Raw genomic sequence first — 57,671 nt, 5'->3', positions numbered from 1 at the left:
CGTGTTCGGCACCAAGATGCGATCGGTCATCGCCGACGCCGACGAGAAGGGCGTGCGCCTCGCGGTCGACCAGCAGTTCGAGTACGCGGCGCGGATCGCCGCCGCCGGGCTCGTGCCGATCCTCGAGCCGGAGGTCGACATCCACAGCCCGCACAAGGCCGAGGCCGAGGACCTGCTCCGCACGGCGCTGCGGGCCGGCATCGACGAGCTGCCCGACGACGCCGCGATCATGCTCAAGCTGAGCATCCCGGATCAGCCCGGGCTCTACGCCGACCTGGCCGCCGACCCCCGCGTGCTTCGCGTGCTCGCGCTCTCCGGCGGCTACAGCCGCGACGAGGCGTGCCGGCGGCTCGCCGCCGATCCGAGCATGGTCGCGAGCTTCTCGCGGGCGTTGCTGGAGGGCCTGTCGGCCGACCAGAGCGACGGCGAGTTCGACCGTGTCCTCGACGCGTCGATCGCGCAGATCTACCGGGCGTCGGTCGACAAGTAGACGGTGGTCCGGATGTGCCGGATCGTCGCGTCCACGTCCTCGACGAGCTGCAGGATCCGGGCCCGCTGATCGGGGCGGTCCAAGTCGTGCACCATGGCCTGCAGCCCGATGCCGGTGGCGAACAGGTCCGGGATCACGCGGTCGTGCAGCGCGGCCGCTATCCGGTCGTGCTCCTCGATCAGGGTCAACCGCTCGCGGCCGGCGCGGGCCCGGTGCAGTTCCAGCGCGTGGCCGGCCTGGCGGGCGAACTCGGTCAGGTGGTCGAGCTCGCCGCCGTCGAAGCGGGCCCGGCCCGCGCGCCGCGCCACCGACAGCGCCCCCGGCCCGCCGCACGCCGACGTGATCGGCACGACGAGCATCGACCCCGACCGGTCGCCCGACGGTACTGCCGAGGTGGCGTCCTCGACGTGGACCGGCGTGCCCTCGCGCAGCACCGGCCCGGCCGGGCTGTCGTCGAGTCGTACCGGTGGGCCGGCGGCCTCGTCCCCGTCGCCGACCGCGGCCTCGGCGTACACCCGGTCGTCGTCCCCGAGCCGCGCCAGCTCGGCCCGGTCGCCGTCCGCGGCCCTCCTCGCGTGCTCGAGCACGACCTCGGCGGGGTCGGCCACGTCGACGATGAGGGCCTGGGCCGTCGCGGTCGCGGCCTCCTGCCAGTGGCGGCGTCGCTCGGCGTGCTCGTACCGGTGCGCGTTGCGGATCGCGACGGCGGCCGACGTGGCCAGCGCGATGACCAGCTGCTCGTCCTCGTTGTTGAACCCCCCGCGCCGGCTACGGGCCAGGGAGATGACGCCGAGTTCGGTCTCCCGGAGCCGGATCGGCACGCTCAGGTGGCCCGAGATATCCCCGCGGGCGTCGTCCGGGTCGTCGTCGATGCCGACCGCGACCGAGGTCTCGGGCGCGCCGTCGCCGGCCTCGATGCGCACGCCGGCGTAGCGCGCCTCGCCGAGCTCGCGGGCGGCTTCGGCGAGGTGCCGCAGGAGGACGTGCAGGGTGAGATCGCCGGTCACGATGTCGATGGCCCGGATCAGCGCCCGGAGCCGGTCCTGGGCCCGCAGCACGCCTGGCGCCCGGGCGTGCTCCGGCGCGGTCGAGACGGCGAGGCTGACCGACGCCCCGACCAGGTTGCCCTCGACGTCGTCGCGCGGGGCGATCAGGACGTCGAACCAGCGGGCGGCGCTCGGGCTGTCGCAGGCGATCTGCACGGTGACCGGCGAGGCCAGCTCACCCCCGATCGCCGTCCGGATCGCCTCCCCCACCGCGGCGGCGGCCGGGTCGTCGGCGGCGGCGTCGCAGACGGACAGGTAGGACACGCCGACGCCCACCCGGCTCGGGTCACCACCGTTCTGCCGGCAGAACTCGTCCCAGGCGCCGTTGACCCACTCGATGACGCCCGCGCGATCCAGGAAGGCCACCTCGACCATGGGCGACACGATCTCGGCCGGGCCGGCGCCGCGCGGCACCGCGCCCGGTCGGCCAGCAGCGCTGTCGGCCATCTGCCTCATCCCCCGCGTCCGAGGCGTGCCGACCCGGTATACCTCGATCGCCGGGAACGGTCAATCCCGACCTTTGGTGCCTGATCCGTTCAGGTCCTCGGGGCCGCGTACAGCGCCTCGATCTCGGTGCCGAACTGGTCAGCCAGGACGTTCCGCTTGAGTTTCAGCGTCGCGGTCAGCTGCCCGGCGGCCTCGGTGAAGTCACCGTCGAGGATCGTGAAGGCCCGGATCGACTCGGCCTTCGACACGGCCGCATTGGCCTCGTCCACCGCGACCTGGATCTCGTGGTGCAGCCGCTCGTCGGCCAGGGCCTCGGCCGCGGTCACGTCGGTCAGGCCGTGCTCGGCCCGCCACGCCGCGAACGCGGTCGCGTCCAGGGTGATCAGGCAGGCGATGAACGGGCGCCGGTCGCCGACGACCAGGCACTGGCTGACCAGCCAGTGCGCCCGGATCCGGTCCTCGAGCGCGGTCGGGGCGACGTTCTTGCCGCCGGCGGTGACGATCAGCTCCTTCTTGCGCCCGGTGACGGTCACGAAGCCGCCCGCGTCGATCTGCCCGAGGTCACCGCTGTGCAGCCACCCCTCGTCGTCGAGGATCTCGGGATCGTCGACGCCCCAGTAGCCGCTGAACACGAAGTCGCCCCGCAGCAGGATCTCGCCGTCCTCGGCGATGCGGATCGAGCCACCCGGCACCGGCGGCCCGACGCTGCCGACCCGCTGCGAGGCGGGCAGGTTCAGCGTCCCGGCCGCCGAGGTCTCGGTCAGCCCGTATCCCTCGAGCACGGTGATGCCGCTGCCGCGGAAGAAGTGCCCCAGCCGCGCCCCGAGCGGAGCACCGCCGCTCACCGACCACCGCATGCGCCCGCCGAGGGCGGCCCGGATCTTGGCGTAGACGAGCCGGTCGTAGAGGCCGTGCTCCGCGCGGAGCAACGGCGACGGCGAACCGGCATCGATCTGCTCGCTGTAGCGCACGGCCGCCCGCTCGGCGAGGGTGAAGATCGCGTTCTGGACCGGGCCGGCCTCGTGGGCCGACCGCGCCGCGGTGTTGTACAGCTTCTCGAACACACGGGGCACCGCCAGCAGCAGCGTCGGCCGGAACGACAGCAGGTCCTGCGCCAGCTGGGCGGTGTCGGGCGTGTAACCGATGTGCACGCGCGCGCTGACGCAGCTGAGCTGGATGACCCGGGCCAGCACGTGGGCCAGCGGCAGGAACAGCAGCGTGGACGACCGGTCGTTGAAGATGTCCGGGATGCCCGGCGCGGCGGTCGTGTTGCGGTACTGCGCGGCCAGGTTCGCGTGCGTGAGCGGGCAGCCCTTGGGCCGGCCGGTGGTGCCCGAGGTGTAGACGAGGGTGGCCACCGCAGCGGGGTCGACGGCGTCGCGGCGCTCGCGCAGCTCGTCGTCCGTGGTGGGCCGGCCGGCCTCGACGAGCGCGGCCAGGTCGCCGTTCTCGATGCTCCACACGTGCACCACACCGCACCGGGCGCGCACCGAGTCGACGAGGTCCTGATGGCGCTGCAGTTCGACGATGACGGCGACCGCCCCCGAGTCGGTCAGGATCCATTCCGTCTGCTCGGCCGAGGATGTCTCGTACACCGGTACCACCACGGCCCCGATTGACCAGAGGGCGTAGTCGCACAGCGTCCACTCGAACCGGTTGCGCGACATCAGGGCGACGCGGTCGCCGATCCCGATGCCCGCCGCGATCATGCCGCGGGCGAGGGCCTCGACCTGCGCGGCGAAACCGGCGTAGGTGACCGGCTCCCACACGCCGTCCCCGCGAATGCTGAAACCGACCTGCGAGGGGTGCTCGCGGGCGTTGCGCTCCATGTCGTCGACCGCCGTCCCGGCGAGCGCGGCGCAGGCCTGGGTCTCGATCTCCCGGATCATCGCGACCTCCTTCAGCCGTGCATCCCTCACGGCGTGCCTTCGAGCGTCGTCGCCCCGCCGGCCGCCCGGCCAGTGTCCGAAGGCTCACTGCGTCCCGGCATTCGGCTCGGGCCGCCGTCACCTTCGCGGGACCTGCCTCGTTGATGGGAACAGACTCTTTCGACGGCGGGCCCGATCCCGACATGAGCTGCGTGTTTACCGGAATGCGTGCCAGGGCATCTACGTCGAGACCTTTCAGGGGGTAGTCATCGTGGGCTCAGCATTCGGCGATCGTGTGAAGGCCGCCGCAGCGTCGGTGAACCGTCGTGGCCAGGACGTCACGGCCCACCGGCACTTCCGCAAGACCGCCGGCGCGATCATCGCCGTCACCGTCGTGACGGCAACCGCCTCGCTCGCCGCGTCGTCCCCCGGCGGTGCCACCCCGACCCACAACGCGGCCGACACGCTGCCCCCCAGCAAGCCCAACTACCTGCTGCCGGTGGGCACCCTCGTGTCCAACGGCTCGCTGCCCCAGCCGACCCTGGCCGGCGACACCGGTACCAAGGGGGTCCCGGCCGGCACGCCGCCGGTGCCCACGACCAACACCTCGCCGGTCGACCCGAGCATCCAGAACTACGGCGGCGGTGCCGGCACGCTCACCCCGGTCGGCATCGCGACGCTCGCCCTCGAAGCGGGCTGCAGCGCGGCCGCGGCGCCCACGGCCACCGCGGTGTCGATGGCCGAATCGGGCGGGAGCCCGAGCGCGCAGGGCGACATCACCCTGATGACCGCCCAGTGGGACTGGTCGGCCGGACTGTGGCAGATCCGCGGGCTGCGGGCCGAGCGCGGCACGGGTGGGCTGCGGGACTCCGTCGCCAACCAGAACGCGGTCTCGAACGCCGCCGCCATGTACACGATCTCCAACGGCTGCACCGACTGGACGCCGTGGACGACCTACAACGTCGGCATTTACCAGCAGTACCTGTCCGTGGCCCAGAACGCGGTGGACTTCGTGCTCGCCTACCAGCGCGCGCACGGCGGGGCGTACCCGGCCGTCGCCCCGCCGGACCCGACCGCGGTGATCCCGGTCGGCGGTTCCGGCGGCGCAGCCGGCCCGGCCCAGCCGCAGGCCGCGCAGAGCGGCGCTGCGCACCCCTCCAGCGCGCCGAAGGCGACGAAGCCGACCCGCGCGGCCGGTTCGGCGGCGGCCCCGGGCACGCCCCGCTCGTCGGGCGCCCCGCAGCCGGCGGCGTCGTCGGCGGCCCCGGCCGGTCCCGCCGCCCCGGCGACCTCGGCGGCGCCGCTGCCGAAGTTGAGCCTGCCGAACCTGCTGCCGTCGTCGACGCCGAAGATCCTGCCGTCGGTCGCGATCACGCCGCCGACCCTGCCCGTGCCCCTGCCGACGATCACGCTGCCGAAGATCTAGACCACCATCGCGTCCGGCGCGGTCAGCGGGCGAAACTCGCGACGATGCGAGCCTGGCCCACCGCTCCCCGCGCGAGGGCGCTGACGGTGTCGGTCGCCGTAGCCGCAGCCGACACCTTCGCCTTCCCGCCCACGGCGTACAGGGTGAACTCGTAGCGATGCACGGCGCCGGTCGGCGGGCAGGCCCCGACGTAACCCCGCGTCCCGTTGCTCGCCCGGCTGATCTGCGCGGCCGCCGGGATCGCGTCAGCCGAGACCGTGCGCGTGCCGAGCGGGATGCCGGTGACGAGCCACTGCACCCATGGCCCGGGTCGCACGTCGAGGTCGGTCATGACGATCGCCCAGGTCGACGTACCGGCCGGTGTCGCTCCGTGCCAGGTCAGCGGCGGCGCGACATCGGCGCCCGAGCAGCTGAAGGTGACCGGGATGGAACCGCCCCGGGCGAAGGCCGAGCTGACCAGGCTGAGCGGACCGTGCGAGTCCGGCCCCGCGACGCTCGACGTGCAGGCGGCGAGCAGCGCCGCCGCCCCGACGAGCCCGGCCGGCCACGAACGGGCCCGGGGTCGGTTGCGCATGTCGCCCACCGCCGGCTCAGTCCGAGACCTGGACGTGCTTGATCGTCAGCCCGTCCTTCATGACGATCGTGACGAAGCCGCCGCTGTGCACGACACCGCCGGCGTTGCCGTAGACGATCGAGTAGCTCTGGCCCGAGACGGCGTCACCGTGGTGGAAGTGCATGAGCACCGAACTCGGCGTGATCCGCGCACTCGTCCCCTCGACCTCGAGGCTGGGCAGCTGGTTCGAGGTCGCATCGCCGAGGTGGATCTTCGCCGCCTTGGCGGCGTCGATCACCTGGTAGCGCAACTCCACCCCCCCGTTGTCGGCCAGCACGATGACGTCGGTGAACCGAAGCCCCCACACCGCCTCGACCTGCGGCGCGGCCGGGACCGGGGCGGCGGGATGGGCCACCGAGACCGGCGTCGGGAGCCCGCTCGCGTGGTGGCTCGCGAGCCGCATCCCGAGGATCGTCGCGGTGAGCGCCACGACCGCGGCGAGGTAGAGGGCGAGCGCGCGGCGCGAGACCGTCCGCAGCGCGTCGGCATCCGCGGCCGCCCCCGCGGACGGGTCCCGTTCCGACACGATCGCCGCCGTCACAGCTTCACCGCCGACGCCGCGCTCCAGTTGCCCGCGGCGTCCTGCACCCGGACGTTCACCGTGTCCCCGGCCTTGAACCCGCCGATCGTGAAGTTCACGGTCCCGCCCAGGGTGGGCGCGGTCGTCGGGGCCGGGCTCACCGCCGTGGCGTTGCCCGGTCCGGGATCGGTGCCGGTGAAGTACTCGGCCCCGGAGATCCCGCTCGACACCCCGTTGGCCGGGACGTCGTGCGCCGTCACCTGCACGCTGCCGGTGAAGGCGACGACCAGCTTCACCTGGGAGCCGCGGAAGATGTAGTTCCCCAGCTGCCCGCCGCCGGTACCGCCCGTGACGCCGGTCAGCGCGGCAGGGCCGCTCTTCACCCCGGTGTAGTGGAAAGTCTGGAGGCCACCCGGCGCGGTGACGATGGAGATGGTCCCACCCGTGGTCGGGAACCCGGCGGTGGATGCGACCGGCAGGATCACTCCGGCGGCCGGGAGCGGCAGCCGCACCGGCGGGAAGAGCGGTACCTGGGCCGTGGTGGTCGGCGCCGTTGCCGCGGGGTTCACCACGGAGTCCATCACGGGCGCCGAGTGGTCAAGGGTCACGTCGGCCGCGGTGAACGGTCCCCAGTTGCCGGCGACGTCCTGCGAGTGGACCCACACCCGGACGAGGCCGTCCGGCAGGCCCTGCAGGGCGGACAGCGGCAGGAAGGCCGTCGACGTCTCGGTCAGGCTGTGCCCCCACGTACCGCGGGACGGCGTCATCTCGGCGCCCTGCCCGAAGACCACGCAGCCGGCCGGTGTGGTCGGATCGGTGGTGCACTGCGGCGGGTCGAGGATCGTCGTGCCTCCGGCCCGGCTGGTCGGGGCCACGAACGCCTCGGCCAGCAGGATGTCCGCCGCGGGCGACGTCGAGGTCGCGGTCACGTCGAAGGAGTCGACGAGCCCGAGGTTGCCCGGCGCGGCGTCGAAGCCGTTGTTCGGGTTCGGGCTGACGCTCACCGCGCTCGTGCTCGGACCGGTCGTGATCATGGTGAGGGTGCGGTAGGTCGCCGGGTCGGCCGCGGCGTTGGTCGGGTAGTAGAGCCACGGGCTCCAGCGGCACGTGCCCGGCGCGGTGCAGGGCTGCCCGTCCGGACCCTCCTGGGCCCGCACGACGACCCAGTACTGCTCCGGGTCGAGGGTCGGGGTCGGCGGCGGCACGAAGCCGTTCACCGCGGCGAGGGCGGCCGGACCGTTCGTCGTCAGGTCGTAGATGTTGGCCGCCGTGCAGGCCGCCTCCACGCCACTCGCAACGGTCGGTGCGGGTGCCCCCAGCGGATTCACCGGCGTCGGATTCACCGGCGTCACGCAGGCCTGCGCGCCGTCGATGACCCAGCCCGGCAGCGAAGCCGTGGCGGTCGCGTCGACCGCGACATAACCCGACGGCACCGAGTCGAGCAGCACCGTGCCGCCGGTGCTGAACCGGTACACGCCGGCGGTGTCCGGGGCGACCAGCGCCAGGCCGGTGAACGTCGTCGGCGTCGTCGCGGCGTAGGTGAACGCCTGGTCCACGACGGCACCGGTCGACGGGCCGGAGGCGATCGTCGTACCCACGGTGATCTGGCACTCGGTCGGCGTCTGGCACTTGGCCGGGAAGCCGGCCGTCGTGTCGACGGTGAGGGTCGACTGCGGCAGGAGTTGACCGTTCGACGCGGCCGCGACGGTGGTGCTCGCCTGCTGCTGCTGGTTCGCATCGGTCGTGACGCCGTTGGTCACCTCGGGGCTGATCGACAGGGTCGAGATCACCGGGTCGCGCATCGCCAGGGTGAACGATGCGCCGATGGCCGGTCCGGGGTTGCCGGCCGAGTCGGTGGCCTGCAGCCACAGCGTGTGCTCGCCGAAGACGCGGTCGGGTTCGGTGCCGAGCAGGGCCATCAGCTCGACCGAGCTGACGGTGAAGTCGAACGCCGCGGTGGTCGCGGTCGGCGGTACCGGGGCGGCCGTGGTCGGCTGCCAGGGTCCGGTCGGGCCGGGGACCCCGTCGAGCGCCCAGTGCACCGAGCTCACCGTCGCGGCCGTCGCCTGGGCGGTGAAGTCGCCGTGGACGGCGAGCGACGGCACCTGGCCGTTGTCGACGTTCTGAAGGTTCGGGTCGAAGGTCGGGTCGGCGGTCGCGGTCGAGCCGACCGGCCCCACGTCCTTCGCCGTGGTCCCGGCGGTGACGTCCAGGTAGGTGTACATGCCACCGAGGCCGCCCGCGTCACCGTTGTTCAGGTGGAAGCCGGCGTCGTACAGCGGGAACCGGGTCCCGGTGACGGCATCGGCCGGGATCGTCACGAACGCGTCGGCGGACTCGCCGGCGTTCAGGAACTCGGTGTTCTGGCTGCCCGCGTACGGCAGGGCGAAGCCGTCGCGCGCCGTCTCGGACTGCAGCAGGTTGTCCAGGTTCATCGAGTGCTCGCGCAGGCCCAGGTCGGCGTAGCGCAGCAGCACCGAGTTGCCGGCCGCGGCATCGAGCCGCACGTTGTCGAGCGCGGGATCGAAGCCCGCCGCCGACGGGTCGAGGGCGGGTTTGCTCGGGTCGTAGGCCACGCCGTCGATGAAGTAGTTCGTGGGGTGGTACTCGGCCGTGTCGGACCCGAAGGGGTCGGCGTTGAACCCGGCGTCCAGCTCGTTGACGACGACCGTCTTCTCCTGGTCGAAGTAGTTGAGCGGGTCGTGCGCGGCCACGCAGTCGGCCGCCGTCGGCGCGGCCTCGTAGGCGCAGTGGGTGGCATTGGCCGCGGTGGCGACCGAGGGCCGGACGATCAGAACTCCGGACAGCCCCATCGCAACCTGCCGCTCGCCGCCCGAGGTCAGCCCGGCCTCGTAGACATAGGTTCCGGGCCGCGTCAGGGTGAGGGTGCTCGACGGCCCGCTCTGCCCCGGCTGCACGCCGGTCAGGTCCGGCGCGCCCGCCAGCGACGGCACGGTGATCGCAACGTTGCCCGCTTTCGGATCGAGCTGGTTGTGCACGGTGAACGCGAGCTGCTCCCCCTCGGTCGCGATCAGGGTCGGGCCGCCGAGGTGCGGGGTTGCCGCGTCGCTGAGGGTGAAGCCCCAGAACGGGATGGTCGACCCGCCGACCGTCACGCTGCCGGTCGACTTGGCGTAGAGGTCGCAGGTGCGCACCGCGCCGACGGCCGTGCAGGTCGCGTCCGGCGCCGGCACGGGTGGCGTGACGGCGACCAGGACCGAGGCCCGTGACGTCGCGGCCCCGCTGGCGAGCCACAGCGTCGCGGTGAACCGACCGGCGGTGTAGACGTGCGCGCTCGCGGTCGGCAGGGTGATGCGCGGGGCGGCGGGCGTGATCGTCCCGCTCGCGTCGGGGTGGGCGCGCGTGCAGTGGCGGCCGTCGCCGTAGCAGAACGCCCACGTGGTCCCGCGGCCGGCAACCGACTGGGTGGCGTCGAAGGCCACCGGCAGAGCACCGGTGCCGTGCCGGCCGTCGGCGGTCAGCACTGCGGTGAGGGTGTTGGGACGGACCTTGACGAGGTGGGCCGAGCTGATCGTGCGCGCCCCGAGAAGCACGGTGATGCTGGCCGGGTACCGTCCGGCGCGAGCGTAGGCGTGGCTGAACGGGGCCACCGCGCCGCCGGCGCCGACCGAGCCGTGCGCGTCCGGAGCCGCGGCACTGCAGGGCCGGTCGCCGAAGCAGGCCCACCAGTAGTCGCCCACGGCGGCCGTCGACGACGCCTGGAAGGTCGTCGTCAGGCCCCGCAACGAGGCGGCGAGGTGCACGCGCGGCCCGGTGACCCGGTGGGCCCGCGGCGGCGTCGGTCGGGGGGTGGCCTTCGCCGCCGCGGGTACTGCACCACCTGTCGCCGGCGCGACGAGCGCGGACGTGGTGGTCGCCAGGAGCGTCACGACCACGGCCGTGAGTGCCCGCCCGGTGCGCGACCCGCGCCGGCGCGGTGCCGGTCGCATCGGCCCGGACGCGTGTGAGGTCCTCGTGCTCATGTCAGTTCCCCGTCGTGCATTGCGCGTGTTCGCTGAAGGAGTTGGGTGGGTCGATGCGGATCATGGTCAACATGCCGCCCATGGACGCGCCGTAGTTGGTCGCCTGGAACAGGGCGTGGCTGTGCGCGACCTGGTACATCTCGCCGCACTGGTTGTACTGGGTGACCCCGGTCGACAGGTCGGCCTTGCGCCCCAGGTACGGCGTGCCGTTCCAGAACTGGCCCTCGGTGCGCGCCTGCTGCTGGGGGACGATCACGTCGCCGGCCCCGCCGCTGTTGATCGCGTGCGTCTTCGGGTCCCAGTTGGCCTGGTCGACCCACGCGAACTCGGAGTCGATGGTGCCGCCGGGCGGCACCACGATGCTGAACCGGTCCACCGACGCATCGGTCGGGGTCGCCGAGCCGGTCGGGTTGATCAGCGCGTGGGCGTCGAAGCCCACCTCGCGCTCGTTGTTCGAGTGCGGGTGGAACGGGTAGTCGACCGGTCCCGCGTTGAGGTAGCGCACCAGCGCCGGATCGGGGTTGTAGTCCGTCCCCGGCTGGGTGTTGCGGGGCTGGATGTGCACCAGGGCGCCGTAGGGCTGCGCCGGGACGTGCGCGGCGAAGTTGGGCGAGACCGTGTCGGGGAAGCTGCGTCCGTTGATGAAGAAGTACCGGGCCTGGTAGGCGGTCATGTCGTAGCTGTACGTGCCGGACTCCGCGTCCTCGTGCAGCTTCGGGTCGATCTCGCTCAGCAGGTGCAGGTACTCGTTCTTGGGATTGAACGTCGAGAAGCAGGCGAGTCCGCCGGACACCTTCGCGCAGCTCGCGGGGTCGGTGGCCATGCCGGGCGTGGCCCCGGGGTCGTCGTACACATGGGCCGAAGGGGTGCACACCGTGCCGGCGCTCACGCTTCCGGCAAGGCACGGGTTGCCGGCGCGCGGGCGGACGACGATCGCACCGGCCAGGCCCATCTGCACCTGAAGTTGCGGGTCGGTCCCGGATTCGTAGAGGAAGGTGCCGGGGTGGTCGGCGACGAAGGTGTAGGTGACCTTGGTGATGCCGCCCGTGTCGATGCGGTTCGGGGCCGACCCGGCGTCGGCGGCCGCCGGAGTGGCCAACGAGTCCGTCGCGCCGTCGGGCTGGGAGTCGCGCCCGTTGGCCTGCACGCCGGTCATGCCGGGGAACTGCAGCGAGGTCGCCACAGGCAGGGTGTTCCGCAGGGTGACCGTGACCGTGTCGCCCTCGTTGACGCACAGCACCGGGCCGGGGTCCTGGTAGTTCCCGCCACCGATGGCGTAACCCCACATGTAGATCGAGTTCCCGTCGGGCGTGGAGATGTAGCCGTCCTGGGCCGTGAGGACGAAGCTCGGATTCGTCGGCAACGGGGCCTTCGGCGGGTGGTAGAAGTCGGCCGTGGAGCCCGGTGCACACACCAGGCCCTCGGCCTGCGTCGCGGGGACGGGCCCGGCCGAGGCCGACGATCCGAACGTGAGCGGTGCGAAGCACGCGGCGAGTACGAGGGCGGCAGCGGGTAGCACGCGGAACGCCGTGCGGGTGCGAGCCGGCCGGGCCGGGCCGGCGGTGGGGTCAGCTGACATGTCGTCCCTCATCAGACGGCCGGGTAGATCTTGCCGGGAAAGGCTTGGACGATCGGGCTTCCGTCGGCGTAGGTCCAGCCGCCACCCGACTGCGCGAAGTTCTGGACGGTGTTGCCGGCGAGATCCAGCGTGCTGGCGTCCGCCCCGCCCGTCAGCAGGCTGATCTCCGACGAGGACGGTCGCTGGAGGCCGCCCGCGGGGTACACGTGCACCTCTGTGCGCATGCCCCCGTAGCCGGCGGTCGGGTCCGAACCGTTGAGGTAGCCGAACTCGCGGTCGTAGAACGGGAACACCGTCATCGCTGAGACCGTCGGCAGCGGGCCGATCAGGAGGTCACGGCTCTCGCCCGGGCCGAGGTCCACGCGATTCGTCTGGGTCTCGATGTCGCCCCGGACAGCGTCGGGCTCGCGCTGCTGCTGCAGGGCGGTGCCGTTGGCGTACTGGTAGTCCGGGTAGTAGCCGCTGCGGCCCGTGCCGAGGAACTTCGCGTCCTGCCCGATCACCGTCATCGGCAGCCCGGGCAGCACGAGCGAGTGCTGCTCGTAGCCGAGGTGCGAGACCCGCACCAGCACGTACTCGCCGCTCTCGCCCTGGATGAGCGCCGACAGCGGCTGGAACCGCAGTCGCTTCTCGTCCACCAGCGTGGCGCCGCTGCCCGTCATCGGCGCGTCCGGATCGCCCGGTGCGCCCGTCGGGTAGTCGCCTGCGTGCGGCTGGACGGTGTCGGGGTAGGCCCGCCCGTTCATCAGGCGGAAGAAGCCGGTGAAGTCGGTCCAGTCGGTGTCCTGGATGTGCGAGTCGCCGAAGTGGCCCTGCGGGAACAGCTCGGAGAGGTGGAGCGAGAACTGCCGGTCGAACCGGGTCGAGTCGGTGGGCGCTGCGTCGCGCCCGCCCGGCGCGTCGTAGGCGTAGTTGACGCCCTTGCGCGGCGCGATGAACACCTGCCCGTTCATGCCCATCTGCACGTGCTCCACGTCCTCGACGTGGCAGTGGTACATGTACGTCCCGGGGTCGACCGGCAGGTAGCGGTAGTGCAGCGCCTGTCCCGGCGGCACCGACAGCGACGCGTCCGGCACCCCGTCGAAGTAGGCGATCTGGTTGGCGAAGCCGTGGAAATGGATCGTGTGGCTGTCGAACAGGTCGGGCCGGTTGCCCATGCCCAGGTTGAACAGCGTGAGTCGCAGGTCCTGGCCGGCCTGCGCGTAGATCAACGGCGCCGAGATCTGGACGTGGTTCTTCACGTTCTCGACGAGGAACTGGGACACCGACGCCGAGGTCGCCGGGTTGTACCGGGTCACGTCGCGGAACCCGAACGCGTACATGTTGAACCGGTCCTGACGCGCATTGCCGGTGCTGTTGCCGTTGGCCGGAGCGAGCGGGTCCGGGAAGTAGGGCGGCATGGCACGGGCCTGGGCCGGCATCGACACCCAGCCGTCGGTACCGGCGAGGGAGTACGCCTTCACCGGGGCGACGCTCGACGCCAGCCGGGCCGGGCTCGCCTGCGGCGCGCGGTCCCGGCCGAGCAGCAGCGCGGCCCCGCCCCCGCCGGCCACGACCAGCGTGGTGAGCAGGCTGCGCCGCGAGATCGACCGCCCCAGCCCACCCCCGGCGGCGGGGGCCGGTGGCGTCACCCCGACCGCCGGGTTGTCTGCCATTTCACTCATCGGTCCGGACCTCTCTGGCTGGCTCTCGTGCACGGTGCTGGCAGGGGTGCGCCCTTGCCGGATTCGGGTCGGCCCGCTCATGACGTCGCCTGCGCCGCGCCGGCGTCGTACCTCGAGGCGCTCGGTGGTGTCATGAGCCGCGCGACGCCGTAGATGTCCACCGGCGGTGCGTTGATCGTGATGGCCGGATAGGGCGCGCCGGGCGTCGGACTCACCGTTCCCCGGCCCGCGGTGTACGCGGGCGACGTCGAGGTGATCCGGTAGTTGCCGATCGCGTTGTCCGGCAGCCCGATGTTCACGATCGCGGTGACGCGGAACCGGAAGTTGATCCGCATCGGCGCGATCTGCAGCGTGAGGTTGAACGGCGCGGTGAACCCGACGGCGTTGGACGACGCGGTCGTGGGGGGCGCGGTCACGATGTTGGTCGACGACCCCGTGTAGCCCTCGCCGCCGGCTGCGCCGGGCGCGGTGCTCAGCACCGAGCGGGTCGGGGTCAGCAGTCCCGGTAAGAGATCGGCGATGCCGATGTCCCAGACGTTCAGCCCGGTCTTGTCCCCCGGCTGGCCGATACCGCTCACATCGCTCACCCCGGCGTTCCAGGAACCGGCCCGGTTGTCGTAGACGATGTCGTTGGCGATCACCGGGTTGGACCACGCCGGGCTCCCGGTTGGCAGCGACGCCTGGAACGGACCGCTGTTGTACGCCGTCGAGATGCCGGCCGGGGCGGGCGAGCCGTTGCTGGTCGCCGCCGTGGCGGTGGTGATGTTCTTCGCGATCGTGTCGTTGATGATCGTGACCTGCGACGTGTCGTCGATCGAGATGCCGCCGCCCTCGTGCGCCGAGACGTTGTCGTTGATCATGTTGTTCTCGACCCGCATCGGGTAGTTGCCCGCCTGCAGGAACCGCAGCCCGCCGCCATCGTCGTTGGCCGCGTTCGCCGAGATCGTGTTCCCGGTGATCGTGACCGGACCGGCGCCCAGCGACGGCTTGGTCGAGTCCTGCGGCAGCTGGCCGGCGATCATGATGCCGCCGCCCTCGTCCTGGCTCTGGTTGAGCGCCACCGTGTTGTGCGCGATCAGGTTGGATGCGGTCTGGGCCGGCGCCGCGCTCGGGACGTAGCGGAACGTCAACGACCTGTTGAAGGTCGCCGCGTCGACCGATCCGTTCAGCGTCGCCGAACTGCCGTCCTTGCTGACGCTCCCGATCGTGACGCCGACCAGCCCGTCACCGGCGACCGGCCGGCCGCTGTCCCCGGGGGCGAAGCGCGCCGGACCGGTGCTCGGCAGGGTGAGGGTCTGGGTCCTCCCATTGCGTGACGAGGTGATCGTGCCGGTGAGGTCGACCGGGGCGACGCTCAGCCCGTACTGGCTCATCCCGCCGCCGTACTCGGCCGACTGGTTCCCGCAGATCAGGTTGTCGTGCACGTTGTAGCCGCCGGCGTCGTTGAAGATCGCCATCCCGCCGCCGAGGTTGTTGCCGCCGTTGGCGATGATCTGGTTGTTGCCGAACTCGACGTTCCAGTTGTGCTGGTTGTCCAGTTGCGGGCTGCCCACGCGGATGGCGCCGTAGGAACCCTGGTTGCCGTCGATGACGTTGTTGGTCACCTGGGTCGAGTCGTCGTGGCCGTTGAGGAAGATCGCGCCGCCCTGCGTGGCGTCGGCGCCGCCGGCCGGGCCGGTGCGCTGCCCGGTGCTGGCGTTGACGTTGGCGGGCGTGTTGATCGTGACCGAGGCCTGCACGCCGAACCCGTCGAGCACGGGGTGCGCATTCGGGCCGTACTCGGGCTGCCCCGCCTCCGCGAGCACGGTGACGTCCTGGCCCTCGGTCACCAGCTTGTTGTCGGTGGCCGGGGTGTTCGGGAACAGCTGGTTCGCGATGACCTGCCAGACGTCCACCGAGTGCTGGGCGCGGGCGTCCTGCGGCGCCGTCGACCAGTCGATGGCGGCCGGCGGGGTCGTCGTCGTGTCGGTCAGGCTGAAGTAGTACCGCCCGTCGATCACGGATCCCGGGACCGCGGTGGCCGGCGTGGCGCCCGCGGCCGGCTGCACCCCGCCCGGGCCGACGCCCTGCACGGTGACGGCCGAGTGCAGGATGATCGGCTCGTACCAGACGCCGGGCGACACCGCGCTGTTGGCCGGCGACTGCTGGTTGTGCGCGGCCGGGTAGACGACCACGATCGCGTTCGTCAGCCGGTCCGTGAGCTCGCGGGTGTAGGTCAGCGTGGTGCCGTTGTTCGTCGGCCGCAACCAGTAGCCGGCCGCGCGCTCGACGGCCTCCTGGATGCTCGGGAACTTGGTCTGCTTCTCCCAGCCGGCGAGGTTCGTGGCCTCGGTGCTGAAGTCCGGTCCGGAGCCGACCTCGAGCACCGGCGGGTCGTAGGTGGAATTCGGGCCGGTGTCGATGACGTAGTAGCTGATGCCGTTCACCGTCGTCGTGCCGGAACCGTTCGTGATCGACAGCTCGTACTTGCCGGGTACGACCTGGGTCGGCACGGTGACGTCGATCTCGGTGTCGGACCACGTGGTGACGGTCGTCGCGTTGGCCCCACCGACGCCGGTGAGGGTGACCTTCCCGGAGCCCTGCACCGCGCCGAAGCCGAGGCCCTTGATGACGATCTGGCGCGGGTGGGCCGCGGTCGAGTCCGTGTAGGGCCGGTTCACGGAGAACAGCTGCGGGGTGGCGGCCGGGGTGGCACTGGTGCTGCCCACGCCGCAGTCCGCGGCGGCGGAGAACTTCTGCCCGCTGTTGATGAAGGCGAGGGCGCTGCGGATGGGTGCGGTGTCGGCCGGGGTGAACACGCCCGGCAGGGCCTGGAAGTTCGCCGTGATGGTCTGGAACTGCGGGTTGTAGTTGACGTTCGGGTGGTCGATTGTGCCCGGGTCGTTGCCGACGAAGCGGTACGTGTTCTGGCAGGTGCCGGCCGGCGTCGCGCAGTCGGCCACGTCGGTGGAGGGCATGAGCGCCTCGGCGATGCCGTTCGGGTCGATGTTCATCTGGTCGACGAGGTTGCCGTGCCAGTCGTACACGCCCTCCGGCGAGTTCGGGATCGGGGCGGCGTCGCCGTACTGGGTCTCCGCCTTGTTCGTCGAGAGGTTCGTGTCGTCGAAGTTCTGCACGATGAACGTCGTCGGGATCGGGACGTCGGTGTAGAGGTAGAAGTTCGGCGCGACGGACTGGCCACCGCCCACGTGCACCAGGTGGACGTCGCACGCGTTGCGGGTGATGCCCTCCATCGGGCTGCCGCCGGCCGACAACAGCCCGGGGTCGGTGACGTGCACGGAGAACTGCGCTCCGGCGCACTGGACGTCCGGGGAGGGCGCCGCGGTGTTCGGGTCCTCGACCAACGACGTCGGGGAGTCGCTGCCGGTGACCGGCACGGCCGGCGCCATCTGGTCCGGCTTGGGCGCCTGGGGCGGGAAGCTGAACGCCACGCAGCCACGCGTGCCGCCCGTGCCGTCGAGACTCGGGCAACTCGAACCGAGGTTCGTGTGCGCCGAGCCGTCGGCGTTGTACACCTTGCTCAGGTCGGCGTTCTGCGGCACGAACTGGGGCGTGCTCGCGTGCCCGGGCTGGTCCGCCGCGCCGGTCCCCAGGTCGTCGGTGTACCCGGCGAGGCCGGCGCCGGCGAAGTTGTTGGCGCTCGTCTCGTCGGCGATCTTGTACAGCGGCCGGTCGACGCCGGGCGAGACCTGGTTGAGCACCTTGTCCCCCGGGATGTCGACCTTCACCAGGAAGTCGCCGGTGGCCGGGTTCCCGGCCTGATCGGTCGGGGTCAGGCCGAAGTTGCCGTCGACCGTCTGGGAGCCGTGGGTGTCGCCGTTCGGCACGTTCGGGTCCAGCGGCAGGTTGTCGGTGCCCAGGCCGAAGTTCACGCCGGCGGCGGGGGCCTCGATGCAGGCCTGCGCGTAGTGGCCCGGGTTCGCGCTGTTCGGGTCCACCGACAGGCCGGGCAGGAAGTCGGTGACGGTGACGCCGCCGGCCATCGTGCCCTGGACCGAGCCGTCGGCCCGGCGCGTGCCGGAGATGATCTTCCCGTTCGCGTCGCGGGCGACGCAGCCGGTCGCCCGTCCGTAGTGCTCGGTCTGGTAGGCGTTGACCGTGCCCGGGTCGGCACTGCCGTAGCGGTCAGTCGACGCGACCTGCCCGCCGCTGTAGGTCGTGGTATAGCCGCCCGACGGGCCGGTGGTGCGGTAGGACCCGTCGCAGTTGAGGTAGTAGTGGTTGTAGCTCACGTTCGGGGCGTTCTGACCGCTGCAGGTCTGGGTCGTCGGCGCGGTGTCCGGTGCCTTGACCGGCTGGAACAGCTCGGTGAGCAGGCCGGGGATCCCGGTGAAGTAGTCCTGCGGCACCTGGGTCCGGCCGAGATAGCGGTTGCGCACCGCGTCGTAGACGACGGTCGCGACGATGCCGCCGTTGTCGGCCCGGGTGATCTCGCGGCTCGGGTCGCGCTGCGTCGCGGTGGCCCCGGCATAGGGCTGGACGGCCCAGTCGAGACGCCCGCACTGCGCGATGACCGGGTTGTACTGCACGTCGACGGCCGCCGTCAGGGTGGTGTGCTCGTGCGGGTCGTTGCAGGCCTGCCAGGTGACGCCCGTCGTCTTCCACCGCGTGTTGAACGCCTGGATGACGTCGTTGTAGCCGAGCGGGTAGGCCTCGGTGAACTCGTAGTTGCCCTGGCTGTCGGTGGCGTCGGTGTTCTGCCCGCCCTCCTGCAGGTTGTTGGTGCGGTTGAGGTTCTGCACCAGGAACTTCGGGACGCCGGCCTCGCCGGGATCGCAACGACCGTTGCCGTTGGCGTCGATGCAGATCTTCCCGGTGATGCGGGTCCACCACTCGAGCAGCGGCACGACGCCCAGGTCGACGACCTTCCCCCCGGAGACCGTCACGTTGAAGGAGTCGAAGATGTAGTCCTGCATCTGGTCCCACACCGCGATGGAGTACGAGCCGTCGGCCACGCCGGTGATGTCGAAGCTGCCGTCGAGCGCTGCGTTGCCGGCCCAGATCGTCTTGTCGCCGTTGTTCAGGTCGGACAGCGTCACCCACGGGTGGTGCACCGGCCGATCGAACTTGTAGCCCGCGGTGCCGGTGTTGCCGCCCGTTCCGGCGAGGCCGCCGATGCCCGGGTAGTAGGCGTTCGCGCCCAGGATCCGGCCCTTGATCGCACCGCTCGGCGTAGCTCCGACCGGGCGGGGCGAGTGGCCGCACGTGCCCGGGCTCAACCAGCGGTTGGGGTCGGTCAGGCCGCGGTAGTCGACCGTGCCGGTCACCGGGTTCGCCATGCAGCCGGCCCGCACGAACCCGAACTGCACCTCGGGAACCAGCTCGCCGGCAACGAGCAGCTCGGTGTCGTAGCCGGTGGAGTTGGCCTGGGGCCACGCGTCGAAGTCGTGGTTGCCCTCGAGGGTCGTCGTCTGCACCCAGCACGAGTCGGTCTGGTCGGCGGTCGCGGTCGAGTGGTCGGCGGTACCGAGCACGGGGCACACGCTCTGCGGGTCGATCGTGCGACGTGTCACCGGGTCGACGCCGGCGACCGGGTCGGCGATGACCGACGCGGCGTAGCGGTTCGGGGCGAGGTACGGGATCAGGATGTCGCCGTTGGCGTCGCTGGTGCACCGGCCGGTGGCCGGACCGGCGACCTCGAAGTTGCCCCGGATGTGGTGCTTCGGGTCCACGATCGGCCGACCGTCGAGGCCGAGCTTCACCTGGTAGTAGGAATCGGTCGGGTCCGGGTGGGTCGCGGTGTAGTCCGGCTTCAGCAGGTAGGCGGTGCACAGCGGGTTGTTGTAGTAGTCGACGTTCACGGGTCCGACGAAGTCGGTGAGGTGGCCGGCGAACCCGGGCAACCCGAACTCCGACTGCTCGTCCCATTGCGCGTTCGTCGAGGCCATGTCGCCGTAGACCTTGAGCCGGATGTTGGCCAGCGGCAGCGGCAGCGGGTTCAGGCTCACCACCACGGCGCCGCCGGCGGTCGCGTCGAGGCCGCCGATCTTCCCGCCGCTGACGACGATGTGGGCGCCGCCGATCTGGTAGCCGTTGGCGGTCACCGACACGAGGTACTTGCCGTCCTGCAGGCCGCGTCCGGTCGCCGGGCTGTAGAACGGGATCTGGGTCGAGGGCCCCCAGTCGGCGTCGGTGCCGTTCGAGACGACCGGACTCGACGTGATGTTGTGGATCGAGGGCCAGTTGCAGGCTGCCGGGTTGGGACTGCCGTCGGCGAGGATCGGTCCGGATCCGTCGATGCCGTTCGGGTAGTTCTTGTTGCCGTTCGTCCAGGTGGACGTGATCGGGTGGCACTTGGTGACCTCGGCGGCGATCGGCGTCTTGCCGTCGGCCTGCATGGTGACCGAGCCGGTGTTGTCCTGGTTCAGCAGCCACTTGTAGTGCGGCACGGGATCGTTCTTGCTCGGGCCCTCGCCGCCGGCGCCCGGTCCGGGCAGCAGCGAGTCCTCGGCCGCCTGCACGCACAGGGACCCGTTACCGAGGGAGGTGCAGGTCGATTTCCGCGCGGGTGTCGGGTGCCCGGTCGCGGTGTAGCCGGTTGCGGCGGGCGCCGCGTGCGCGGCCGGACCGCCGATCCACGCCGTGACCGGCAGCACGGTGGCGGCGGCGGTCAGTGCCGCCAAGGCCGCGCGACGGCTGCGGCGGCGGGCCGCCCTCACGACAGTTCTGGCCATCGAATCCCCCTGTGATCACGCCTGCGCCCTGAGACGCTGTGCGGCAGTGAAGCGCATCGCGGGATCGCGGCGGGCCTGTCTGAGCAGATCGTCATCACCATGCCCGGGTTGTCATCACCGGCGGGCACATGACGCCGTGATCACTCGCGTGACAGACCTGCCATTCGGCACCCGTCGCCCGCTCGACGCCCCTAGCGTTGCGCGGTGCACGTTCCCGCGGACGGTCAGGAGCAGCGATGCGCGGACGCCTGGTATTCGCAGTAGCCGTCATCGTCGCCGCACAGGTGGGGTTGGCCTCCACGGCCGCGGCGCACGCCGTGCTCGTGTCGAGCAACCCGTCGGACGGGCAGGTGCTGGCCTCCGCGCCGGCCGCGGTGAACCTCGGCTTCAGCGAGGCCGTCGATCCGTCGGCAACCCGGCTCGAGCTCGTCGATGCGCGTGGACGCCACCTCGTCGTCGGAGGCGTTCGCGCGTCCCGCACGACCCACGTCGTGGCGATCCTTCCCCGGCTGCCCGACCAGACCTACCGGCTCACCTGGCAGACGGTGTCGGCCGACGACCGCCACCAGACGTCGGGGGTGCTCGTGTTCCGGGTGGGAACGGGCGCGGCCCCGTCGTTCTCCGAACCGCGCGATCGGTGGCCGAGCATCCGCGAGGCCACACTGCGATGGCTCGAGCTGATCCTCACCGGGGGCCTCGTCGGGGGGCTGGTGCTGTCGGCGCTCGCCGCGCGCCCGGCGAGTCGCCCGACCGGATCGGCGGAGCTCCGCGGCCGGGTGCTCGGCCTGGCCGCCGTCAGCGGTGCGCTCGCGGCGGTCGCTGCGCCTCTGCTCGCCGTGGATCGAGCCGGCGGCCCCACCCGCCTGTGGTCGTTGATGGACACGCCGTTCGGCCGGCGCAGCGCCGCCGTCGAGGGCGCGATCCTGGCCCTCGTCGCCATCGCACTGGCCGGCCGGCGGCGCCGGGTGACGCGCACCGGCATCGGCGCGGCCGCGGCCGCCCTCGGAGTTCTCGCGGTCGCGACGGCCGAACTCGGTCACGGAGCGACGTCGGTCCCTCGCACCCTGCTCGAGGCGAGCCATCTGCTGGCCGCCTACCTGTGGTTCGGCGTGGTGTTGCTGCTCCCGGCGGTGACGCTGGTGGGCACGCGGCACCCCGGCCGGCGCGCCCGGCTGCGCCGCGAGCTCCCCTCGCTGCTCGTCTCCTTCGGCGCCGTCGCCGGGCCCGCCGTCGGCTGGCTGATCGTGTCGGGGCTCCTCCTCACCGGGGACAGCGCGAGCACGGTCGACGCCCTCGCCACGTCGGTCTTCGGCCGGCTCCTCTTCGTCAAGCTCGCGCTCGCCGGCATCGCCGGACTGCTCGGGCTCCGGATGCGCCGGCGGGTGCGGTCGGTCGACCCGCGGGTGACCCCGCGCGGTCTCGCGGCTGAGGCCGCGGTCCTGCTCGCCGCCCTGGCCGCGGTCGGCGCCCTGGTGTCGTCGGCGCCGGCCCAGGGACTGCGGTGGCAGCCGGGAACCGTCCTGACGGGCAGCACCGAGGTCGCGGGCGAGCAATCCGGCCTGGTCGAGTCCCTCGTGATCACCCCGAACGTCGCCGGGCGCGACTTCGTCGAGGTGCACGTCTTCAACAGCCGCCGTCCGGCCCCCTCCGCCGTCTCCGGCGTGCGCATCGCGCTCAGCGGCCCGGCCGGCGAGCGGTTCGTCGCGCCGGCGACGCGCACGGCCGAGGGCGCGTGGTCGACCCCGGTCGGCGTGATCGACCGCGCCGGCCGGTGGTCCGTCCGGGTCCAGGTCGAGCGGAGCGGATCGGCGCCGGTGACCGCGACCTACGCCTGGCGCGTCGCCGGACACGTCGGCGGGCCGGCCCGCGAGCTGATCTCGACCGCGCGCGTGGCGCCGATCATGGGCGGACTGGCCGGCGGAGCGGCCGTGCTCGCCGTCGGGGCGGGGTTGCTCGGGCTCGCCCGAGCACGACGCCGGGCCGGGGCAGCGGCGAGCTCCGCGGGCCGCGCCCCGACCGGGGCCGACCGGCGATCACTGGTCAGCCACGGGCACTGACCGCGGCCCCTCCGACCCTCGGAGAAAGGTAAAGCGTCTTTACCTTGACCGGACCCTCGGGTTGAAGCTCGTGACGGTGCAGTCATAAGACGGGCATCGACCGTGTCGGCTCCATATCCTCCAGCAACGCCGTCATAACGGCGCACCATTTTGTCGGGGGGCAAATATGGCCAGGCTGTTGATCATCGACGGACCCGGGGGTCCACTCACCGAAGTAGCCGGAGTGCTCGAGACCTGCGGGTTCGAGACCGAGACGGCGCGGTCCACCGTCGACGGCGTGCGACTCGCGATCGCCGATCCGTCCGATCTCATCCTGCTGCAGCTGGCCCTGCCGGACGGATCCGGCGAGCACGTCCTGCACGCCGTCCTGGCTGAGCGGCCCCGGACCCAGATCCTGGTCGTGTGCGATGCCGCCGACATCGGCCGGCGGGTCGGTGCGCTAGGGATGGGCGCCGCCGACGCGATCGCGTCACCGTTCGTCATCCCGGAACTCCTCGCTCGGATCGAGGCCCGGCTGCGCTGGGCGACCATGGCCCGCGCCGCGGATTCCCCTCTCCCTGCCGGGTTCTCGGCCGACGACCTGGGCGATCCGATCGCCGAGGTCCACGAGCTGCAGTCCGCCCGCCACCCCCGGAGCGGGGGGATGCCGCCGCACGTGGCGGGTGCGACCGCCTTCGCCTACAGCGACGACCTCCAGCTCGACCCGATCCGCCGGTGCGCCGTCGTTCGCGGGCGGGCGGTGGACCTGTCCCAGCGGGAGTTCGTGTTGATGTCTCACCTCGTCGGGCGCCGGGGCCAGATCTGCACGCGGCGCGAGCTGCTCGCCGACGTGTGGGGCCTGGACTTCGCGGCCCAGACCAATGTCGTCGACGTGTACATCCGCCGGCTGCGCCTCAAGCTGGCGACGATCACGATCGACACGGTGCGGAATGTCGGCTACCGGCTCAACGCGTGGTGAGCCCGGCTCTTGATCTACGCTGATCGTCGTGAGCCGCCTGCTCCTCGTGGAGGACGACGACGACATCGGCGCGCGCCTGCAGGCGCAGTTCGAGCAGCACCATCACACCGTGGTGTGGGCCCGTAACGGCGCCACCTCGATCCTCGAGGCAGCGGACGGTGAGTTCGACCTCATCCTGCTCGATCTCGGCCTCCCCGACCTGCACGGGTTCGACGTGTGCCGGGCCCTGCGTTCGGCCCAACCCGGATCGGTGCTCGTGATCCTCACGGCGAGCATGGAGGAGGTCGACGTGATCGTGAGTCTGGAGGCCGGCGCCGACGACTACATCACCAAGCCGTTCCGGACCGCTGAACTGCTCGCCCGGCTGCGGGCCCACCTCCGCCGCCGCTCCGCCGCCGGATCGGTCGCGCCCCGGTTGCGGGTCGGCGCCCTCGACATCGACGGGTCGATCCGCGACGCGCACGTGCACGGCCGTTCGCTCGATTTGCCGGCGAAGGAGTTCGACATCCTCGTCCGCCTGGCCACGCAGCCCGGAATGACGATCTCGCGGGCGACCCTGATCGCCGATGTGTGGGGCCACGCCTTCACCGGCACTCCCAAGAATCTGGACGTGCACGTGTCGGCCCTGCGCCGGCGCCTCGCCGAGGCCGCCGATCCGGCGCAACCCGGCCCCCGGATCGTGACGGTGCGTGGACGGGGCTACCGTCTTGAAATCTGATCGGCCGGGCGTCGAGGAGGTGGCGTGCGACGACGGATCGTGCGACTGGCCGTACTGAGCGCCGCGCTGTCGCTGCTCCTGTTCGGCGTCCCGCTGGCCACCGGAACCTCCTACTACCTCCAGCTCCGGGACCGCGACGAGTTGACCCGGCTGGCCTACGCGGTCGCGTCCGCCGCGTCCGACAACGTCTCGACCGGCGTGAGTCTCGTCGCGCCGCCCCGCGTCGGACACTCCTACCAGGTCGGGCTCTACGACCGTCGGGCCCGGCTGGTCAGCGGCCACGCGCAGGCTGATGCGATCCCCCTGGTCCGGTCCGCCCTCGGCGGCACGGTGTCGACCCGTAACGATTCCGGCGCGCTGACCGTGGCCATCCCGGTCCGCGACAACGACGTGATCGTCGGCGTCGTTGTCGCCCACCGCGCGCGTGACGCGCACGCGATCGTGCTCGGTTGGCTGCTGCTCGCCGCGCTGGCGGTCGTGGTGCTGGCGGTGACCCTGCTCGTCGCGCGCCGGATCGCGCGGCGCGTCGCCGCCCCGCTCGAGCGGCTGGCCCAGCAGGCCGATCTCCTGGCTTCCGGACCGGCGCGGCGCAACGGGGTCGCGTCGGGAATCGCCGAGGTCGATGCGGTGGACGGTGCGTTGACCCGGGCGGCGACCCGCCTGGACGCCCTGCTCGAACGCGAGCGCCAGTTCGCCGCGGCGGCGTCACACCAGTTGCGGACCCCGCTGACCCGCCTGTCCCTCACGTTGGAAGGAGCTCTGGAGTCCGACGACCCGCGCCACGAGATCGATCGGGCCCTCGCGATCGTCAGTCATCTGGACAACACGGTGACCGACGTCCTGCACCTGAGCCGCGGCGAGACCACGGCCGAGATGCTGCAACTCGACCGACTGCTGGCCGACGTCGAGGCCCGCTGGACCGCCGCCGTGCACGATCCGTCCCGCTCGCTGACCTGCATCCGCGGCGGCGATGCCCCCGAGGTGCGCACCTCGGGGCGCGCGGTGCGACAGATCCTCGACGTACTGCTCGACAACGCCATCGAACACGGGCGCGGCGCGGTGCGGGTCGTCGCCCGGGGCGCCCGCGGTGCCCTCGCCATCGACGTGGTGCAGGAGTCGTCGGTCAAGGACGGATCGGTCGAGGCGTTCCTCGCCGGGGGCGCCGGCCTCGGCCTGCGCTACGCCCGGTCGATCGCCGAGACGCACGGTGCGCGCCTCGTCGTCAGCGGCACCGTGCCGGTCACCTTCACCCTCGTGATGCCGGCCTCGTGAGAGCGGATCCGGCCTACTCGTTGTCGGAGCGGTACCCGAGGTTCGGCGACAGCCACCTCTCGGCCTCGGCGACGCTCCAGCCCTTGCGCCGGGCGTAGTCCTGCACCTGGTCGCGACCGAGCCGCCCGAGCACGAAGTACTGCGACTCCGGGTGGGAGAAGTACCAGCCGCTGACCGACGCGCCCGGCCACATGGCCATGCTCTCGGTGAGCTCGATGCCGGTGTTGGCCTTGACGTCTAGCAGCTCCCAGAGCGTCTGCTTCTCGGTGTGCTCGGGGCAGGCCGGGTAGCCCGGCGCCGGGCGGATGCCGTCGTACTGCTCCTTGAGCAGCGCGACGTTGTCGAGATCCTCGTTCGGGCTGTAGCCCCAGAACTCGGTGCGGACCCGCTCGTGCAGTCGCTCGGCGAAGGCCTCGGCCAGCCGGTCGGCCAGGGACTCGAGCAGGATCGCGCTGTAATCGTCCAGGGCGGCCTTGAACTCGGCGATCTTGTCCTGGCTGCCCAGGCCGGCCGTCACCGCGAAGGCCCCGATGTAGTCGCGCAGCTCGGTGTCCTGCGGCGCGACGAAGTCGGCCAGGGACCGGTGCGGCACGCCCGGGCGGTGCTCGGTCTGCTGGCGCAGCTGGTGCAGCGTGGCGAGAACCTCGGTGCGCGTCTCGTCGGTGTAGACCTCGATGTCGTCGCCGACGGCGTTGGCCGGGAACAGGCCGACGACGCCCGAGGCGTGCAGCCAGCGCTCCTCGATGATGCGGTCGAGCATGACCTGCGCGTCGTCCCACAGCTTGCGGGCCGCCTCCCCCGAGGCCGGGTTGTTGAGGATGTCGGGGTACTTGCCCTTCATCTCCCACGCGTTGAAGAACGGCTGCCAGTCGATGTAGTCGCGCAGCTCCCACAGCGAGTAGTCGTGGAAGGTCTTGACGAACTGGGTGGGCTGGGCCGAGGCGTGGTAGTCGTCGGTGTGCATGTCCCGCGCCTGCTGGGCGATGAGGTGCGGCCGGGGCGGGCGGTAGTCGCTCCACTCGATCGGTGAGCGGTTGGCCCGGGCGTCGGTGATCGGCACGATCACCTTGGCGTCCGACCGGGCGGCGTGCCGCTCGCGGAGCGCGTCGTAGTCGACCTGCAGGTCGGCCAGCAGCGCCGGCCGCTGTTCGGGCGAGAGCAGGGCGGCCACGACGGGCACCGACCGCGACGCGTCCTTCACCCAGATCACCGGGCCGTGGTACTTCTTGTCGACCTTCACCGCGGTGTGGGCCCGCGAGGTGGTGGCGCCGCCGATCATCAGCGGGATGTCGAGCCCCTGCCGCTCCATCTCGGCCGCGAAGTTCACCATCTCGTCGAGCGACGGGGTGATCAGCCCGGACAGCCCGATGACATCGGCGCCGTGCTCCTTCGCCGCGTCGAGGATCTTCTGGGCCGGCACCATGACGCCGAGGTCGACGACGTCGTAGTTGTTGCACTGGAGCACCACGCCGACGATGTTCTTGCCGATGTCGTGGACGTCGCCCTTGACCGTCGCCATCACGATCGTGCCGTTGCTGCGGCCGACGTCGTCGGGCGACTTGTTGGCCTCGATGAACGGGATCAGGTAGGCGACCGCCTTCTTCATCACCCGGGCCGACTTCACCACCTGCGGCAGGAACATCTTGCCGGCGCCGAAGAGATCACCGACCACGTTCATGCCGGCCATCAGCGGTCCCTCGATGACCTCGATGGGCTGGCCGCCGCGGGCCTCGATGAGAGCGCGCAACTCCTCGGTGTCGGTCTCGGCGTAGTCGTCAATGCCCTTGACCAACGCGTGGGTGATACGCTCGTCGACGGGCAGCCGGCGCCATTCGTCGTTGACGGCCTCGGCCTTGGTGCCGGCCCCGGCGAACTCGGCCGCGATCTCGAGCAGTCGCTCGGTGCTGTCGGCCCGTCGGTTGAGGATGACGTCCTCGATGCGCTCGCGCAGGCGCGGGTCGACCTGGTCGTAGACGACCAGGGCACCGGCGTTGACGATGCCCATGTCCATGCCGGCCGCGATCGCGTGGAAGAGGAAGACGGCGTGGATGGCCTCGCGCACCGCGTTGTTGCCGCGGAAGGAGAACGACACGTTCGACACGCCGCCGGACACCATCGCGCCGGGCAGGTTCTGCTTGATCCAGCGAGCGGCCTCGATGAAGTCGACGCCGTAGTTGGCGTGCTCCTCGATGCCGGTCGCCACCGCGAAGATGTTCGGGTCGAAGATGATGTCCTCGGCCGGGAAGCCGACCTCATCGACCAGAATGCGGTAGGCCCGCTCGCAGATCGTCTTGCGGCGCTCGAGGTTGTCGGCCTGGCCCTCCTCGTCGAAGGCCATCACCACGACGGCGGCGCCGTACTTGCGGCACAGGGTGGCCTCGCGCCGGAACTTCTCCTCCCCCTCCTTCATGGAGATGGAGTTGACGATCGGCTTGCCCTGGACGCAGCGCAGCCCGGCCTCGATAACCTCGAACTTGGACGAGTCGATCATCAGCGGGACCCGGCTGATGTCGGGCTCGCTCGCGACCAGCTTGACGAAGCGGTCCATCGCGGCGACGCCGTCGATCATGCCCTCGTCCATGTTGATGTCGATGACCTGCGCGCCGTTCTCGACCTGCTGGCGCGCGACCGACAGCGCAGCGTTGTAGTCGCCGTCGCGGATCAGGTTGCGGAACCGGGCCGAGCCGGTGATGTTGGTGCGCTCACCGACGTTGACGAACAGTGATTCGGGCGTGATCGTGACCGGTTCGAGGCCGGACAGCCGGCACGCCGACGGGCGCTCGGACGGCACGCGCGGCGCCACACCCTGCACCACCCCGGCCATCGCCGCGATGTGCTCGGGCGTCGTGCCGCAGCAGCCGCCGAGCACGTTGATGAGCCCGCTCTCGGCGAACTCGCGCACGATGGACGCGGTCTGCTCCGGGGCCTCGTCGTACTCGCCGAAGTGGTTCGGCAGGCCGGCGTTCGGGTAGCAGGAGATGAAGCAGTCGGCGATGGACGAGAGCTCGGCCAGGTAGGGCCGCATCTCCTCGGCGCCGAGCGCGCAGTTCAGCCCGACCATGATCGGACGCGCGTGGCGCACGGAGTTCCAGAACGCTTCGGTGACCTGGCCGGACAGCGTGCGCCCGGAGGCGTCGGTGATCGTGCCCGAGATCATCACCGGCCAGCGGCGTCCGCGCTCCTCGAACAGCGTCTCGACGGCGAAGATCGCCGCCTTCGCGTTCAGGGTGTCGAAGATCGTCTCGATGAGCAGGACGTCGGCGCCGCCGTCGACCAGGCCGTTGGCCTGCTCGAGGTAGGCCTCAACGAGTTCGACGAAGCTGGTGTTGCGGGCGCCCGGATCGTTGACGTCGGGCGAGATCGACGCGGTGCGGTTGGTGGGGCCGAGCGCGCCGCAGACGAACCGCGGTCGGTGCGGATCGGCCGCCATCGCGGTGTCGGCCTCGGCGCGGGCCAGGCGGGCCGATTCCAGGTTGAGCTCGTAGGCGAGCTCGGACATGCCGTAGTCGGCCAGCGAGATCCGCTGCGCGTTGAACGTGTTGGTCTCGATGAGGTCCGAGCCGGCGTCGAGGTAGGCCCGGTGGATGCCGCGGATCGCGTCGGGCTGCGTCAGGGTCAGCAGGTCGTTGTTGCCGGTCAGGTCGCTCGGCCAGTCGGCGAAACGCTCGCCGCGGTAGTCGGCCTCGCTGAAGCCGTGCCGCTGGATCATCGTGCCCATGGCGCCGTCGAGGACCAGGATGCGCGACGCGAGGACGTCACGCAGCGAGGCGGCGCAGTCGGGACGGAGATCCGGTGTTTCGGGCAAGACACAACCTCGGGGTCGACAACGGTGCGGCACCCCCGATCGTACGGGCGTGCGCCATTCGCTTCAGGTTGAAACGGGGTCCGGCCGCGTGGGTCACAGTCCGGACGGGTCGGCGCGAGGCTCCGGGCGGGGCCGCGGCCGCGCGGCCCGACCCGAACCGGCCGACAGCACCGCCACGACGTCGTCGCGCCCGGCGCCCTGCGCGCTCACCACGATCGCCCGGCGCACCGGGTCGGGCAGGTCGTCCTTGATCTCGACGAGCGCAGCCCAGGCCGACGGGGCGAGGTCGGCGGTCAGCACCGACCCCAGTTCCGCGAGGGCGGCCGTGAGCACCGGCGCCGGCAGGCGTCCGATCGCCTGGGCAGCCCGCCGCCGCGGGTCGGGCGGCAGTTCGGCGACCAGCGGCACGAGCGCGGGCCACGCGCGCGTGGCCACCGCGGCGTCGATGATCGCGGCCAGCACGTCGTCACGCTGGACGAGCGGCAACGCGACCAGGCGGCGGCGGGCCTCCGGCGGCAGGACCGCCGCGATGGGCAGCAGCTCGCCCCACCCGTCGTGCTGGGTGGCGGCGGTGGCGATCTGGTCGAGCACGTCGGTCTCGAGCACGGCCGGCACCTGCAGCAGGCGGTGCAGGCTCGGCGGGCTCATCGCGGCGATCACCGGCAGCAGGTCCGGCCACGCCTGCATGCGCTGCGCCGCGCCGATGAGGGCGTCGAGAACGTCGTCGTCCTGGGTCGCGGCGAGGTCGCCGAGCTCGGCCCGGTTGGCCAGGTTCAGGTTGCTGATGAGGTCGAGCACCTCACCCCACATGTCGTGCTCGTGCGCCGCCCGGATCAGCCCGAGAATGCGGTCGCGCGCCACGTCCAGCAGCTCGTCGAGCCGGTCCTTGCCCTCGAGCACGAACGCCACCCGCAGCAGCGCGGCGTCGTCGGGGATCTCCTGCAGGGCCACCCGCAGCGTCTCGCGCGGCAGGAAGCTGACGAAGCGGCCCATCGTCACGTACTCGTCGCGCTCGATGAGGTGCCGGCCGACCTGGGCGACGACCTGCGCGGGCACGGCGGCGATCACGTCGGCGGCGCGGCGCGGGTCCATCATCGTGGCGATGTCGCCGAGGAACGGGATGGGCACGCGGGCCGAGATCCGGGCCGCCCGCTCGGGTTCGATGAGCCCGGACGTCGCCGCGCACAGCATCGGGCCGAAGGCGAGCTGGGCGATCTTCACGGTGAGCGGGATCGGCAGCAGCTTGCTCGACATCGCCACCCGCTTGAGCCGGCCGGCGTCGCCTGCGAACAGCCGGTCGGTGACCTGCTCGCGGAACTCGGCCAGGGCGGCGGCCGAGACGTGCTCGAGGTAGGCGAGGTCCTTCACGGTGACGTCCAGCAGGCGCGCGAGTTTCGTGATCTCGGCGCTGCGCTCGAGCTGCTCGGTCATCGGTTACAGCCCGAGCGAGCGGCGGACGGGACCGCGCAGCAGCGCCGGGATGTGCCGCAGCGATTCGTCGATCGCCTGTCCGAGGGCCTCGGAGCGCCGCCGGGCCGCGGACTCGACGAGGTCGGCCAGATGGGCGTGCTGGTCCGGGTCGAGTCGTACGAACTCGTCCGGCGGCGGGGTGCCGGTCGCCGATTCCAGGTCACTCATGCGGGCTCCTCGGGGTGCGAAGGGCACCCTACGTCGCGACAGGCCGCCCGTCGCGACGGCTCGACCTCCGTGCTGCCCGGACGGTTGGTCCGTAGGGTGGAGGGATGACGGCGCGACAGCTTTGGACTCCCCGCTGCGGGGTTCCGCAGTGACGCCGCACACCGGCGATTGGCCCGAGCTGGTCAACCCGGTGCTCGTCGGGGCCTTCGAGGGGTGGAACGACGCGGGCGACGCCGCCAGCGGGGCCATCGAGCACCTCGAACTGGTGTGGGACGCCCAGGCGCTGACCGAGTTCGATCCGGACGACTACTACGACTTCCAGGTGAACCGGCCGCAGGTGTCGCTGGTCGACGGCATCTCGCGCCGCATCAGCTGGCCGACCACCCGGTTCTCCTACTGCCGCCCGCCGGGCACCGACTTCGACCTCGTCCTGGTGCACGGCATCGAGCCGAACATGCGCTGGCGCAGCTTCTGCGCCGAGCTGCTGGCCGTCATCCGCGAACTCGACATCCGGGTGGTCGTCACGCTCGGCGCGCTGCTGTCCGACTCGCCGCACACCCGCCCGACCCAGGTGTCGGGCACGGCCTACGACCCCGAGTCCGCGGCTCGCTACGGCCTCGAACGCTCGCGCTACGAGGGTCCGACCGGCATCGTCGGCGTGCTCCAGGACGCGTGTGTCGCGGCCGGCATCCCAGCGATCTCGTTCTGGGCCGGGGTGCCGCACTACGTGTCGCAGCCGCCGAACCCGAAGGCCACGCTCGCGCTGCTGCACGGCGTCGAGGAGGTGCTCGACGTACCGATCCCCCTCGGCCAGCTGCCCGAGCAGTCCGACGAGTGGCAGAAGCTCGTCGACGAGATGGCCGCCGAGGACGAGGACGTCATCGAGTACATCCGCAATCTCGAGGAACGCGACGACGAGATCGACCGCACCGAGATGACCGAGGCCTCGGGCGACGCGATCGCCCGCGAGTTCGAGCGCTACCTGCGGCGGCGTGATCGCGGCGGCGGCCACGCCGGCGGCCCGAACATCCGCGACCGCGACTGACCCGGCGGTTCCTACGTCGATCTTCATGCCGACACCGGTCCAGACCCCGTCCGAGCATGAAGATCGCTAGAGCGCGACGCCGATCAGGGCGTCGACGAGGTCGCGCACGAGCGTCGGGGCGGCCGGGTCGCCGGCGGGCCGGTCCCGGGCCGTGGCCACCCAGCGGTCGATGGCGCCGAGCGCGGTGATCGTGTCGAGGTCGTCGGCCAGCGCGGCCCGGACCTCGGCCAGCAGCGGCTCGGCCGACGGGGCCGCGGGCAGCGCGACGGCGGAGCGCCAGCGGGCCAGCCGGGCCTCGGCCGCGGGCAGGCGGCCACCGGTCCACTCGCGGTCGGCGCGGTAGTGGCCGTCGAGCAGCGCCAGACGCAGCGCCATCGGGTCGATGTGCGCGCCCCGCAGCTTGGAGACGAGGACGAGGTTGCCGCGCGACTTCGACATCTTCTCACCGTCGAGGCCGATCATCCCGGCGTGCACGTAGTGCTTGGCGAACGGCGCGGTGCCGGTCAGGGCCTCGGCGTGCGCGGCCGAGTGCTCGTGGTGCGGGAAGACGAGATCCGAGCCGCCGCCCTGCACGTCGAAGCCCATCCCGAGCCGGTTGAGCGCGATGACGCTGCACTCGATGTGCCAGCCCGGGCGCCCGGCGCCGAGCGAGGTGTTCCAGAACGGCTCGCCGTGACGGCGTCCCTGCCACAGCATCGAGTCGAGCGGGTCCCGCTTGCCCGGGCGCTGCGGGTCGCCGCCGCGCTCGGCGAACAGCGCGAGCATGCGTTCGCGGTCGTAGCCGGACTCGGAGCCGAACCCGGGCGCGGCCGAGATCGGGAAGTACAAGTCTCCGTCGAGGTGGTAGGCGTCGCCGTGCTCGAGCAGCCGCTCGATGGCGTCGGTGATCTCGGGGATCGCCTCGACGGCACCGATGTACTCGTCCGGCGGCAGCACGCGCAGCGCGGTCATGTCCTCGCGGAACAGCTGGATCTCCCGCTCGGCCAGGTTCATCCAGTTGTCGCCGGTGTGCGCCGCCCGCTCCAGCAGCGGGTCGTCGACGTCGGTCACGTTCTGCACGTAGTGCACCTGGTGCCCGGCGTCGCGCCACACCCGCTGCACGAGGTCGAAGGTGAGGTAGGTGGCGGCGTGGCCCAGGTGCGTGGCGTCGTACGGCGTGATGCCACAGACGTACAGGCGGGCGACCGCGTCGGGGGCGGTTGCCCGCACCTCACCGGCCGCGGTGTCGAAGAGCCGCAACGGCCCACCCTCGCCGGGGAGATCGGGCACGGCGCAGGTGGGCCAGGCGTCCATGCCCTCACGTTATCGGGCGCTCGGATCGCGCCTGACCACCGGCATCTGCTCCAGGCCGTCGGCCCGCGCGGCGAGGTAGCGCTGCTCCGGTTCGCTCTGCGTCGCGGCGGCGGCGAGGCGGAAGTTGTGCCCGGCCCCGGCGCGGTCGCCGGTCATCGCGAGCATGTGGGCCCGCACGACCGCGACCCGGTGGTGTTCGGCCAGCCCGGGCTCGGTGGCTGCCGCCGCCAACCCCTCCAGTGCGGCCTGCGGGCCGTGCACCATGGCGACGGCCACGATGCGGTTGAGGGTGACCATCGGGCCGGGCGCGACGGCGGCGAGCAGGTCGTAGAGACCGAGGATCTCGGCCCAGTCGGTGTCCTCGACCCGCGGCGCCTCGTCGTGGACGGCCGCGATCGCCGCCTGAAGCTGGTAGGGCCCGATCGGGCCCGAGCGCAGCGCCGCGGTCACCAGCGCGACCCCCTCCGCGATCATCGCGGCGTCCCACCGGGTGCGGTCCTGATCGGCGAGCGGCACGAGCTCGCCGCCGGAATCGGTGCGGGCCGGCCGGCGCGCGTCGGTCAGCAGCATCAGGGCCAGCAGCCCGGCGACCTCGTCGTCGTCGGGCAACTGCTCGTGCAGGGTGCGGGTGAGCCGGATCGCCTCGGCGCTCAGCTCGACCCGGGTGAGCGTCGGGCCGGACGTCGCCGAGTAGCCCTCGCTGAAGATCAGGTAGAGCACGTGCAGCACCGCAGCGATGCGGGTCGGCCGCTCGGCCGCCGGGGGCAGCCGGAACCGCGCGCCGCCGGCCCTGATCTTCTGCTTGGCCCGGCTGATGCGCTGGCCGACGGTGGCTTCGGGGACGAGGAAGGCGCGGGCGATCTCGGCCGTGCTGAGCCCGCCGACGGCCCGCAGGGTCAGCGCGACCTGCGACGCCGGGGTGAGGCTCGGATGGCAGCACAGCAGCATCAGGGTGAGCGTGTCGTCGCGGTCGGGCACGAGCGGCGGGTCGGGCACGGCCTGGGTGGCGATCGTCTGCTCGCGGCGACGCCGGGCCCGGTCGGCCCGCCACATCTCGATACGGCGCCGCGAGGCCGCGGTGATCAGCCAGGCCCTCGGGTTGTCGGGCACGCCGTCCCGGGGCCACTGCACCGACGCGGCCAGCAACGCCTCCTGCACGGCGTCCTCGCACTGCCCGAAGTCGCCGTAGCGGCGCACGACGGCGGCCAGCACCTGGGGGGTGAGCGTCCGCAGCAGGTCGTCCACGCCCCGTCCCCTCGTCGCGATCCTCCGATGCTCCCACCCCTCGTGTCGAAGGCGGCCGGTCGGTTTCGACATCACGGGTACGGGTGGCACTAGCGTTGCCCCGGAGCGGAGGAGATCGACATGTTCGAGAACGTGCAGGCCTTCAGCGGCTTCTCGGTGGACGACATCGCCGCGGCGACGGAGTTCTACGGCGGGAAGCTCGGGTTGCGGACGTCGCAGGCCAACGGCATCTTGACGCTGCACCTGGCCGGCGGTCGCGACACCATCGTCTACCCAAAGCCCGACCACGTGCCGGCGGAGTTCACGATCCTCAACTTCCCGGTACCCGACATCGAGGCCGCGGTCGACGAGCTGGTCGCGCGCGGCGTCGAGTTCGAGCACTACGACTGGGTCGACGACAAGGGGATCAACCGACGCGGCGGCCCTCTGATCGCCTGGTTCAGGGACCCGGCCGGCAACGTGCTGGCCGTGCTCGAGCAGCCCTGACCCGCGCCGCTCAGGCCCAGACCGCGCGGACCTGCTCGACGACCGACGCCGCCTGGGCCCGCCCCGCCCGCACCGCCGGCCCGCGGGCGGCCGGGTCGAGCGCGTTCTTGCCGATGGCGGCGGTGGCGGCGTCGTCGGGCGCGATGATCACGGCCGGCACGCCCAGGCTGTCGACGTGCGCCTGCGTGCTCGGGATCGGCCCGATCGCGCGGGCGATCGGGGTCAGCGCCACGAGCCGGTCGCACCCGGCGGCGACGTCGGCGTTCGCGCCGGTGCGCACGCCACCGTCGATGTAGAGGCGGTCCCCGATCGGCACCGGTGGGTACACCGCCGGCACCGCGCAGCTGGCCGCGACCGCCTCGAGCAGCGGCACACCGTCGTCGCGGGTGAGCACCCGGAACTCGCCGGTGTGCGCGTCGACGACGGTGATCCGCAGGTCTCGCTCGGGCCACTGCAGCGACGGCAGCCGGGCGGTGATCGCGGCGAACCGTTCGTCCAGCGACGGCAGCCTGCCCGACTCCGCAGCCTTGATCGCGAGGGCGCCCATGCGCCGCCCGAAGGTGGTGAGGTCGCCGTGCGATCGCATCAGCGCGACGCCGTACGCGAGCTGGGTCTTGCCGCTGATGGCGGCGAGCGGGGCCGGGTAGGGCGCTTCGAGCTGGCGGGCGAACAGGGTCTCCAGCGGCGTGCCGCTCGTGGTCTGGGCACCGACGACCGAGCCGGCCGACGTCCCGACCACGATGTCGGCGCCGGTGAGGTCGAGGCCCGCGTCGGCCAGGCCCGCGAGCAGACCGGTCTCCCAGGCGATGCCGGTGACACCGCCACCGCCGAGCACCAGCGCCTTCACAGGCCGAGCCCGCTGAGGTCGCGCACCGGCCGGATCTCGACACTGCCCCACTCGACCTCGGGCATCCGGGAGGCCAGTTCGATCGCCCGCTCGATGCCGTCGCACTCGACGAAGTAGAAGCCGGCCAGGAACTCCTTGGTCTCGGCGAACGGACCGTCGGTGGCCACCACCTTCCCGTCGGCGACCGAGAGGCGGACGCCGGCGTCGGGTCCCTGCAGTGACGCCGAGGTGATCTTCTCCCCCGTGCGGGCCAGCTCGGCGTCGAGCTCGCGGTAGCCGGCGGTCATCGCGTAGCGCTCGTCGTGCTCCATCGCGGCGAACCGGGCCGCCCCCTCAGGGTTGGCGCTGATCAGGATCAGGTACTTCATGCCGTCCTCCCGGGAAATCGTCGAGAACCTACTACCGGCATGTCGAAGCCGGTGCCGCGGTCTCTACGTCCTGGGTGAGAGGCGCCCGTCCGGGCGTCGTCACCGAGGAGGTCACCATGACCGGCACCGTACCCACCACCGCCCGGGACGCGATCCGCGATCTGGTCGACGCGCACGCCGCCGCGTTGAGCGCCGGCGACGCCGAGGCGGTCGCCGCGCTCTACGCGCCCGACGCCCGCAGCTTCGACCTGCGCCCGCCGCTGCAGTACCGCAGCAGCCGCGAGCAGCGGGCCGACGACCTGCGGGCCTGGTACGGCGGCTTCGCCGGCCCGGCACTGTTCGAGGTCCGCGAGCTGACCGTCGAAGCGTTCGGCGACGTCGCGTTCGCGCACGGCCTGGCCCGCCTGACCGCCACGCCGCACGGCAGCCCGGGCCCGTTCTCGCTCTGGTACCGCATGACGCTCGGGCTGCGCCGCGTCGACGGCTCCTGGCTCATCACCCACGAGCACAAGTCGACGCCGTTCTACATGGAGATGGCCGCCGACCACTCGTTCAAGGCTGCCGTCGACCTCGAGCCCTGACGTCAGATCGGGGGCCACGGGACGGGCGGCCAGTCGCCGCCCGGCTCGGGGTGACGGCCGGTCGACAGCAGCGCCTCGATGCGGGACTTCGTCCGCCACACCTCGCGCCGGGTGAGCAGCTCGCCGAGCCGCTCGCCGAGGTCGTCGTCGAAGGTGTCCAGCAGCCGGCGCAGGGTATCGCGGACCGGGCCGGGCAGCTTGGCCCCGGCCCACTGCCACAGCACCGTGCGCAGCTTGTCCTCGACGCTGAACGTGACGCCGTGGTCGACGCCGTAGACGTGTCCCGCGCGGGTCGGCAACAGGTGGCCGCCCTTGCGGTCGGCGTTGTTGACGACGGCGTCGAAGACGGAGATGAAGCGCAGCCGCTCTAGGTCGCGACGCCGCATGAAGCGGGCGATGTCGACCTCGTCGTCGGTCTCGACCCAGAGCTGCACCATGCCCGGCCCGGCGGGACCCTCGCGGTAGACCGTCGGCGGCACGATGAGCCAGCCGGTGGCGGCCGACACCTCGTAGGCCGCGACTTCGCGCTCGGCCAGCGTTCCGTCGGGGAAGTCCCACAGCGGCCGCTCCCCCGCCACCGGCTTGTAGACGCAGGCTGCCTGCCGGCCGTCCAGCTCGACGCCGCAGTAGAACGTCGCGTTGGACGCGTCGACGACGCGGCCCTCGATTGACAGCTCTCCCGCGCTCAGCAGCGTGACCGCGTCCTCGACGCTGATCCCGTCGCCACCGTCGACGGACAGCGCCAACGGCGGCGTGAGCTCCTCGGGTGCGGTCACTCGGCGGGGTTGAGCGGCATGCCGCGGCGGTAGCCGTTGAGCCGCGCGCACACGTGCCCGCCCGACCCCAGCGGCTGGCCGCACAGCGGGCACGGCGGGCGCCCGGCCGACACGAGCCGGCGGGCCCGTTCGATGAAGGCCCGAGCGCGGCGCGGTTCGAGCAGGACGCGCAGCGCGTCCGGCCCGTCCTCGACGTCCTCGAGCAGGGTCTCCTCGGCGATCTCCGGCTCGTCGGCCGGCGCTTGGGCCTCGATGACGATCAGCCCGGCGTCGCCGTCCCAGGCGAGCCCCATGGCGGCGACGCGGAATTCCTCGTCGATCGGCTGGGACAGCGCCTCGGTGTCGGTGTCGCTCGCCGGCAGGGCCGTGCCGGTGCGGGCGACGATCTCGTCGAGCAGCTGCTCGAGCCGGTCGGCGAGCACGACCACCTGCTGCTTCTCCAGCGAGACGGACACGACGCGCGGGCCGTCGACGGCCTGCAGGTAGAACGTCCGCTCCCCCGGCGTGCCGACGGTGCCGGCGATGAACCGGTGGGGACGTTCGAAGACATAGAGCTGGCGCATGATGCGCTTAAGCCTAGGGTGTCGCGCGGCGTCGCGCCGCCTTCGGGGACGTGATCCCTGACCGGTTCGTCAGACCTCGCCGCCGCCGGCCCCGCCGCCGATGGTCGCGTCGTCACCGGTGCGGCGACGACGCCGCTTCTTCGGCGGTGCGAAGCCGGCGAGGTCGCCGCCGGTGTCGTTGACCCGGATCACGTAGGGACGTGTCGCGGTGTAGCGGATCACCGACACCGAGCACGGGTCGGGCACGATGCGCTGGTACTGGTCGAGGTGCAGGCCCAGGGCGTCGGCGACGATGGCCTTGATGATGTCGCCGTGGGTGCAGGCGACCCAGACCGCATCGTCCCCGAGTCGGGCGTCCCAGTCGCGCACCGCGCCCACGGCCCGCATCGACATCTCGGCCAGCCCCTCGCCGCCCGGGAAGTGCACGGCCGAGGGCTGGGCCTGGACGACCTTCCACAGCGGTTCCTTGACCAGGTCCTTGATCTGGCGCCCGGTCCAGTCGCCGTAGTCGCACTCCTGCAACCGGTCGTCGACGTGCCACGCGGGTTCGCGCTGCGCCGCGGTCTGGGCGTCGCTGATCGCCTGCGCGGTCTCCTGGCAGCGGTCCAGCGGGCTGGTGACGATCGCGCTCAGCGGCACGGCGGCGATGCGCTCGGCCACCGCGGCCGCCTGCTTGTCACCCCGCTCGTCGAGGTGGACGTCGGGGGTACGCCCGGCGAGCACCGGCCCGGTCATCGCCGTCAGCCCGTGCCGGACGAGCAAGAGGGTCGACATCAGTTGGTCGCGTCGAGCACGCCGGTGGAGAGCAGCACGATCAGCAGCACGCCGAGCGCGATGCGGTAGTAGATGAAGACGTAGGTGGTGTGGTTGGCCAGCCATTTCATCAGCCAGGCGATCGAGGCCAGTCCGACGATGAAGGCGAACACCAGCGCGATGCCGGTGAGCCCGGCGCCGGGGCCGACGTGCGAGGAGTCGTTGGCCGACTTGACCGCCTCGTAGCCGCCGGACAGCACGACGGCCGGGATCGACAGCAGGAACGAGAAGCGGGCAGCGGCCTCGCGGGTCAGGCCCCGGAACAGCCCGGCGGTGATCGTGACACCGGAGCGTGAGGCGCCGGGGATGAGCGACAGCGCCTGGGCCGTGCCGACCGCGATGGCGTCGGTGCGGTTGATCTGCTCCTCGTCGCGCTCGCGGCGGCCGACCTTCTCGGCGGCGAAGAGCACGATCGCGAGCCCGATGAGGGTGGAGGCGATCAGCCAGAGGTTGCGCGCGCCGGTCTCGATCTGGTGGCTGAACAGCAGCCCGAAGACGCCGACCGGGATGGTCGCCAGGATGAGGTACCAGCCGAGCTTGTACTCCAGCGAGTGGCGCACCGACTTGTCATAGAGCCCGCGGAACCAGGCAACCGACACCTGCAGCAGTTCGCGCCAGAAGTACAGGACGATCGCCGCCGACGTGCCGAGCTGGACGATCGCGGTGAATGCCGCCCCGGGGTCGTTGGTCGAGGCATGGCCGGCGTAGTGGAAGTGCCAGCCGAAGATCGCCGGGACGATGCGCAGGTGCGCGGTCGAGGAGATGGGGAGGAATTCGGTGAGGCCCTGGACGATGCCCAGGACGATGGCCTGCAGGAACGTCATGCGCCGGTCCCAGTGGGGCGAGGGGCGGGCGTCATGAGGCGACTCCTGATTTCTCGAGGGCCTCCGCGGCGGTGCGGAGGGCGGTGATGCGTTCGTCGGCGTTGCCGCCGAACGGGGACAGCGACAGCGTGGTGACGCCGGACTCGGCGAACTCGACCATGCGCGCGGCGATGCGCTCGACCGGGCCGAGCAGCGACGTGGCGTCGACGAACTCGAACGGCACGGCCGCGCAGGCGGCGTCGTAGTCGCGGGCCAGGTACAGGTTCTGCACCTGCTCGGCCGCCTCGCCGAAGCCCATCCGGTGCGCGAGCGCGTTGTAGAAGTTCTGCTCGCGGCTGCCCATGCCGCCGACGTACAGCGCGGCGTACGGGCGCACCGGCGCCGCGCACACGTCGAGATCGTCGCCGATGACGATCGGCACGGTGGCCGAGATGTCGAAGGTCGTCATGTCGCGCCCGGCCAACGCCATCCCGGCCTTGATGTGCGCGAGCGACTCGGCGGCGTGGGCCGGGGCGTAGAACACCGGCAGCCAGCCGTCGGCGATCTCGCCGCACAGCTCGAGGTTCTTCGGCCCGATCGCGGCCAGGTAGATCGGGATGTGTTCGCGCACCGGGTGCAGCATCAGGTGCAGGGCCTTGCCCGGGCCGTCGGGCAGCGGCAGCTGGTAGGTGGCGCCGACGTAGCGCACCCGCTCGCGCGAGAACGCCAGGTTCAGGATGTCGACGTACTCGCGGGTGCGGGCCAGCGGCTTGGCGAACCGGACGCCGTGCCAGCCCTCGGACACCTGCGGCCCGGAGACGCCGATGCCGAGCCGGAAGCGTCCCTCGGACAGTGTGTCCAGGGTCGCCGCGGTCATCGCGGTCATGGTCGGGGTGCGGGCCGGGATCTGCAGCACGGCGCTGCCGATGTCGATCTTCTCGGTCTTGGCGGCGATGTAGGACAGCACGCTCACCGCGTCCGATCCGTAGGCCTCGGCGGCCCACACCACCGCGAAACCGAGTCGCTCGGCCTCGCGGACCAGAGCGAGGTCTTCGCCGCTGCCTCCACGCATGCCCCAGTAACCGACGTTCAATCCAAGCCGCACCGCGCCACCATAGCGAGCACCGTGCGCGGCCTCCTCGCGACGAGCCGGTAGTTTTCCCAGCGTGAAACAGCGCACTGTCGGACGGAGCGGGCTCAAGGTCTCGCATCTGGGCCTCGGCACCATGACCTGGGGTATCGAGACCGATGCCGACGAGGCCGCGGCCCAGCTGGTGGCCTTCCACGACGCGGGCGGCACGCTCGTCGACACGGCGGCGTCCTACGGTTACGGCGAGTCCGAGGCGATGCTCGGCCAGCTGATGGCCGATGTCGTGCCTCGGGTCGACCTCACCATCGCCACGAAGGCCGGCATCACCCGCACCCCCGAGGGACGCATCGTCGACGCCTCGCGCGGCATGCTGCTGCGCCGCCTCGACGAGTCGCTGCGCAAGCTCGGCACCGACTGGATCGACCTCTGGTACGTCCACTACGTCGACGACAGCGTGCCGTTCGACGAGACGCTCGCCGCGCTGGACCACGCGGTCAGCTCGGGCAAGGTGCGCTACGTCGGAGTCTCGAACTACTGCGGCTGGCGCCTCGGCCGGGCCGCGGGCTGGCAGCAGGCCGTGCCGGGTCGGGCGCCGATCGTGGCCAACCAGGTGCGGTACTCACTGCTCGACCGCGGCATCGAGCGCGAGGTCGTGCCGGCCTGCGACGCGCTCGGGGTCGGTGTCATGCCCTACTCCCCGTTGGGCGGCGGGGTGCTGACCGGCAAGTACCGCGACGGCGTGCCGGCCGACTCGCGGGCCGCGGCGTCGCGCACCCTGCCGCTCGACGACAGCGCCGGCGCGGCCGGGATCGTCGAGGCGGTGGCCACCGCGGCCGAGGGGCTGGCGACCTCGTCGGTGTCGGTGGCGCTGGCCTGGCTGCGCGACCGTCCGGGCGTGGTGGCCCCGATCCTCGGGGCCCGCACCCTCGGGCAGCTGACCGCGGCGCTGGCCAGCGAGGCGCTCGAGCTGCCGCGCGAGATCGTCTCGGCGCTCGACGACGTCTCGGCCCCGGCGATCGAGTACCCCGAGGACGTGCGCTGAGCCCGGATCCGGTCTTCGCGGCGTTCTGCGACGCCGGGCTGTGGCCCGGGCTGGGCAAGCGCCTCGCCGCTGAGCTCGACGGCACCGGGATCCACGGGCCCGAGGACGTCAGCGCGGCCAACCTCGCCCTGCTGCCCAAGGTCGGCCCGCTGCGGGCCGGCCGGCTGCTGTCGGCGTTCATCGCCGCCGGGCCGGCCTACGAGGTCGCCCAGCTGATCGTGCCCGCCGGGCTGGACGCCCGGGTGGCCGGCCGCGCGGTCGACCTGCTCGGTCCGCCGGCGCCGCGGCTGCTGCGCGACGACCCGTGGCGCTTACTCTCCGTGTTCGGGGTTACTCCGGGTGAGGCCGATCGGGTCGCGCGCGCGGCGATCCCGGGCGTGGGCCGCGACGATCCGCGCCGGGCCCGCGCGCTCGTCGGCTGGGTCCTGGCCCGCGGGTCCCGCGACGGCCACACCGTCGACGTCCGGAGCGACGTGGCGTCGGCGCTGCTCGAATTCGGCGCCGGTGACGCCGAGGCCGCCGTCGACGCCGCCGTCGAGTCGGCCGCGGTCGTCGAGTCCGACGACGGCATGGTCGGGCTGGCCCGCTACGCCGAGGCCGAGGACGGCATCGCGCAGGGCATCGCCCGGTTGATCGCGACGGCCGAGCCGATAACGGTGTCGAAGACGCGGGCGAAGAAGGCATCCCTGGACGAGGCCCAGGCCGCGGCGGTCGCGGCCGCCCTGGCCGGTGGGGTCACCGTGCTCACCGGCGGCCCCGGCACCGGCAAGAGCCGCACCGTCGCCACGCTGGTCACCCTCGCCGAGAGCGCCGGGAAGACCGTGGCGCTCGCCGCCCCCACCGGGCGCGCGGCCAAGCGGCTCGAGGAGCTGTGCGACTCCCCCGCCTCGACCCTGCACCGCCTGCTCGGCGCCCAGCCGCGGGTCTCGGGCGATGCCGTCAGCTTCGACGGCGGCTTCGCCCGCGGTGAGGACTGGCCGCTCGACGAGGACGTCGTCGTCGTCGACGAGGCCTCGATGCTCGATGTCGAGCTGGCCGACGCGCTGCTGACCGCCTGTGCGGACGGCACCCACCTCGTGTTCGTCGGCGACGCCGCCCAGCTGCCGTCGATCGGACCGGGCCGCGTGCTCGGCGACCTGATCGACTCCGGGCGGGTGCCGGTGACCGAGCTCCGCACCCTGTACCGGCAGAACGAGGGCGGCACGATCGCCCGGCTGGCCACCGAGGTGCGCGAGGGCTCGCTGGCCGCGGTCGACGACCCGACGCACGAGGTCGTGATCGTCGCCGCCCGTGGCTCGGCCGAGGCGTCGCACCGGGTCGTCCAGCTCGTCACCGACTCGATCCCGCGCGCGCTCGGCATCCCCTCGGCGCAGGTGCAGGTGGTGACGCCGGTGCATCGCGGTCCGGCCGGTACCCAGCAGCTCAACGCCGCGCTGAAGGCCACGCTGAACCCGGGTTCGGGCAAGCGCCGCTTCGATCCGGGCGACCGCGTCGTCGCGACCGCCAACCACCTCGAGGCGGAGCCGAACGGCTACGCCAACGGCGAGGTCGGCGTGGTGTCCGCCGTCGGCGCCGAGGGGGCGGTGACGGTCGAGTTCGCGTCCGGGCCGGCCGAGGTGAAGGGCAAGGCGCTGGCCGACCTGCTGCACGGCTGGGCGATCACGGTGCACCGGGCCCAGGGCTCGGAGTTCCCGGCCGTCGTCGTGGTGCTGCCGCCCGAGGCCGGCGGGCTCATGTCGCGTCCGCTCGTCTACACCGCGCTCACCCGGGCGCAGAGGCACCTGTCCGTGGTGCACGCAGCCGGCCCGGCCGTCGCGCGGGCGGTGCGCCAGGTCGGCGCCATCCCCCGCCGCACCCGGCTCATCCCGCTGCTGCAGGAGTACGTCGAGGCCTGACCTTGCGTGGACGATCAGGTCCTCCCCTCGCCGGAACGGTCGCGCCGCTTGGAGTCACGCGGTCGCGGCGACCTCGTCGCGGGCGAGCGCGCGCGACTGGCCGCGCCGCCGCGCGCCGTCGGCCCGCTCCTTCCTCAGTTCGGCGAGGTGGTCGAGGAAGTCCACCTGGATCGTGTGGCGCTTCGACCTCACGTACCGCTTGACCAGACCGCGGTGGTAGGCCGCGATCTCGTCCGACATCTCCGATTCCGACGGCAGCGTGGCGGTGCCCTCGAGCAGGTCGGCCACCCACTCCGACTGCGCCTCGGCCAGCGGCATGATCGCGCCGAGCGGCTGCACGAGCCCGACGAAGTACAACCCCGGGTGCTGCGGGTCGACGACGCGGTGGAACAGCGAGATCTCGTTGTCGTGGGCGGCGAGCAGCGACTCGTCGAAGAACGGGAACGTGATCTTGTAGCCGGTGCAGTAGACGATCGTGTCGATCTGCTCGGACGTGCCGTCGACGAAGCGCACGGTGTCGCCGTCGATCCGCTCGATGTTCGGCTTCACCGCGATGTCGCCGTGGCCGAGCCGGGTGAGCAGGTCGTCGCTGATCGTCGGGTGGGCCGAGGCGATCTTGTGGTCGGGCTTGGGCAGCCCGTACTTCGTGACGTCGCCCCGCACCGCCTTCATGATCAGCCCGAGCATCGCCCGCTGCATGGGCCACCAGCCGATGCGGGCGATCGGCGACGTGGTCAGGTGATCGGTCGGGATGCCGAAGACGTACTTGGGCACGACGTGCGCGCCGCGGCGCATCGCCAGGAACGTCCGCTCCGAGACCTTGGACGTCTCGACCGCGATGTCGCACGCCGAGTTGCCGATGCCGAGCACGAGCACCCGCTTGCCCTCGTACCCGTCGAAGGTCTTGTAGTGGTGCGAGTGCGTCTGGGTGCCGGTGAAGGTGTCGGCGCCGGGGAACGCCGGCTCGGGCCAGCGGGCGTCCCAGTGATGGCCGTTGGCGACGATCACGGCGCCGTAGCGCGTCGTGGTCAGCCGCTTGCCGCCGCGCTTGCGCACCGACACGTCCCAGCCGCCGCCCTCGCCCGGCGCCACCCTGACTACCTCGGTGCGGAACGCGATGTGCTCGCGGAAGCCGAAATGGTCGACGAAGCGGTCGAAGTACTGGGCGATCTGCACGTGGTTCGGGTACGTCGGGTAGTCGTGCCGCATCGGGTAGGACTTGTACTCCATGATCTCGCGCGAGGTGTTGATGTGCAGCGAGCGGTACGACGACGACATGCCGTTGTCGTTCAGGTAGCGCCAGTTGCCGCCGACCTCCGAGCCCGCCTCGTAGCAGTCGAACTCGATGCCCCGCGCCTGCAGGACCTGGCAGGCCGCGATGCCCGAGGAACCGGCCCCGATGATGCAGACGCGATCGGTCATGCCAACCTCCACTTGCGCGTATATGACCAGGTGGTCATACACTAACGATGACACAGCAGGGAGGGTCGCGCAAATGCCTCGTCCGACGTGGGACAACCTCGACGCCGACCGGCGCGAGCGGGTGCTGCACGCCGCCATGGCCGAGTTCGGACGGCACGGCTACTCCGGCGGCAGCCTGAACGTGATCGCCCGCGAGGCCGGCGTCGCGAAGGGCTCGCTGTTCCAGTATTTCGACGACAAGTTCGACTTCTTCGCCCACGTCGCCGAGCAGGCCTCGCTCGGCATCTACGCCGTCATGCAGCCCTACCTCGAGAAGGCCGACACGCCGTTCCTCGAACACTTCACCGGCCTCGTCGAGGTCTGGATCGACTACATGCACACGCATCCGCTGGAGCGTGGCATCACCGCGGCCACGACCATGGAGCTCGACCCGCAGGTGCGCACGGCGGTGCGCGAGCCGGTGCACCGCCTCTACGCCCAGGGCCTGCGCCCGCTGCTCGAGCAGGCGCAGCGCGACGGCGAGCTGGCCGCCGACGCCGACATCGACGCGCTGCTGTCGCTGCTCATCCTGCTGCTTCCGCACCTCGCCCTCGCCCCGTTCGAGCCCGGACTCGACTCGGCCCTCGCGCTCCACGGCACGAACGCCGCGACCCGACGCCGCAACGCCCACCGCCTCGTCACGACCCTCTTCGCCGGAGCCGCCGCATGACCCACTACGACGTCCTGATCATCGGCTCGGGTTTCGGCGGCAGCGTCAGCGCGCTGCGGCTGACCGAGAAGGGCTACCGCGTCGGGGTCATCGAGGCCGGCCGCCGCTTCGCCGACGCCGACTTCCCCAAGTCGTCGTGGCACGTGCGGGACTACCTCTTCGCCCCGGCGGCCGGGTGCCACGGCATCTTCCGCGTCACCCCGCTGCGCGACGTGCTGGTGCTCACCGGGGCGGGCGTGGGCGGCGGGTCGCTCGGCTACGCGAACACGCTCTACCAGCCGCCGCCCGGCGTCTACGCCGACCCGCAGTGGGCCCACATCACCGACTGGCAGGCCGAGCTCGCGCCGTACTACGACCAGGCCCGGCGCATGCTCGGCGTCGCGACCTACCCGGGCACCTCCCCGGCCGACCGGGTGATGCGCGACGTCGCCGACGAGATGGGCATCGGCGCCACCTACCGCAACGCCGACGTCGGTGTCTTCTTCGGCGCACCCGGCACCCGGCCCGGCACCGACGTGGCCGACCCCTACTTCGGCGGCGCCGGCCCGACCCGCCGCTCCTGTACGCACTGCGGCGAGTGCATGACCGGCTGCCGGCACAACGCGAAGAACACGCTGGTGAAGAACTACCTCTACCTGGCCGAGCAGGCCGGCGCCGAGGTGCACCCGTCGACGACGGTGCACGGGGTGACGCCCCGGCGCAGCAGCGGGTACGAGGTGCGCACCCACCGCACCGGCCGCCGCCCCACCGGCCGCCGCGCGCAGGCCCGGACGTTCACCGCCGACCAGGTGATCTTCGCCGCCGGCGCGCTCGGCACGGCCAAGCTGCTGCACGCGCTGCGCGAGGACGGCTCGCTGCCGAACATCTCCTCGGGAGTCGGGCGCCTCACCCGCACCAACTCCGAGGCGATCCTCGCCGCCCGCGCCCGCGGCCACGACGTCGACTACAGCCGGGGCGTGGCGATCACCTCGTCGATCCACCCGGATCCGGTGACGCACGTCGAGCCGGTCCGCTACGGCCGGGGCAGCAACCTGCTCGCCCTGCTCGGCACCGTGCTCGTCGACGGCGACCAGCCGATCGCCCGCTGGCGGGTCGGTCTGCGCGAGATGCGCAAGCGGCTGCGCGAGCTGCCGGCGATGCACAACCCGAGGCACTGGTCGGAGCAGACCATCGTCCTGCTGGTCATGCAGAGCCTGGACAACTCGATCACCACCTCGCTGAAGCGGCGCCGGTTCGGGCGCCGCCGGCTCACCAGCCGTCCCGGGGCGGGGGAACCGAACCCGACCTGGATCCCGGCCGGGCACGAGGTCACCCGCCGCGTCGCCGAGCACATCGACGGCGTCGCCGGCGGCACGTGGGGTGATCTCGTCGACGTGCCGGTCACCGGGCACCTGATCGGCGGCTGCGTCATCGGCGACTCCCCCTCCACCGGCGTCGTCGACGCGTATCACCGGCTGTTCGGCCACGACGACTTGCATGTGCTCGACGGTTCGACGGTGTCGGTGAACCTCGGCGTCAACCCCTCGCTCACCATCACCGCCCAGGCCGAGCGGGCGATGTCGATGTGGCCGAACCGGGGCGAGGCCGACGCCAGGCCACCGCTCGGCGCCGGCTACGAGCGGATCGCTCCCGTCGCGCCCCAGCGCCCCGTCGTCCCCGAGGCCGCCCCCGGCGCGCTGCGGCTTCCTCTCATCACGGAGGCGTCATGAGCTTTCCGCCCGAGCCGTGGGACCTCCGCGGCCAGCTGCACGCCTCGGCGTTCGTCGTCCCGCTCGCCGACGTGCCGGTCGACCTGCCGCCGGGCTGCCGTCCGGTACGGCTCGGCCGCTTCGGCGTCGTCGGCACCGCCTGGGTCTCCTACGAGCCCGGCGGCGTGCTCAGCTACCGCGAGGTGATGGCCACGCTCCTGGTGCGGCGCGGCCGGCGGGTGCTGCCGACCATCGTCCGCATCTGGGTCGACAGTGAGCAGTCCCGCGACGGCGGCCGCGCGCTGTGGGGTATCCCGAAGGACCTCGCCTCGTTCGACTTCGACGGCGACCGCCGCTCGGCCCGGGACGAGAAGGGCGCCATCGCCGAGGGCACCGTCCGCCCGCTGCTGCGCCTGCCCGGGCGCTGGCCGGCCGGCTTCTCGGTCGTCCAGTGGCTCGCGGGGGCGGCCAAGGTGAGCCCGGTGCGGGCACGGGCCGCGGTGTCCCTCGATCGCGCGACCTTCACGGCCGATCCCGGCGGACCGCTCGGCTTCCTGGCCGGCCGCCGCCCCCTGCTGTCGTTCAGCCTGAGCGATTTCCGGATGGCCTTCGGACGGGCGGGTGGTGTCACCGCGGCCGGGAGCGTTCAATAGTCCGGTATGACGGCCGTGCGTGAGCGCTCCGAGGGCGAGGCAGATCCAGACTGGGAGTACGCGCCGCTGCGCATCCCGGCCGACGTGACCCGGTTGAACGCAGCGGCGCAGCTCTCGCTCCACGCCGAGTTCGGCGGCTGGGAGCTCGCCCGGGTCGTCCGGTACGTGGACGGCAGCCGCCGGGTGACCCTGCGCCGCAAGCGGCGCAGGACCCCCCTCCCCCTGCCCGGACTCTCCGTCTAGAGGGCGACGCGCCTCCGCATACCTGCGCGCCGCGGGCGGCGTCGCCAGCGGCCGAAAGGCTAGTACTCGATCACGGGGCTGAGGTGCTCGCGCGCCCACAGCGCGGCCGAGGTGCGGTCGTTCACGCCTATGCGCCGGAACACGTTGCTGACGTGGACCTTCACGGTCTGCTCGGAGATGCCGAGCGCGCGCGCGATCTGTTTGTTCGCCAATCCCTTGCTCACCAGCAGAAGCACCTCGCGCTCGCGCGCGCTGAGCGGCTGCACCGCCGGCTCGGGCGGGCGCCGGCCGGGCAGCAGCGCCCCGGCCACCCGCGGATCGAGCGGGGCGTCACCGCGGTGGGCGGCGCGCACGGCATTGAGCAGGTCGGCCGGCTCGCAGTCCTTGAGCAGGTAGCCGACCGCCCCCGCCGCGATCATCTGGGCGACGCGGGTCTGGTCGCTGAACGAGGTGAGCGCGACGATGCGCAGGTCGGGGTTGCCGACGACGAGCGTCCGGGTCGCCTCGATGCCGTCCATGCCGGGCATCGACACGTCCATCAGGACGACGTCGGGCCCGGTCTCGCGCACCGCCTCGATCGCGCGATGACCGTCGGCGGCCTCGCCCACGACGACCATGTCGGGAACGGATTCGAGCAGGCCGGCCAGGCCGGCCCGGACGAGTCGGTGGTCGTCGACCAGCAGCACCCGGATCATGTGAGCTCCACATCCATGCGTACGCGCGTACCCCCACCCGGGGCGGAGGACAGCGCGAGCGCCGCCCCCACCTGCTCGGCGGCGTCGGTCATCAGGGCGAGTCCGAAGTGCCCGTCGGGGCTGGCGTCCGGGCCCGCGACGAACCCGGAACCGTCGTCGGCGACGAGCAGCCGGGCGTGCGGACCCGACCGGTGCAGGCGCAGTTCGACCCGGCCCGGACGGGCGTGCTTCGCCGCGTTGCGCAGGGCCTCCTGCGCCACCCGGAAGACGGCCTCCTGCTCGTCGGCCGCGAGCCGCTCGGCGACGTCGGGATCGATGTCGACCAGCACCTCGGCGTCGTGCGCCGCGACGCTCGAGGTCAGGTCGCGTAGCGCGGTCTCGAGTCCGGCGGAGCGCAGGCCGGCCGGGTAGATGTCGACGAGCAGCGAGCGCATGCCGCCGAGGGTGGTGCGCACGGTGGCCGCGGTGGCGTGCAGGCGCGCGGCCTCGACGGTGTCCCCGCCGGCGGCGGCACGTTCGGCCGCGGCCGAGACGGCGAACGACGCGGCGGCGAGTTGCTGCACCGCGCCGTCGTGCAGCGTCGCGGCGATGCGGCGCCGCTCGCCGGCCGAGGCGTCGATGGCCCGCAGCAGGGCCCGCTCGCGCGCGTGCTGCGCCCGCCGGGTGCGGCTGACCAGGGCCCACGCCACCGGCAGCAGCAGCACGAACACCGCGGCCAGGCTGCTGAGCAGGATGCCGGAGAAGCCGCGCCACAGGTCGTCGGCCCGGGCGGTGACGACCGAGTACGGGTAGTAGGCCTCGAACAGCAGCGGCACCCCGGTCGGCGTCCACACCGGCCGGTACACCTCGAGCAGCCGGCGGTCGCGCCGCTCGAACACGTTCTCCGGCCGGGTCAGATCGCTGATGCCGGCCACCGTGCTCGGCGTCGTCAGCGACGACACCGCCTCGTCGTCGAGGGTGAACACGCGGCCGATGAGCCGGCTGTCGTCGGAGAAGAGGATGCGCCCGTCGGCCGTCCAGATCTTCACCCGCGACACCGACGCGACGGTCAGGCTGTCGCGGACGATCGGCGCGAGCACCCGGCGCGCCAGCGCGCTGTCGGTGAGCATCGCGTCGGTGAGGGCGGGCTGGATCGTGCTCTGCGCCAGCAGATCGGTGGTCTGGGCGGCGTCGTGCACGCCCTGCTGCTCGGCCGAGCGCCGGCTGACCACGGACCCGACGAGCGCCACCGCGGCGAGGACGACGACCACCGCGGCCGCGAGTTGCACCACGACCCGCCGGAACCGCACCGGCCGTTCGCGCCGGCGCCGGGCGCTCGGCGCCGCGGCGAGCACGACCCAGTCGTCCTGCCCGTCAGGCGTGGTTCGTGGCGTCGCCGCCATGTCGACGGTCACTCGTGCTCCCCCCGGTCGGCGCGTCGTGCGAGGTGGTGCCCGATGCCGGGCCCGGGCCGCCCCGGGAGTCGCCGCCCTCGGAGGTGCGGGCCACCGTGCTCGGGTGCTCCTCGCGGCCGGTTCCGGTGCTGCGCGCCGCGGTCGGTCCGTCGTCGCGCGAGCCGCGGCTGCGCGTCGGAACGGGGTCGGCCGCCGTCGGGGCCGGGCCGTCGCCGGGAGGCCCTCCGTCGGACGGCCCGCCGTCGGAGGGCCGGTCGTCGGCGGCCTCGGCGCGTGATCGGGTCGCGCTCGGGGCGGGCGCGACGGACACCTCCGACGACCCGTCGACGAGCTCGACCGCTCGCGCCTGCGACGGCACGTGGACCGGCAGCTGGTGGCTGAACGACGGGTTCCCGCTCAGCCCGATGACCGCCGGCAGCGCGGCCACGGCGGCTGCCGCGACCAGGCTGCCGCCGAGCACGAGCAGGCGGTTCATGGGTGGCTCCCCCGTCGTCGGACGTACCTCGTCGACCCATTACCGCTCACCGTCAGGGCCGCCCGCCATCACCCTTTGGTGCTAGTACCTCCTTACTCGCGCTCGTAGAACGCGCGCACGGTGTCGAGGGTGTCGGCCTCGTCGGGTCGCTTGTCGTCGCGGTAGCGCAGCACCCGGGCGAAGCGCAGCGCCATGCCGCCGGGGTAGCGGGTCGACCCCTGCACGCCGTCGAAGGCGATCTCGACGACCTGTTCCGGCCGTACGCGCACGACGTAGCCGTCGGTCGGGCCGTCGGCGAGACCGAGGAAGCGCTCGGTCTGCCAGGCCAGCATCTTGTCGGTCATGCCCTTGAAGGTCTTGCCCAGCATCACGAAGCCGCCGGCCGGATCACGGGCGCCGAGGTGGATGTTGGAGAGCCTGCCGGTGCGCCGGCCCGAGCCCCATTCGACGGCGAGCACGACGAGATCGAGGGTGTGCACCGGTTTGACCTTGAGCCAGCCGGCGCCGCGGCGGCCCGCCTCGTAGGGCGCGGTCAGCGACTTCGCCATGACCCCCTCGTGCCCGGCGGCCAGCGTGCGCTCGAGGAATGCCTGCGCGTCGTCGGCCGACGACGCGACCAGACGATCGACCCGCTGGTGGTCGGGCACCACCGCGGCGAGCGCCTCGGCCCGCGCCTCGCCCGGCTCGTCGAGCAGGTCGACGCCGTCGAGGTGCAGCACGTCGAAGAAGAACACCGACAGCGGCTGGGTGGCGCGGGCGGCCGCGATGTCAGCGCTGCGGCCGAAACGTGAGGCCGTGACCTGGAAGCGGTGCGGGCGGTTGTCCGGGCGGAGTGCGATGGCCTCGCCGTCGGCGACGAGCGACGTGACGGGCAGGGCGAGGGTCGCTTCGACGACCTCGGGCAGGCGGGCCGTGACGTCGTCGAGCGAGCGGGTGTAGACCGAGACGTCGGTGCCGTCGCGGTGGATCTGCACCCGGGCGCCGTCCAGCTTGGCCTCGAACACCGCGGTGCCGCCGAGGCGGGTGAGCGCGTCGCCCACGTCGCTCGCCGTCTGGGCCAGCATCGGACCCACCGGCCGCCCGACCTGCAGGCTGAAAGCCGCCAGCGCGCCCTCCCCGTCGGCGAGCGCAACCGCGGCGACCGTCGGCAGGTGGCCGCCGAGCATCGCCGCCCGCCGCACCGCCGGCGCCGGCACCCCGGCGGCCTTGGCCACCGCGTCGGCCATGACGCCGAGCAGCGCGCCCTGGCGCAGCTCGTCCCCGAGCAGGCGGCGCAGGAAGGTCTGCTCGACGTCGGTGGCCGCCCCGAAGAGGTCGGCCAGTAGGGCGGCGCGGCGGCCCTGCGAGCCCGGTCCCGACGTCGCGCCGATCTCGGTGAAGGTGGCGTCGACCGCGACGACGAGCAGCGACGGGTCGGTGGCCGGCGCCGGCAGCGACTTCAGCGCGGCCCAGCCGACGCCGATCTGGCGCTGCGGCAGCTCGCCCGACAGCCACGACACGATGATCGCCACCTCGCCCGGCTCGGCCCCGGCGAGCAGCTCGGCGATGCGCGCGGTCTTGGCCAGCCGCGACGAGGTGGCGCCCACATCGGCGGAAGCGGAGGCGACATCGACGACCAGCATCCGATCACTCTGGCATGCGGGTACGACATCCCCGGCCGGCTACTCGGGGTCGTCGCCCACCAGGGTGCCGGCGGCCACGATGGCCATGGCGGGGTGGCGCAGCGAGCCCTGCTCGATCTGGTGCGCATCGCGTTCCGGCGTCGTGGTCGGGATGAGCAATCCGGCCAGTGCGGCGAGCACGAGGACGGCGGCCAGCACCAGGTAACTCGTCACGTATCCCGACTCGGTCGGCAACCCGCTCGCCTGCAGCTGCGCGGTGACGACGCTCGCGACGACGGCCGCCCCGATCGACCCACCGATCGTGCGGATGTTCGCGTTCATCCCGCTCGCGACACCGGTCTGGTGCGACGGTACGACGTCGACGATGATGTTCGACATCGCCGAGAACGCGAGCCCGAAACCGACCCCGAGCAGGCCCGTCGCCACCGACACCTCCCAGATTCGGTCGTGCGCGAGAGCCAGCATCAGGAATGGCAGGACGCTGACGGCCGAGCCGGCGATGAGCACCGACCGCGAGCCGAACCGGGACGACAGCGGCGCCGCGAGCTGACCGAACACGAACATGGCCACGGCCATCGGCAGCACGATGAAGCCGGACTCGGTGACCGAGGCGCCGAACCCGTACCCGGCAGAGCGCGGGGTCTGGATGAACTCGGGCAGGAACGCGAAGACGGTGTAGAGGCCGGCGCCGAACAGGAACGCGACGAGGTTGGTCGACCACACCGCCGGCGCGCGCATCATCCGCATGTCGATCAGGGGTTCGCGGGCCCGGAGTTCGACCCGGATCCACGCCGCGGCGAGGACGACGGAGGCGACGATGAGGCCGATGACGGTCACCGAGGTCCAGCCCCAGCGCGGCGCCTCACTGATGGCCAGCAACAACGCGACCAGCCAGCTCGACAGCAGGATCGCGGCGAGCCAGTTGACCCGCCCGGCTGTGCGTACCGGCGACGGCGGCACGACGAAGTGCGTCGCCACGGCCGCCGCACCGACCATGATCGCCGGGATCCAGAACAGCCAGTGGTAGTCAAGGGTATTGACGATCGGGCCGGCGAGGACGAGGCCGGCGCCGCCGCCCACGGCAAGCAGTGCGGCGACGGTACCGACCGCCGCCGGCACCTTGGGCCGGGGAAACTCGTCGCGGATGATGCCGAACGCCAGCGGGATGACGCCGCCGCCGACACCCTGGATCGCCCGGGCCACGATCATCACGCCGATGGACGAGGCGAGCGCGGCCAGCACGGAACCGACGGCGAGCACGCCGAGGGCAACCACCAGCATGCGGCCCTTGCCGATCATGTCCCCGACCCGTCCGATGATCGGGGTGAAGACCGACGCCGACAGCAGGTAGGCGGTGAGCACCCACGTCACCGTCGCCTGGTCGGTGTGCAGTTCGGTCTCGAGCAGCGGCAGCACCGGTGAGACGAGCGACTGCAGCAGCGAATACGCGCTGGTGCCGACCGCGAGCACGGCGTAGGTCGCCCGGTAGGGCCTTCTCCTGGTGCTGGGTCCCGGCGGCGATTCGGTCAGCACGAGCGGAGCAGTCGCTCCAGCACGCGCACCCCGAACTGCAGCCCCTCGACCGGGACGCGCTCGTCGATGCCGTGGAACATCGACATGAAGTCGAGATCCGACGGCAGCAGCAGGGGTGAGAAGCCGAAGCAGCGCATGCCGAGGGTGGAGAACGACTTGGCGTCGGTGCCGCCGCTCATCAGGTACGGCAGCGGGATCGCGCCCGGGTCCTCGGCCTTGAGCGCGGCCGACATCGCGTCGACGAGGGCGCCGTCGAAGGAGGTCTCGACCGCGATGTCGCTGACCTCGATCTCGCGCTCGACGTGCTCGCCGAGCAGCTCGTCGATGGTGTCGAGCAGCGCCTGCTCCTCGCCGGGCAGGAAGCGGCAGTCGATCGTCGCCTCGGCCGTGGACGGGATGACGTTGGCCTTGTAGCCGGCCTGCAGCATGGTCGGGTTGGCCGTGTTGCGGATAGTCGCGCCGAGCATGCGGGCCGCGCCGCCGAGCAGCGGCAGCCACTCGTCCGCCTTCTCCGGGTCGAGGTCGCGCTGCAGCACCTCGCTCAGGCCCTTGACCAGTGCCCGAACCGTGTCGGTGATGACGATCGGCCACTCGTGGGTGCCGATGCGCGAGACGGCCTCGGCCAAGCGGGTGACGGCGTTGCTGTCGTGCACCATCGAGCCGTGCCCGGGCACGCTCTTCGCCTTCAGACGCAGCCAGTCGATGCCCTTCTCGGCGGTCTGCACGGCGTAGATGCGGGCCTGCTCGTTGAGCGAGATGCTGTACCCACCGACCTCACTGATCGCCTCGGTGCAGTCGGCGAACAGGTCGGGGTGGTGGTCGACGAGGTAGTGCGCCCCCTGGCGACCGCCCGCCTCCTCGTCCGAGACGAACGCGAGGACGATGTCGCGCGGCGGCTTCTCGCCGGTGCGGGCCCAATCGCGCACGAGGGCCAGAACCATCGCGTCCATGTCCTTCATGTCGATGGCACCGCGGCCCCAGACGAAGCCGTCCTTGACCTCGCCGCCGAACGGGTCGACCGTCCACTCACTCGCATCGGCCGGGACGACGTCGAGGTGACCGTGGATCAGCAACGGTGCCCGCGACGGGTCGCTGCCCTCGATCCGCGCGATCGTCGACGCCCGACCCTTCGACGCCTCGATGATCTGCGAGTCGATGCCGACCTCGTCCAGCTTCGCGGCGACCCACTCGGCGGCGGGTCGTTCGGGATGGGTCGGGTTGGAGGTGTTGATGCGGATCAGCTCGACCAGCAGGTCCGTGACCTCGTCCTGGGCACTCATGACTTCAGTCCTACCAGTCCGGGCACCGGGCGCGGACCGATCAGCGGGAGTGGCGGGCCGTTCGCGGTGAGCGCCGGCCCCCCATGACCACGACCGTGCCGACGGCCAGGGCGCAGGCGAGCACGACGCTGCTGAGCAGCATCACCGGGTTGCCGGGCTCGAAGGCGCTCTGCAGCAACGACGGCGCGCCCAGCACGCGGTGCCGCGCCGGAACCGCGGTCTTCGTGGCGGTGACGGTGGCCGTGACCCGGGTCGTCGCGGCGGGCGGACCGGGCGCGGGCGGCGGTGCCTGGAGTGCCACCGCGGTCGACGGCCGCGGTCGCACGGGCACCGACGACGGGGGCGGCGCCGGAGGATGGCTCGTGCGCGGTGGTGTCGTCGGCGAGGTCGACGGAGCCGGGCTCGTGGGCCCGGCCGGCGTGGTCGGCGCCGCACTGCCGAGCAGCCCCCCGAGGTCGAGCGGCAGGTTCAGGTTGACGTGGATCGGGCCGACCGTGACGTTCAGGGGCAGGCCACCGTTGGGCGATGGGTTCGGGGTCGGCGTGCCGGCCCAGGCGGGCGTGGCGACGCCGACGGTGAGCGCCGCCAGCGCGACGCCCAGAAGCGTCCGCACGCCTGCGCTGCTCCGCTGCACGTAGTTCCCCTCGTTGGTCCCGTCCTCGCGACCCTGGCGAGGTAGGTTAGCTCTGTGTGAAGTAGGGCCGCATCCGCTAGGTCGGCATTACCTGACGAAAGCATAAATTCCGACCTGCCCCGCTCGCGACGAGGCGCGCGGAAGGCGGGTCGAGCAGTGGGTTAGAGTTAGCGCCGCACTCGGTCCGGGTGGCGGAATGGCAGACGCGCTAGCTTGAGGTGCTAGTGCCCTTTACGGGGCGTGGGGGTTCAAGTCCCCCCTCGGACACAAAATGATCTTGTTCGGCTCGCCGACGGTGCGAAGCCGATCGGCCTAGACGGATCGCGACTCAGGGCGCCGACTGACGACGACTCCGGCGGCGCTCGAACGCCAGTGTTGTGGCCTGCGCGCCCGTCATCACGATCAAGCCCCACAGCAGGCCGCGGCCCCAGCTGTCGCCTTCCCACCACACGCTGAGCGCGGCCATGATGACCGCACCCGTTATCACCCCAAGCACGAGTGGGACGACCGCGACGACGCGACTCACGCATCGATCATGGCATGAACCGTCCGTTCGCGGGAGCGGTGGATGCGTCCAACGAACGCGTCATCTCGCATGGGCCGTCCAGGTCGTCCTAGCTTGAGTCGATCCGTCGTGGCGACGCGTGCACAAGTGGATCGAGACCCTGGACAGCCCGCTCACCGGACGGGATGCTCGCCGAAATCGCGGCATGAGGGAGTCGTTGATATGGACGCTGGCTGGTATCCCGACCCGAACGACCCATCGCGGTCGAGCTACTGGGACGGCAGGCAATGGACGGCCCAGGGTCCCGCGCCCCAGGCGCCTCAACCCCAGGGATTCCCGAGCCAAGCTCCCCAGAAACGCAACAACCGGGCGTGGCTGCTCGGCGGCATCGGGGCCGCCGTTGTCGCCATCGTCGTCGTGATCGTGGTGCTCGCGACAAACGGCAGCAGCGGAAGCGACCGCAGCCTCAGCACGTTCTGCTCCGAGCAGCAGAGCTTCAGGACAGGCTTGAGCCATCGGGTTTTCACTGGTCTCAACCCGCCGAGCGCGGCCGACTACACGCAGGTCGCGGCGGAGCTGCGCAAGCTGGCCGGCGAAGTGCCGTCGACGTCAGTCCAGCACGATCTGACGGTTCTCGCCGATGCGGCCGACCAGGCATCGAAGACAGGATCGGGTTTCGTCGGATCGCCGGCTGTTACAGCGGCGAGCAACCGCATCGCCGTCTATGTCCATCAGAACTGCAAGTAGCTCCTTACAGCGTCCTACTTGATCGGAACCAGGAGCCGCGCTCCTGGTTCCGATCGCAGCAGACTCAGTGCAGCAGGTCGAGCTTGTTGGTCGCATCGTCGACGAAGTAGACGTGGCCGTGCGGTGCGATCGCCAATCCGAACAACGCCCCAGCGCCAGCCGGTGAACCCGAGCTATCGAGCTGCCTGGTGGCGACCTGAGCGCCGTTACGTGCGGTCTCGACAGCGAGCCCGTTGCCCGCGTTGACCGATACGAGGTGACCATTCGGTGCGATGACCAGACCGAGCGGACTGTTCAGGTGGCCGTTCGCGGTGACGTCGGTGCCGGTGTCGGCGGTGGACATGCGCGTCGCGGCGCGGTGAATCGCCGATATGCGGTTCTCGGCGGTGTCGGCGACGAACAGGATGCCGGTGCGCCTGTCGTAGGCGACGCCGGTCGGACCGACCACCAATGCGGCAGGGTCAGA

At 72.0% G+C, this 57,671-nt stretch carries 45 protein-coding genes, 1 tRNA gene and 1 pseudogene (1 of these 47 running past the window's edge); 17 read left to right on the top strand and 30 right to left on the bottom strand.

Going from position 1 to position 57,671, the window contains the following annotated elements; all coding sequences use genetic code 11:
* Window positions 1-490 carry the 3' portion of a fructose bisphosphate aldolase gene (locus VGN18_RS17355; RefSeq protein WP_327540973.1) on the top strand. Its footprint begins 419 nt before the window's first position, so 490 of the gene's 909 nt are visible here — the last part of the coding sequence; its start codon lies off the left edge, out of view; its stop codon occupies window positions 488-490.
* Here VGN18_RS17355 and VGN18_RS17350 read toward each other — a convergent pair.
* Window positions 466-1,983, bottom strand: a complete 1,518-nt coding sequence (locus VGN18_RS17350; protein ID WP_327540972.1) for a GAF domain-containing protein — start codon at window positions 1,981-1,983, stop codon at window positions 466-468. The genes VGN18_RS17355 and VGN18_RS17350 overlap by 25 nt on opposite strands.
* An 89-nt stretch (window positions 1,984-2,072) precedes the next feature.
* Window positions 2,073-3,872, bottom strand: coding sequence for an AMP-dependent synthetase/ligase (locus tag VGN18_RS17345; protein ID WP_327540971.1), 1,800 nt, complete (start codon window positions 3,870-3,872; stop codon window positions 2,073-2,075).
* Window positions 3,873-4,146: 274 nt separating this feature from the next.
* On the opposite strand from VGN18_RS17345, the gene VGN18_RS17340 reads away from it, so the two are divergent.
* Window positions 4,147-5,277 carry a hypothetical protein gene (locus tag VGN18_RS17340; protein ID WP_327540970.1) on the top strand — a complete coding sequence of 377 codons (1,131 nt, stop codon included), beginning with the start codon at window positions 4,147-4,149 and terminating at the stop codon, window positions 5,275-5,277.
* Window positions 5,278-5,299: 22 nt separating this feature from the next.
* Here VGN18_RS17340 and VGN18_RS17335 read toward each other — a convergent pair whose 3' ends face one another.
* The 6 genes from VGN18_RS17335 to VGN18_RS17310 form a co-directional block, all read right to left on the bottom strand.
* Window positions 5,300-5,851 carry a YbhB/YbcL family Raf kinase inhibitor-like protein gene (locus tag VGN18_RS17335; RefSeq protein ID WP_327540969.1) on the bottom strand — a complete coding sequence of 184 codons (552 nt, stop codon included), beginning with the start codon at window positions 5,849-5,851 and terminating at the stop codon, window positions 5,300-5,302.
* A gap of 16 nt (window positions 5,852-5,867) precedes the next feature.
* Window positions 5,868-6,416 (bottom strand): hypothetical protein, encoded by a 549-nt coding sequence (locus VGN18_RS17330; RefSeq protein ID WP_327540968.1) that lies wholly within the window; start codon window positions 6,414-6,416, stop codon window positions 5,868-5,870.
* Between the two features lie 11 nt (window positions 6,417-6,427).
* Entirely contained in the window at window positions 6,428-10,300 is a 3,873-nt protein-coding gene (locus VGN18_RS17325) for a hypothetical protein (protein ID WP_327540967.1), read from the bottom strand.
* A 94-nt stretch (window positions 10,301-10,394) separates the two neighbouring features.
* Complete coding sequence (locus tag VGN18_RS17320; protein WP_327540966.1) at window positions 10,395-11,972, bottom strand: multicopper oxidase domain-containing protein; 1,578 nt, start codon at window positions 11,970-11,972, stop codon at window positions 10,395-10,397.
* 11 nt (window positions 11,973-11,983) lie between these two features.
* Window positions 11,984-13,636, bottom strand: a complete 1,653-nt coding sequence (locus VGN18_RS17315; RefSeq protein ID WP_327540965.1) for a multicopper oxidase domain-containing protein — start codon at window positions 13,634-13,636, stop codon at window positions 11,984-11,986.
* A gap of 77 nt (window positions 13,637-13,713) precedes the next feature.
* Window positions 13,714-20,310, bottom strand: coding sequence for a hypothetical protein (locus tag VGN18_RS17310; protein WP_327540964.1), 6,597 nt, complete (start codon window positions 20,308-20,310; stop codon window positions 13,714-13,716).
* A gap of 236 nt (window positions 20,311-20,546) precedes the next feature.
* Here VGN18_RS17310 and VGN18_RS17305 point away from each other — a divergent pair, with 236 nt between their 5' ends.
* The 4 genes from VGN18_RS17305 to VGN18_RS17290 all read left to right on the top strand — a co-directional run bounded on the left by VGN18_RS17305 (window position 20,547) and on the right by VGN18_RS17290 (window position 25,315).
* Window positions 20,547-22,367: a copper resistance protein CopC gene (locus VGN18_RS17305; RefSeq protein WP_327540963.1), complete on the top strand. Its 1,821-nt coding sequence runs from the start codon at window positions 20,547-20,549 to the stop codon at window positions 22,365-22,367.
* 166 nt (window positions 22,368-22,533) lie between these two features.
* Window positions 22,534-23,325 carry a response regulator transcription factor gene (locus tag VGN18_RS17300; RefSeq protein WP_327540962.1) on the top strand — a complete coding sequence of 264 codons (792 nt, stop codon included), beginning with the start codon at window positions 22,534-22,536 and terminating at the stop codon, window positions 23,323-23,325.
* 28 nt (window positions 23,326-23,353) lie between these two features.
* A complete protein-coding gene (locus VGN18_RS17295; protein ID WP_327540961.1) occupies window positions 23,354-24,043 on the top strand; it encodes a response regulator transcription factor in 690 nt (229 codons plus the stop codon).
* 24 nt (window positions 24,044-24,067) lie between these two features.
* Window positions 24,068-25,315 (top strand): HAMP domain-containing sensor histidine kinase, encoded by a 1,248-nt coding sequence (locus VGN18_RS17290; RefSeq protein ID WP_327540960.1) that lies wholly within the window; start codon window positions 24,068-24,070, stop codon window positions 25,313-25,315.
* A 13-nt stretch (window positions 25,316-25,328) separates the two neighbouring features.
* On the opposite strand, the gene metH is transcribed toward VGN18_RS17290, so the two are convergent.
* From metH to VGN18_RS17275, 3 genes are all read right to left on the bottom strand, one after another.
* Window positions 25,329-29,120, bottom strand: a complete 3,792-nt coding sequence (gene metH / locus VGN18_RS17285) for a methionine synthase (protein ID WP_327540959.1) — start codon at window positions 29,118-29,120, stop codon at window positions 25,329-25,331.
* 93 nt (window positions 29,121-29,213) lie between these two features.
* Window positions 29,214-30,551 (bottom strand): hypothetical protein, encoded by a 1,338-nt coding sequence (locus VGN18_RS17280; RefSeq protein ID WP_327540958.1) that lies wholly within the window; start codon window positions 30,549-30,551, stop codon window positions 29,214-29,216.
* 3 nt (window positions 30,552-30,554) lie between these two features.
* Window positions 30,555-30,758 (bottom strand): hypothetical protein, encoded by a 204-nt coding sequence (locus VGN18_RS17275; protein WP_327540957.1) that lies wholly within the window; start codon window positions 30,756-30,758, stop codon window positions 30,555-30,557.
* A 148-nt stretch (window positions 30,759-30,906) separates the two neighbouring features.
* Between VGN18_RS17275 and VGN18_RS17270 the strand changes: the two genes are divergently transcribed.
* Entirely contained in the window at window positions 30,907-31,803 is an 897-nt protein-coding gene (locus VGN18_RS17270; RefSeq protein WP_327540956.1) for a PAC2 family protein, read from the top strand.
* A gap of 66 nt (window positions 31,804-31,869) precedes the next feature.
* Here VGN18_RS17270 and mshC read toward each other — a convergent pair whose 3' ends face one another.
* Both mshC and VGN18_RS17260 read right to left on the bottom strand, forming a co-directional pair.
* Window positions 31,870-33,096, bottom strand: coding sequence for a cysteine--1-D-myo-inosityl 2-amino-2-deoxy-alpha-D-glucopyranoside ligase (mshC, locus tag VGN18_RS17265; RefSeq protein WP_327540955.1), 1,227 nt, complete (start codon window positions 33,094-33,096; stop codon window positions 31,870-31,872).
* Between the two features lie 9 nt (window positions 33,097-33,105).
* Window positions 33,106-34,341 carry an RNA polymerase sigma factor gene (locus tag VGN18_RS17260; RefSeq protein WP_327540954.1) on the bottom strand — a complete coding sequence of 412 codons (1,236 nt, stop codon included), beginning with the start codon at window positions 34,339-34,341 and terminating at the stop codon, window positions 33,106-33,108.
* A gap of 120 nt (window positions 34,342-34,461) precedes the next feature.
* Between VGN18_RS17260 and VGN18_RS17255 the strand changes: the two genes are divergently transcribed.
* Window positions 34,462-34,827 carry a VOC family protein gene (locus tag VGN18_RS17255; RefSeq protein ID WP_327540953.1) on the top strand — a complete coding sequence of 122 codons (366 nt, stop codon included), beginning with the start codon at window positions 34,462-34,464 and terminating at the stop codon, window positions 34,825-34,827.
* A gap of 10 nt (window positions 34,828-34,837) precedes the next feature.
* Here the strand turns inward: VGN18_RS17255 and VGN18_RS17250 are convergent, their stop codons facing one another.
* Window positions 34,838-35,674: a patatin-like phospholipase family protein gene (locus VGN18_RS17250; RefSeq protein ID WP_327540952.1), complete on the bottom strand. Its 837-nt coding sequence runs from the start codon at window positions 35,672-35,674 to the stop codon at window positions 34,838-34,840.
* The gene (locus tag VGN18_RS17245; protein WP_327540951.1) at window positions 35,671-36,042 is read right to left on the bottom strand and encodes a YciI family protein; all 372 of its coding nucleotides are present in this window, start codon (window positions 36,040-36,042) and stop codon (window positions 35,671-35,673) included. The genes VGN18_RS17250 and VGN18_RS17245 overlap by 4 nt, the downstream gene beginning before the upstream one ends.
* 116 nt (window positions 36,043-36,158) lie before the next feature.
* Between VGN18_RS17245 and VGN18_RS17240 the strand changes: the two genes are divergently transcribed.
* Entirely contained in the window at window positions 36,159-36,623 is a 465-nt protein-coding gene (locus VGN18_RS17240; protein WP_327540950.1) for an SgcJ/EcaC family oxidoreductase, read from the top strand.
* 2 nt (window positions 36,624-36,625) lie between these two features.
* On the opposite strand, the gene VGN18_RS17235 is transcribed toward VGN18_RS17240, so the two are convergent.
* The 5 genes from VGN18_RS17235 to VGN18_RS17215 form a co-directional block, all read right to left on the bottom strand.
* Window positions 36,626-37,399, bottom strand: coding sequence for an SCO1664 family protein (locus VGN18_RS17235; protein WP_327540949.1), 774 nt, complete (start codon window positions 37,397-37,399; stop codon window positions 36,626-36,628).
* A complete protein-coding gene (locus tag VGN18_RS17230; protein WP_349259958.1) occupies window positions 37,396-37,965 on the bottom strand; it encodes a DUF3090 family protein in 570 nt (189 codons plus the stop codon). The genes VGN18_RS17235 and VGN18_RS17230 overlap by 4 nt, the downstream gene beginning before the upstream one ends.
* Before the next feature lie 66 nt (window positions 37,966-38,031).
* On the bottom strand, window positions 38,032-38,736 hold the full coding sequence (locus tag VGN18_RS17225; protein WP_327540947.1) for a histidine phosphatase family protein: 705 nt from the start codon (window positions 38,734-38,736) through the stop codon (window positions 38,032-38,034).
* Window positions 38,736-39,599 (bottom strand): undecaprenyl-diphosphate phosphatase, encoded by an 864-nt coding sequence (locus VGN18_RS17220; RefSeq protein ID WP_327540946.1) that lies wholly within the window; start codon window positions 39,597-39,599, stop codon window positions 38,736-38,738. The genes VGN18_RS17225 and VGN18_RS17220 overlap by 1 nt, the downstream gene beginning before the upstream one ends.
* Before the next feature lie 31 nt (window positions 39,600-39,630).
* Entirely contained in the window at window positions 39,631-40,683 is a 1,053-nt protein-coding gene (locus VGN18_RS17215; protein WP_327540945.1) for an LLM class F420-dependent oxidoreductase, read from the bottom strand.
* Between the two features lie 61 nt (window positions 40,684-40,744).
* Here VGN18_RS17215 and VGN18_RS17210 point away from each other — a divergent pair, with 61 nt between their 5' ends.
* Window positions 40,745-41,710, top strand: coding sequence for an aldo/keto reductase (locus VGN18_RS17210; RefSeq protein WP_327540944.1), 966 nt, complete (start codon window positions 40,745-40,747; stop codon window positions 41,708-41,710).
* Window positions 41,707-43,605, top strand: coding sequence for an AAA family ATPase (locus tag VGN18_RS17205; protein ID WP_327540982.1), 1,899 nt, complete (start codon window positions 41,707-41,709; stop codon window positions 43,603-43,605). The genes VGN18_RS17210 and VGN18_RS17205 overlap by 4 nt, the downstream gene beginning before the upstream one ends.
* A 54-nt stretch (window positions 43,606-43,659) precedes the next feature.
* Here VGN18_RS17205 and VGN18_RS17200 read toward each other — a convergent pair whose 3' ends face one another.
* Window positions 43,660-45,027 carry an NAD(P)-binding domain-containing protein gene (locus VGN18_RS17200; RefSeq protein WP_327540943.1) on the bottom strand — a complete coding sequence of 456 codons (1,368 nt, stop codon included), beginning with the start codon at window positions 45,025-45,027 and terminating at the stop codon, window positions 43,660-43,662.
* Between the two features lie 73 nt (window positions 45,028-45,100).
* Here VGN18_RS17200 and VGN18_RS17195 point away from each other — a divergent pair, with 73 nt between their 5' ends.
* From VGN18_RS17195 to VGN18_RS17180, 4 genes are read left to right on the top strand one after another with little or no spacing between them, the layout of a single operon-like run.
* A complete protein-coding gene (locus VGN18_RS17195; protein ID WP_327540942.1) occupies window positions 45,101-45,736 on the top strand; it encodes a TetR/AcrR family transcriptional regulator in 636 nt (211 codons plus the stop codon).
* The gene (locus VGN18_RS17190; protein WP_327540941.1) at window positions 45,733-47,445 is read left to right on the top strand and encodes a GMC family oxidoreductase; all 1,713 of its coding nucleotides are present in this window, start codon (window positions 45,733-45,735) and stop codon (window positions 47,443-47,445) included. Before VGN18_RS17195 ends, VGN18_RS17190 begins: the two co-directional genes overlap by 4 nt.
* Window positions 47,442-48,077: an acetoacetate decarboxylase family protein gene (locus tag VGN18_RS17185; RefSeq protein WP_327540940.1), complete on the top strand. Its 636-nt coding sequence runs from the start codon at window positions 47,442-47,444 to the stop codon at window positions 48,075-48,077. The genes VGN18_RS17190 and VGN18_RS17185 overlap by 4 nt, the downstream gene beginning before the upstream one ends.
* Window positions 48,078-48,083: 6 nt before the next feature.
* A complete protein-coding gene (locus tag VGN18_RS17180; protein WP_327540939.1) occupies window positions 48,084-48,320 on the top strand; it encodes a DUF5703 family protein in 237 nt (78 codons plus the stop codon).
* A gap of 59 nt (window positions 48,321-48,379) precedes the next feature.
* Here the strand turns inward: VGN18_RS17180 and VGN18_RS17175 are convergent, their stop codons facing one another.
* From VGN18_RS17175 to VGN18_RS17145, 7 genes are all read right to left on the bottom strand, one after another.
* Complete coding sequence (locus tag VGN18_RS17175) at window positions 48,380-49,015, bottom strand: response regulator transcription factor (protein WP_327540938.1); 636 nt, start codon at window positions 49,013-49,015, stop codon at window positions 48,380-48,382.
* On the bottom strand, window positions 49,012-50,409 hold the full coding sequence (locus VGN18_RS17170) for a sensor histidine kinase (protein WP_327540937.1): 1,398 nt from the start codon (window positions 50,407-50,409) through the stop codon (window positions 49,012-49,014). Before VGN18_RS17170 ends, VGN18_RS17175 begins: the two co-directional genes overlap by 4 nt.
* Window positions 50,369-50,884 carry a hypothetical protein gene (locus VGN18_RS17165; protein ID WP_327540936.1) on the bottom strand — a complete coding sequence of 172 codons (516 nt, stop codon included), beginning with the start codon at window positions 50,882-50,884 and terminating at the stop codon, window positions 50,369-50,371. Before VGN18_RS17165 ends, VGN18_RS17170 begins: the two co-directional genes overlap by 41 nt.
* Before the next feature lie 92 nt (window positions 50,885-50,976).
* Window positions 50,977-52,506, bottom strand: a complete 1,530-nt coding sequence (locus tag VGN18_RS17160) for an ATP-dependent DNA ligase (RefSeq protein WP_327540935.1) — start codon at window positions 52,504-52,506, stop codon at window positions 50,977-50,979.
* A gap of 39 nt (window positions 52,507-52,545) precedes the next feature.
* Entirely contained in the window at window positions 52,546-54,039 is a 1,494-nt protein-coding gene (locus VGN18_RS17155) for an MFS transporter (protein WP_327540934.1), read from the bottom strand.
* The gene (locus VGN18_RS17150; RefSeq protein WP_327540933.1) at window positions 54,033-55,319 is read right to left on the bottom strand and encodes a M20/M25/M40 family metallo-hydrolase; all 1,287 of its coding nucleotides are present in this window, start codon (window positions 55,317-55,319) and stop codon (window positions 54,033-54,035) included. Before VGN18_RS17150 ends, VGN18_RS17155 begins: the two co-directional genes overlap by 7 nt.
* A gap of 40 nt (window positions 55,320-55,359) precedes the next feature.
* Entirely contained in the window at window positions 55,360-55,932 is a 573-nt protein-coding gene (locus VGN18_RS17145; RefSeq protein WP_327540932.1) for a hypothetical protein, read from the bottom strand.
* Between the two features lie 203 nt (window positions 55,933-56,135).
* Between VGN18_RS17145 and VGN18_RS17140 the strand changes: the two genes are divergently transcribed.
* Window positions 56,136-56,220: transfer RNA gene (locus VGN18_RS17140), tRNA-Leu, on the top strand.
* Between the two features lie 61 nt (window positions 56,221-56,281).
* On the opposite strand, the gene VGN18_RS17135 is transcribed toward VGN18_RS17140, so the two are convergent.
* Complete coding sequence (locus VGN18_RS17135; RefSeq protein ID WP_327540931.1) at window positions 56,282-56,479, bottom strand: hypothetical protein; 198 nt, start codon at window positions 56,477-56,479, stop codon at window positions 56,282-56,284.
* A 201-nt stretch (window positions 56,480-56,680) separates the two neighbouring features.
* Here VGN18_RS17135 and VGN18_RS17130 point away from each other — a divergent pair, with 201 nt between their 5' ends.
* Window positions 56,681-57,205, top strand: a complete 525-nt coding sequence (locus VGN18_RS17130; RefSeq protein WP_327540930.1) for a DUF2510 domain-containing protein — start codon at window positions 56,681-56,683, stop codon at window positions 57,203-57,205.
* Window positions 57,206-57,269: 64 nt separating this feature from the next.
* On the opposite strand, the pseudogene VGN18_RS17125 reads toward VGN18_RS17130, so the two are convergent.
* A pseudogene (locus tag VGN18_RS17125) lies at window positions 57,270-57,671 on the bottom strand (hypothetical protein); the annotation flags it as partial.

It is taken from the genome of Jatrophihabitans sp., assembly GCF_036000465.1.
GTDB lineage: Bacteria > Actinomycetota > Actinomycetes > Mycobacteriales > Jatrophihabitantaceae > Jatrophihabitans.
The sequence above is the reverse complement of the archived record's forward strand: the minus strand, read 5'-3'. Positions and strand labels throughout refer to the sequence as shown.

Coding starts and splice junctions, on each gene's coding strand:
- VGN18_RS17195 (WP_327540942.1), top strand. CDS start 45,101: ATGCCTCGTCCGACGTGGGACAACCTCGACGCCGACCGGCGCGAGCGG.
- VGN18_RS17280 (WP_327540958.1), bottom strand. CDS start 30,551: ATGACCGAGCAGCTCGAGCGCAGCGCCGAGATCACGAAACTCGCGCGC.
- VGN18_RS17165 (WP_327540936.1), bottom strand. CDS start 50,884: ATGAACCGCCTGCTCGTGCTCGGCGGCAGCCTGGTCGCGGCAGCCGCC.
- VGN18_RS17220 (WP_327540946.1), bottom strand. CDS start 39,599: ATGACGTTCCTGCAGGCCATCGTCCTGGGCATCGTCCAGGGCCTCACC.
- VGN18_RS17275 (WP_327540957.1), bottom strand. CDS start 30,758: ATGAGTGACCTGGAATCGGCGACCGGCACCCCGCCGCCGGACGAGTTC.
- VGN18_RS17255 (WP_327540953.1), top strand. CDS start 34,462: ATGTTCGAGAACGTGCAGGCCTTCAGCGGCTTCTCGGTGGACGACATC.
- VGN18_RS17245 (WP_327540951.1), bottom strand. CDS start 36,042: ATGAAGTACCTGATCCTGATCAGCGCCAACCCTGAGGGGGCGGCCCGG.
- VGN18_RS17300 (WP_327540962.1), top strand. CDS start 22,534: ATGGCCAGGCTGTTGATCATCGACGGACCCGGGGGTCCACTCACCGAA.
- mshC (WP_327540955.1), bottom strand. CDS start 33,096: ATGGACGCCTGGCCCACCTGCGCCGTGCCCGATCTCCCCGGCGAGGGT.
- VGN18_RS17160 (WP_327540935.1), bottom strand. CDS start 52,506: ATGCTGGTCGTCGATGTCGCCTCCGCTTCCGCCGATGTGGGCGCCACC.
- VGN18_RS17320 (WP_327540966.1), bottom strand. CDS start 11,972: ATGTCAGCTGACCCCACCGCCGGCCCGGCCCGGCCGGCTCGCACCCGC.
- VGN18_RS17185 (WP_327540940.1), top strand. CDS start 47,442: ATGAGCTTTCCGCCCGAGCCGTGGGACCTCCGCGGCCAGCTGCACGCC.
- VGN18_RS17315 (WP_327540965.1), bottom strand. CDS start 13,636: ATGAGTGAAATGGCAGACAACCCGGCGGTCGGGGTGACGCCACCGGCC.
- VGN18_RS17190 (WP_327540941.1), top strand. CDS start 45,733: ATGACCCACTACGACGTCCTGATCATCGGCTCGGGTTTCGGCGGCAGC.
- VGN18_RS17175 (WP_327540938.1), bottom strand. CDS start 49,015: ATGATCCGGGTGCTGCTGGTCGACGACCACCGACTCGTCCGGGCCGGC.
- VGN18_RS17310 (WP_327540964.1), bottom strand. CDS start 20,310: ATGGCCAGAACTGTCGTGAGGGCGGCCCGCCGCCGCAGCCGTCGCGCG.
- VGN18_RS17345 (WP_327540971.1), bottom strand. CDS start 3,872: ATGATCCGGGAGATCGAGACCCAGGCCTGCGCCGCGCTCGCCGGGACG.
- VGN18_RS17130 (WP_327540930.1), top strand. CDS start 56,681: ATGGACGCTGGCTGGTATCCCGACCCGAACGACCCATCGCGGTCGAGC.
- VGN18_RS17240 (WP_327540950.1), top strand. CDS start 36,159: ATGACCGGCACCGTACCCACCACCGCCCGGGACGCGATCCGCGATCTG.
- VGN18_RS17180 (WP_327540939.1), top strand. CDS start 48,084: ATGACGGCCGTGCGTGAGCGCTCCGAGGGCGAGGCAGATCCAGACTGG.
- VGN18_RS17305 (WP_327540963.1), top strand. CDS start 20,547: ATGCGCGGACGCCTGGTATTCGCAGTAGCCGTCATCGTCGCCGCACAG.
- VGN18_RS17335 (WP_327540969.1), bottom strand. CDS start 5,851: ATGCGCAACCGACCCCGGGCCCGTTCGTGGCCGGCCGGGCTCGTCGGG.
- VGN18_RS17150 (WP_327540933.1), bottom strand. CDS start 55,319: ATGAGTGCCCAGGACGAGGTCACGGACCTGCTGGTCGAGCTGATCCGC.
- VGN18_RS17200 (WP_327540943.1), bottom strand. CDS start 45,027: ATGACCGATCGCGTCTGCATCATCGGGGCCGGTTCCTCGGGCATCGCG.
- VGN18_RS17225 (WP_327540947.1), bottom strand. CDS start 38,736: ATGTCGACCCTCTTGCTCGTCCGGCACGGGCTGACGGCGATGACCGGG.
- VGN18_RS17350 (WP_327540972.1), bottom strand. CDS start 1,983: ATGGCCGACAGCGCTGCTGGCCGACCGGGCGCGGTGCCGCGCGGCGCC.